The sequence below is a fragment of the Pseudarthrobacter polychromogenes genome, from assembly GCF_014644495.1.
GTDB classification, from domain to species: Bacteria; Actinomycetota; Actinomycetes; order Actinomycetales; family Micrococcaceae; genus Arthrobacter; species Arthrobacter polychromogenes.
Genome location: NZ_BMKU01000011.1, coordinates 1 through 56889, shown reverse-complemented (window position 1 = coordinate 56889; position 56889 = coordinate 1). Strand labels below are relative to the sequence as shown.

Annotated in this window: 50 protein-coding genes (1 of these 50 only partly in view); 22 read left to right on the top strand and 28 right to left on the bottom strand. The window is 67.3% G+C overall.

The annotated features are described in order from the left end of the window. The 3 genes in view from IEX43_RS15940 to IEX43_RS15930 are tightly spaced (each overlapping or abutting the next) and all read left to right on the top strand, a layout consistent with a single transcriptional unit that may run on beyond the window. Positions 1–1112: the 3' portion of an acetylxylan esterase gene (locus IEX43_RS15940; RefSeq protein WP_188812550.1), read on the top strand. Its footprint begins 58 nt before the window's first position; 1112 of the gene's 1170 nt are visible here — the last part of the coding sequence; the start codon falls outside the window, past its left edge; the stop codon is at positions 1110–1112. Further along, a complete protein-coding gene (locus IEX43_RS15935) occupies positions 1112–3172 on the top strand; it encodes a DUF6807 family protein (RefSeq protein WP_188812548.1) in 2061 nt (686 codons plus the stop codon). The genes IEX43_RS15940 and IEX43_RS15935 overlap by 1 nt, the downstream gene beginning before the upstream one ends. Further along, on the top strand, positions 3169–4287 hold the full coding sequence (locus tag IEX43_RS15930) for a M24 family metallopeptidase (protein ID WP_188812546.1): 1119 nt from the start codon (positions 3169–3171) through the stop codon (positions 4285–4287). Before IEX43_RS15935 ends, IEX43_RS15930 begins: the two co-directional genes overlap by 4 nt. A gap of 207 nt (positions 4288–4494) precedes the next feature. On the opposite strand, the gene IEX43_RS15925 is transcribed toward IEX43_RS15930, so the two are convergent. The 6 genes from IEX43_RS15925 to IEX43_RS15900 form a co-directional block, all read right to left on the bottom strand. Continuing rightward, positions 4495–4821 (bottom strand): helix-turn-helix domain-containing protein, encoded by a 327-nt coding sequence (locus IEX43_RS15925; protein ID WP_188812544.1) that lies wholly within the window; start codon positions 4819–4821, stop codon positions 4495–4497. A 302-nt stretch (positions 4822–5123) separates the two neighbouring features. Next, a complete protein-coding gene (locus tag IEX43_RS15920; RefSeq protein WP_188812542.1) occupies positions 5124–6575 on the bottom strand; it encodes an aldehyde dehydrogenase (NADP(+)) in 1452 nt (483 codons plus the stop codon). Between the two features lie 67 nt (positions 6576–6642). Further along, positions 6643–7746, bottom strand: a complete 1104-nt coding sequence (locus tag IEX43_RS15915) for a mandelate racemase/muconate lactonizing enzyme family protein (protein WP_188812540.1) — start codon at positions 7744–7746, stop codon at positions 6643–6645. Further along, on the bottom strand, positions 7746–8651 hold the full coding sequence (locus IEX43_RS15910; protein WP_188812538.1) for a 5-dehydro-4-deoxyglucarate dehydratase: 906 nt from the start codon (positions 8649–8651) through the stop codon (positions 7746–7748). Before IEX43_RS15910 ends, IEX43_RS15915 begins: the two co-directional genes overlap by 1 nt. Next, complete coding sequence (locus IEX43_RS15905) at positions 8648–9613, bottom strand: NAD-dependent epimerase/dehydratase family protein (protein ID WP_188812536.1); 966 nt, start codon at positions 9611–9613, stop codon at positions 8648–8650. The genes IEX43_RS15910 and IEX43_RS15905 overlap by 4 nt, the downstream gene beginning before the upstream one ends. A gap of 32 nt (positions 9614–9645) precedes the next feature. Further along, positions 9646–11103: a Gfo/Idh/MocA family oxidoreductase gene (locus IEX43_RS15900; protein ID WP_188812534.1), complete on the bottom strand. Its 1458-nt coding sequence runs from the start codon at positions 11101–11103 to the stop codon at positions 9646–9648. Positions 11104–11479: 376 nt separating this feature from the next. Here IEX43_RS15900 and IEX43_RS15895 point away from each other — a divergent pair, with 376 nt between their 5' ends. Next, complete coding sequence (locus IEX43_RS15895) at positions 11480–12514, top strand: LacI family DNA-binding transcriptional regulator (protein ID WP_188812532.1); 1035 nt, start codon at positions 11480–11482, stop codon at positions 12512–12514. A gap of 13 nt (positions 12515–12527) precedes the next feature. Here IEX43_RS15895 and IEX43_RS15890 read toward each other — a convergent pair whose 3' ends face one another. After that, complete coding sequence (locus IEX43_RS15890) at positions 12528–13226, bottom strand: FadR/GntR family transcriptional regulator (protein WP_188812530.1); 699 nt, start codon at positions 13224–13226, stop codon at positions 12528–12530. A gap of 99 nt (positions 13227–13325) precedes the next feature. Between IEX43_RS15890 and IEX43_RS15885 the strand changes: the two genes are divergently transcribed. After that, the gene (locus IEX43_RS15885) at positions 13326–14669 is read left to right on the top strand and encodes an alpha-hydroxy acid oxidase (protein ID WP_308422250.1); all 1344 of its coding nucleotides are present in this window, start codon (positions 13326–13328) and stop codon (positions 14667–14669) included. A 56-nt stretch (positions 14670–14725) separates the two neighbouring features. On the opposite strand, the gene IEX43_RS15880 is transcribed toward IEX43_RS15885, so the two are convergent. Then, positions 14726–15331 (bottom strand): ArsR/SmtB family transcription factor, encoded by a 606-nt coding sequence (locus IEX43_RS15880; protein WP_188812528.1) that lies wholly within the window; start codon positions 15329–15331, stop codon positions 14726–14728. A 153-nt stretch (positions 15332–15484) separates the two neighbouring features. Between IEX43_RS15880 and IEX43_RS15875 the strand changes: the two genes are divergently transcribed. Beyond that, positions 15485–15988: a hypothetical protein gene (locus tag IEX43_RS15875; RefSeq protein ID WP_188812526.1), complete on the top strand. Its 504-nt coding sequence runs from the start codon at positions 15485–15487 to the stop codon at positions 15986–15988. 10 nt (positions 15989–15998) lie between these two features. Here the strand turns inward: IEX43_RS15875 and IEX43_RS15870 are convergent, their stop codons facing one another. After that, a complete protein-coding gene (locus IEX43_RS15870; RefSeq protein ID WP_188726799.1) occupies positions 15999–17210 on the bottom strand; it encodes an acetoin utilization protein AcuC in 1212 nt (403 codons plus the stop codon). A gap of 104 nt (positions 17211–17314) precedes the next feature. Between IEX43_RS15870 and IEX43_RS15865 the strand changes: the two genes are divergently transcribed. After that, a complete protein-coding gene (locus tag IEX43_RS15865) occupies positions 17315–18748 on the top strand; it encodes a TrkH family potassium uptake protein (protein WP_188812524.1) in 1434 nt (477 codons plus the stop codon). Continuing rightward, positions 18741–19427 (top strand): potassium channel family protein, encoded by a 687-nt coding sequence (locus tag IEX43_RS15860; protein WP_188812522.1) that lies wholly within the window; start codon positions 18741–18743, stop codon positions 19425–19427. Before IEX43_RS15865 ends, IEX43_RS15860 begins: the two co-directional genes overlap by 8 nt. A gap of 74 nt (positions 19428–19501) precedes the next feature. Here the strand turns inward: IEX43_RS15860 and proC are convergent, their stop codons facing one another. From proC to IEX43_RS15835, 5 genes are all read right to left on the bottom strand, one after another. Further along, positions 19502–20335, bottom strand: coding sequence for a pyrroline-5-carboxylate reductase (gene proC / locus IEX43_RS15855; protein ID WP_188812520.1), 834 nt, complete (start codon positions 20333–20335; stop codon positions 19502–19504). 273 nt (positions 20336–20608) lie between these two features. After that, positions 20609–21598, bottom strand: coding sequence for a Ppx/GppA phosphatase family protein (locus IEX43_RS15850; RefSeq protein WP_188726793.1), 990 nt, complete (start codon positions 21596–21598; stop codon positions 20609–20611). A gap of 7 nt (positions 21599–21605) precedes the next feature. Then, positions 21606–22025: an SseB family protein gene (locus IEX43_RS15845; protein WP_066278885.1), complete on the bottom strand. Its 420-nt coding sequence runs from the start codon at positions 22023–22025 to the stop codon at positions 21606–21608. 50 nt (positions 22026–22075) lie between these two features. Then, on the bottom strand, positions 22076–24802 hold the full coding sequence (topA, locus tag IEX43_RS15840; RefSeq protein ID WP_188812519.1) for a type I DNA topoisomerase: 2727 nt from the start codon (positions 24800–24802) through the stop codon (positions 22076–22078). Between the two features lie 136 nt (positions 24803–24938). Continuing rightward, positions 24939–26600 carry a DUF7059 domain-containing protein gene (locus tag IEX43_RS15835; protein WP_188812516.1) on the bottom strand — a complete coding sequence of 554 codons (1662 nt, stop codon included), beginning with the start codon at positions 26598–26600 and terminating at the stop codon, positions 24939–24941. 63 nt (positions 26601–26663) lie between these two features. Here IEX43_RS15835 and IEX43_RS15830 point away from each other — a divergent pair, with 63 nt between their 5' ends. Next, entirely contained in the window at positions 26664–27140 is a 477-nt protein-coding gene (locus IEX43_RS15830) for a hypothetical protein (protein ID WP_188812514.1), read from the top strand. A 50-nt stretch (positions 27141–27190) separates the two neighbouring features. Continuing rightward, positions 27191–27775 carry a hypothetical protein gene (locus tag IEX43_RS15825; RefSeq protein ID WP_229666496.1) on the top strand — a complete coding sequence of 195 codons (585 nt, stop codon included), beginning with the start codon at positions 27191–27193 and terminating at the stop codon, positions 27773–27775. Positions 27776–27790: 15 nt separating this feature from the next. Here IEX43_RS15825 and trhO read toward each other — a convergent pair whose 3' ends face one another. After that, positions 27791–28684, bottom strand: coding sequence for an oxygen-dependent tRNA uridine(34) hydroxylase TrhO (trhO, locus tag IEX43_RS15820; protein ID WP_188812512.1), 894 nt, complete (start codon positions 28682–28684; stop codon positions 27791–27793). Between the two features lie 166 nt (positions 28685–28850). Between trhO and IEX43_RS15815 the strand changes: the two genes are divergently transcribed. Together IEX43_RS15815 and IEX43_RS15810 are read left to right on the top strand one after the other, a co-directional pair. Next, positions 28851–29543, top strand: coding sequence for a GNAT family N-acetyltransferase (locus tag IEX43_RS15815; RefSeq protein WP_104184718.1), 693 nt, complete (start codon positions 28851–28853; stop codon positions 29541–29543). 65 nt (positions 29544–29608) lie between these two features. After that, a complete protein-coding gene (locus IEX43_RS15810; RefSeq protein ID WP_188812510.1) occupies positions 29609–31984 on the top strand; it encodes a DEAD/DEAH box helicase in 2376 nt (791 codons plus the stop codon). A 10-nt stretch (positions 31985–31994) separates the two neighbouring features. Here the strand turns inward: IEX43_RS15810 and IEX43_RS15805 are convergent, their stop codons facing one another. The 7 genes from IEX43_RS15805 to ssd all read right to left on the bottom strand — a co-directional run bounded on the left by IEX43_RS15805 (position 31995) and on the right by ssd (position 37216). After that, positions 31995–32429, bottom strand: coding sequence for an Rv3654c family TadE-like protein (locus IEX43_RS15805; protein ID WP_188812508.1), 435 nt, complete (start codon positions 32427–32429; stop codon positions 31995–31997). Then, complete coding sequence (locus tag IEX43_RS20335) at positions 32426–32749, bottom strand: TadE family type IV pilus minor pilin (protein ID WP_308422249.1); 324 nt, start codon at positions 32747–32749, stop codon at positions 32426–32428. Before IEX43_RS20335 ends, IEX43_RS15805 begins: the two co-directional genes overlap by 4 nt. Before the next feature lie 179 nt (positions 32750–32928). Next, a complete protein-coding gene (locus IEX43_RS15795) occupies positions 32929–33276 on the bottom strand; it encodes a DUF4244 domain-containing protein (protein ID WP_188812503.1) in 348 nt (115 codons plus the stop codon). A gap of 139 nt (positions 33277–33415) precedes the next feature. Then, on the bottom strand, positions 33416–34033 hold the full coding sequence (locus IEX43_RS15790) for a type II secretion system F family protein (protein WP_188812501.1): 618 nt from the start codon (positions 34031–34033) through the stop codon (positions 33416–33418). Then, complete coding sequence (locus tag IEX43_RS15785) at positions 34030–34803, bottom strand: hypothetical protein (RefSeq protein WP_188812499.1); 774 nt, start codon at positions 34801–34803, stop codon at positions 34030–34032. Before IEX43_RS15785 ends, IEX43_RS15790 begins: the two co-directional genes overlap by 4 nt. Continuing rightward, positions 34800–36155 (bottom strand): TadA family conjugal transfer-associated ATPase, encoded by a 1356-nt coding sequence (locus IEX43_RS15780; protein ID WP_188812497.1) that lies wholly within the window; start codon positions 36153–36155, stop codon positions 34800–34802. Before IEX43_RS15780 ends, IEX43_RS15785 begins: the two co-directional genes overlap by 4 nt. Beyond that, positions 36152–37216 carry a septum site-determining protein Ssd gene (gene ssd / locus IEX43_RS15775; RefSeq protein ID WP_229666505.1) on the bottom strand — a complete coding sequence of 355 codons (1065 nt, stop codon included), beginning with the start codon at positions 37214–37216 and terminating at the stop codon, positions 36152–36154. The genes IEX43_RS15780 and ssd overlap by 4 nt, the downstream gene beginning before the upstream one ends. A gap of 278 nt (positions 37217–37494) precedes the next feature. Between ssd and IEX43_RS15770 the strand changes: the two genes are divergently transcribed. Together IEX43_RS15770 and IEX43_RS15765 are read left to right on the top strand one after the other, a co-directional pair. Continuing rightward, on the top strand, positions 37495–39213 hold the full coding sequence (locus IEX43_RS15770) for a bifunctional 3'-5' exonuclease/DNA polymerase (RefSeq protein WP_188812495.1): 1719 nt from the start codon (positions 37495–37497) through the stop codon (positions 39211–39213). A gap of 159 nt (positions 39214–39372) precedes the next feature. Next, the gene (locus IEX43_RS15765; protein WP_188812493.1) at positions 39373–39564 is read left to right on the top strand and encodes a YegP family protein; all 192 of its coding nucleotides are present in this window, start codon (positions 39373–39375) and stop codon (positions 39562–39564) included. Positions 39565–39567: 3 nt separating this feature from the next. Here IEX43_RS15765 and IEX43_RS15760 read toward each other — a convergent pair whose 3' ends face one another. From IEX43_RS15760 to IEX43_RS15750, 3 genes are all read right to left on the bottom strand, one after another. After that, on the bottom strand, positions 39568–40245 hold the full coding sequence (locus tag IEX43_RS15760; RefSeq protein ID WP_188812491.1) for an NUDIX hydrolase: 678 nt from the start codon (positions 40243–40245) through the stop codon (positions 39568–39570). Further along, entirely contained in the window at positions 40242–41036 is a 795-nt protein-coding gene (gene nth, locus IEX43_RS15755; RefSeq protein WP_188812676.1) for an endonuclease III, read from the bottom strand. Before nth ends, IEX43_RS15760 begins: the two co-directional genes overlap by 4 nt. 68 nt (positions 41037–41104) lie before the next feature. After that, entirely contained in the window at positions 41105–42523 is a 1419-nt protein-coding gene (locus IEX43_RS15750) for an energy-coupling factor transporter transmembrane component T family protein (protein WP_188812489.1), read from the bottom strand. A gap of 408 nt (positions 42524–42931) precedes the next feature. Here IEX43_RS15750 and acs point away from each other — a divergent pair, with 408 nt between their 5' ends. Continuing rightward, the gene (gene acs / locus IEX43_RS15745; protein WP_188812675.1) at positions 42932–44968 is read left to right on the top strand and encodes an acetate--CoA ligase; all 2037 of its coding nucleotides are present in this window, start codon (positions 42932–42934) and stop codon (positions 44966–44968) included. A gap of 103 nt (positions 44969–45071) precedes the next feature. After that, positions 45072–45860, top strand: coding sequence for a DeoR/GlpR family DNA-binding transcription regulator (locus IEX43_RS15740; protein WP_188812486.1), 789 nt, complete (start codon positions 45072–45074; stop codon positions 45858–45860). Between the two features lie 8 nt (positions 45861–45868). On the opposite strand, the gene IEX43_RS15735 is transcribed toward IEX43_RS15740, so the two are convergent. Then, positions 45869–46888 carry a LacI family DNA-binding transcriptional regulator gene (locus tag IEX43_RS15735; RefSeq protein WP_188812484.1) on the bottom strand — a complete coding sequence of 340 codons (1020 nt, stop codon included), beginning with the start codon at positions 46886–46888 and terminating at the stop codon, positions 45869–45871. A gap of 10 nt (positions 46889–46898) precedes the next feature. After that, on the bottom strand, positions 46899–48104 hold the full coding sequence (locus tag IEX43_RS15730) for a Gfo/Idh/MocA family protein (protein ID WP_188812482.1): 1206 nt from the start codon (positions 48102–48104) through the stop codon (positions 46899–46901). Between the two features lie 212 nt (positions 48105–48316). Between IEX43_RS15730 and IEX43_RS15725 the strand changes: the two genes are divergently transcribed. From IEX43_RS15725 to aroQ, 5 genes are all read left to right on the top strand, one after another. Further along, positions 48317–49258: a carbohydrate ABC transporter permease gene (locus tag IEX43_RS15725; RefSeq protein ID WP_188812480.1), complete on the top strand. Its 942-nt coding sequence runs from the start codon at positions 48317–48319 to the stop codon at positions 49256–49258. Positions 49259–49268: 10 nt separating this feature from the next. Then, positions 49269–50195: a carbohydrate ABC transporter permease gene (locus IEX43_RS15720; protein WP_188812478.1), complete on the top strand. Its 927-nt coding sequence runs from the start codon at positions 49269–49271 to the stop codon at positions 50193–50195. Between the two features lie 46 nt (positions 50196–50241). After that, entirely contained in the window at positions 50242–51582 is a 1341-nt protein-coding gene (locus tag IEX43_RS15715; protein WP_188812476.1) for an ABC transporter substrate-binding protein, read from the top strand. A gap of 173 nt (positions 51583–51755) precedes the next feature. After that, on the top strand, positions 51756–53960 hold the full coding sequence (locus tag IEX43_RS15710; protein WP_188812474.1) for an alpha-galactosidase: 2205 nt from the start codon (positions 51756–51758) through the stop codon (positions 53958–53960). Between the two features lie 135 nt (positions 53961–54095). Further along, positions 54096–54557 carry a type II 3-dehydroquinate dehydratase gene (gene aroQ / locus IEX43_RS15705; protein WP_188812472.1) on the top strand — a complete coding sequence of 154 codons (462 nt, stop codon included), beginning with the start codon at positions 54096–54098 and terminating at the stop codon, positions 54555–54557. A gap of 3 nt (positions 54558–54560) precedes the next feature. Here the strand turns inward: aroQ and IEX43_RS15700 are convergent, their stop codons facing one another. Next, positions 54561–55745 (bottom strand): MarP family serine protease, encoded by a 1185-nt coding sequence (locus tag IEX43_RS15700; RefSeq protein WP_188812470.1) that lies wholly within the window; start codon positions 55743–55745, stop codon positions 54561–54563. 263 nt (positions 55746–56008) lie between these two features. Here IEX43_RS15700 and IEX43_RS15695 point away from each other — a divergent pair, with 263 nt between their 5' ends. Beyond that, positions 56009–56686 (top strand): Crp/Fnr family transcriptional regulator, encoded by a 678-nt coding sequence (locus IEX43_RS15695; RefSeq protein WP_009359192.1) that lies wholly within the window; start codon positions 56009–56011, stop codon positions 56684–56686. Positions 56687–56889 lie beyond the last annotated feature (203 nt).

The window sequence follows — 56889 nt, the reverse complement described above, 5'->3', positions numbered from 1 at the left end:
CTGCCTACGTCCAGCACCACCCCCGCCACCAGGCAGCCACGCCGGCTGCGCAGGAGCTCGCGGACGCCCTGGGCGTCCCGGGAGCGCAGCAGCAGCCTGACGTGGCGGTCCAGTGGGAGGAAACGCACGACGGCGTCACCACCTCCCAGCTCAGCTGGCAGTTGGGCTTCGGCCCCCGGACTACCGGCTGGCTGGTCCGTCCGGCCGGCAGTTCCGGGCCCCTGCCCGGTGTCCTTGCGCTGCACTGCCACGGCGGCAACAAATTCGGCGGGGCGGACCGGCTGGTGGAGCTCCCGGAGCAGCATCCGTCGGCGGAGGCCGCCCAGGCCGGCCACTACGACGGCCGCGCCCTTGCCACGGACGTGGCACGGAGGGGCTTCGCAGTCCTGGCCCATGACGCCTTCGCCTGGGGCAGCCGCCGCTTCGACCTTTCCGTCCCGCCCTGGCGGACGGCGTCGGCACTGGAGGCGAGGCAGGCACAGTGGCGGGAGGACGGCGTCGTGCCTTCCGATGCCGACGTCTACAACGCCGCCGCAGGTTTCCACGAAGAGACCGTGGCCAAGACCGCCGGCCTGCTGGGCACCAGCCTGGCAGGCATGGTGGCCCACGACGACCTGGCCGCACTGGGGGTCCTCGCGGGGCTGCCGGATGTGGACCAGGACCGGCTGGGCTGCATCGGATTCTCCGGCGGCGGCGGCCGTTCCCTGGCCCTCGCGGCGCTGAGTCCCCGCATCAAGACCTACGTTGTGACCTGCATGATGACCACGTTCCAGTCACTGCTGCCCTCCTACCTGGACGCCCACTCGTGGCTGCTGCAGACCCCCGGCCTCTGGAAGCTGGATGACTGGCCGGAGCTCACAGCCAGGTCCGGAGCGGACAGGCTGCTGGTGCAGTATGCCCTGGCGGACCAGCTCTTCCCCGAAGCCGGGATGCGTGACGCCCACCGGGTCCTTGAGTCGCTCCACAGCCCCGCGACTTACACCGGAAGCTTCTGGCCGGGCGGCCACGTGTTTACCGCCGGCATGCAACAGGAAGCGCTCGGTTTCCTGTCCGCCTCGCTCGGCGCCGATGAACCCCAAACCCTTCCCCTCAGCTACCAAGGACCCTCCTGATGATTGATCAATCCGCCACCGCGGAACGCGAAAGCCACTCCGGGGGAAGCGCCGTCCCGGCAGCCATCCCGCGCATCGCCCTGGTGGGCGTGCACGGCTTCGGTGAACGGCACCTTGCCAACCTCGCCAGGCTCGAAGCAGCCGGCACCCTGGAACTGGTCGCCGTCGCGGATCCCAATCCCCCGGCTCCGGGACGCCTGGCAGAATCCGTAGCCGTCTTCGGCGACCTTGCCCAGCTGCTGGCAGGGGACCCGGGCGTCGACGTCGTCATCCTCGCCACGCCCATCCAAACGCACGCTCCGCTGGCCCTTGCGGCGCTGGCCGCGGGCAAGGACGTGTATGTGGAAAAACCGCCGGTGGCCTCGCTCGGCCAGTTCCGGGATGTACTCGCCGCTGCCGACGCCGCAGGACGGCTGGTCCAGGTGGGATTCCAAAGCCTGGGGTCGCACGCGCTGCCGGCCATCCGCACCCTCGTGGAATCCGGCGGCATCGGCGACGTCCTGGGCCTGAGCGCCACCGGGCAGTGGGTGCGGAACAGGGCCTACTTCAAGCGCTCACGCTGGGCCGGAAAGCGCAGCCTGGACGGCATCGACGTAGTGGACGGCGTGGCAACCAACGCCCTTGCCCATGCGGTAGCCACGGGCCTCCACCTGGCCGGCGCCCACACAATGGCCGACGTCGAATCAGTGGAAACGGACCTGTACCGGGCGCATGACACCGAAAGTGACGACACCTCCATCATCCGCGTCCGCACCACAGGTGGCTCCACGCTGCTGTGCGGACTGACGCTGTGCGCGCCGGAACAGCAGCGGCCTTCCGTGACGGTGCACGGCACCCGGGGTGAGATCACGCTCTTCTACACCGAGGACGAGGTGGTCATCAGCACCCCTGACGGCGAGCGCCGCGAGACATTCGGCCGGACCGACCTGCTGGAGAACCTGCTGGATGCCCGCTCCAGCGGGGCACCGCTGCTGTGCGCCCTGCCGGATACCGGCGCCTTCACCACGGTGCTGGAAGCCATCCGGACAGCGCCCGCACCGCAACCTATCGACCCCGGCCACATCACGTGGGAGGGCGAGGGCGACGACGCCCATCCGGTGGTCCAGGACATCGCGGCCGTGATCGCAAGGGCAGTCAAAGCCCAGGCCACCTTCGCGGAACTCGGAGTGCCGTGGGCCCGGAAACTGGCGCCGGTCCGCACCCTCACCCTGGACGGCAAGGCGGTTGCGGAGTACCAGGACGGCAGCCGGATCCGTGCAGTGTCCTCGCCGCGGCCCTACCTGCACCCCGTCCGGACCCTCGCGGGCACCATTGTGACGGACCACCAGCCGCTGGACCATGTGTGGCACCTCGGGGCGGGCGTGGCCCTCCAGGACGTGGACGGCACCAACTTCTGGGGCGGCCGCACCTACACGCGCGAAGCCGGCCAGTACGTCTGGCGCCCGGACCACGGCAGCATCACGCCCGCGGACACCCAGGTTGAAGACACGGCTGCGCAGACGGGCGGCGCGGCAGGCCGGCTGCGGGAGACCCTGAGCTGGAACGGGCCGGACGGCGTGCCGGTCCTTCACGAGGACCGCACCTGGGAATGGTCCGGCGTTGGCTCCACCGCCTGGCGCCTGTCCCTGGATTTTGCCCTCTCCCCCGCCGGTGACCGGCCGGTCAGCCTGGGCAGCCCCGGTTCCAACGGCCGGTTTGAAGGCGGCTACGGCGGGTTCTTCTGGCGCCTGCCCGCCTGCGCTGACGCCACCGTGTGGACGCCGCTCGGTGCAGGCGAACCAGAGGTGCACGGTTCAGTAACGCCGTGGCTGGCCTGGGCAGGAACGTTCGACGGCGGCAGCGCCACCCTTGTGTTCGTCGCCGCCGGAGGTTCCACCGATCCGTGGTTCGTCCGGGTGGACGGATACCCGGGAGTAGGCCAGTCGCTGGCCTGGGACAGCCCGGTCATCGCCGAACCTGGCGCTCCGGTGCAGCGCAGCATCACCGTTTTTGTGGCCGACGGCATCCTGGGCACAACCGACATCGAAGCACTCATCAACCAGCAGGGGAACCGTTCATGACCCAGACAACAGCCGACGCTTCCTTGCTTTCGGGCAGGGCGGCCCCCGCCTCCGCGGAGGACCGTGCCATCAAACGCCAGCGGGTGCTGGACATCCTTGACGCAAAGGGCCAGGAGTCCCTGCTGCTGACCACCCACACCGCCCTGGCCTGGTACCTGGACGGCAGCCGGGTGCACATCAGCCTGGCCGGCGACCCCATTGCTGCTGTCCTGGTGGACCGCGGGGGCGACCACCTGGTCACGTTCAACAACGAAGCCGGACGCATTGAGGCCGAGGAACTGCCGGCCGGCGTCACCCTGCACTCTGTGCCTTGGTACGGCAACCTGCATGAGGCCGCCGCCGCCGTCGGACGTCCCGGGACGAACGCCGTGCCGGTGGCCGAAGCGGACGTCGCCGCCGAGCTGCGCGCGGCCCGCCAGCAGCTGCTCCCCAACGAGAGCACGCGGTACGCCAGCCTCAGCGCCGAGGTTGCAGCGCTGATGACGGACGTGCTGTCCACCGCCCGGCCGGAAACCACCGAGTTCGAGCTGGTCTCCGCCCTCGCTGCGCGGGTTGTTGCCGCGGGCGCGGAGCCGCTGGTCCTGCTGTGCAACGGCAGCAGCCGGAGCAGTTTCCGGCACCCGCTGGCCACCCACTCGCCGCTGGGACGCCGCGCCATGGCTGTGGTGTGCGCGCGCAGGGACGGCATGGTGGCCAACATCACCCGCTGGGTAAGGTTCGACGCCGGCACAGCAGAAGAGCGCGACGCCGAGGCACGCATTGCCGCGGTGGAGGCGGACATCTTCGACGCCACCGTCCCGGGCGCCCGGTTGGATCGCATTTTTGCCGAGATCAAGGCTGCGTACGCCCGCCATGGCTTCGGCGCAGACCAGTGGGAGCAGCACCACCAGGGCGGGCCGGCCGGCTACGCGGGCCGGGATCCCCGCGTCACTGCCGCCGCCACGGACACGGTAGTCCTGGGCCAGGCCTTCACCTGGAATCCGTCCGGGCCCGGCGTCAAGATCGAGGACACCGTCCAGCTCACCGCGTCCGGCCTGCAGGTCCTCACCGTCGACCCCCGCTGGCCTTCCACCACCGTGAACGGCCTCCAGCGCCCGGCCACCCTCCAGCTCTAGGCCAAACGCTCTCTCAGATCCTGCAGCAAAACCAGAAACGCTCTCTCAGATCCTGCAGCAAAACCAGAAACGCTCTCTCAGTTGGCGCCGTACTTCCGGCACCAACCGGGAGAGCGTTTCGGGTAAAGCAACATCAAGAACTGGTCCCCGATAGTTGGACTGGCTTAATGGGATTCTAGGGCGCGAGGGAAACGACGGCCTGGACCTTCAGCGTCGTCCCTGATCCCTCAAGGCCCGCAGTTTTCCCAAGTACGCCACCTCCGCGCGGAGCCGCTCATTCTCCCGGCGTAACCGTTCCAGTTCAGGTAACTCCGCCGGTGGAGGTGGAGCCGAGGACTTCGCAGGCCTGCCTTTGGCCTTGGGACGTAATGCTTCAGCACCGTCACGGCGATACGCCTGGACCCACTTTTGCAGCACCTGACGCGAGGACAAACCGGCCTCCGCAGTCAGGTCCGGGCCGGTCTCGCCCGCGAGGAACCGTTCCACTAACGCCAGCTTGAACTCAAACGAGTACGACTTCGCCGGTTTGCTCACCAGCACTCCTTGCCCATGAATCCTCCATCGCCCATACAGTGCCCTGACCGGCACCCAAGGCGTCTCAAGCAAACGAGCCGCAGCCCGATACCCAACGCCCTTCCTAAACCACGCTACCGCCGCCTCGCGCTGGACCTCAGACAAAGAACAAATAGCACGCATAAAACTGCTCCCCGGAAGTCGAAACTGAATTTCTCAGTCCAACTTCCGGGGAGCAGTTCACAAGTGAGAGGGCGTTTCGGTTAAAGCAACATCAACTGAGAGAGCGTTTGGGTTAAAGCGACATCAACTGAGAGGGCGTGTCAGGGGAGGCGGAGTTCCCCGTCCACACGGCGCGGGATGCCCAAGGGGTTGCTTTCATGCAGGGCCGGGTGCAGGACCGTCTCTGGCGCATCCTGGTAAGCAACCGGACGCTGGAAGCGGCGGACCGCCGTCGCGCCTACCGAGGTGAACAGGGACGTGGTGGCCGGGTACGGGCCGCCGTGCTGCTGGGCCCAGTTGACGGCCACACCGGTGGGCCAGCCGTCGAAGAGGACGCGGCCGGCCAGCTCGGAAAGCTGGTCCACAAGAACGGACACGTCCTCGCCAGGCTGTGCGTGCACGGTGGCGGTGAGGCTGCCCGGCACCTTGGCCAGGACCGCGGACAGCTCCTCCTGGCCCGAGTACTCGATCAGCATGGTGGTGGGGCCGAAGCATTCTTCCAGCAGTTCCTCGGGGCGCTCCAGAACCTTTGCGGCGGAAGTGGAAAAGACCACGGGTGCGGCGCCGTCGGACACTGCGTCCTGGTCCACGGTGCCGCTGACCACATCCACGCCGTCCACCGACGCGAAGCTGCGCAGGCCGTCCGGGTAGGCCTCTGCAATCCGGCTGGTGAGCATGCCCAGGGCAGGCTTGTCCTTGCTGGCAGCCGCCACTTTCGCGGCAAAGTCCGTTCCAGCGGGGATGAAGACGAGTCCGGGCTTGGTGCAGAACTGTCCGGCGCCCAGGGTGAAGGATCCCGCCAGGCCTTCCGCGAGCTGCCCGGCACGCTCTGCCAGGGCGGCCCCGGTCACCACCACCGGGTTCAGGCTGCCCAGTTCGCCGTAGAACGGGATGGGGTCCGGACGGGACGTCGCAAGGTCAAAGAGGGCACGGCCGCCGGGGATGGACCCGGTGAAGCCCACCGCCTTGATGGCCGGATCCTGGACCAGCGCGGTTCCCACCTCGCGGCCGCTCACCAGGGCGAACAAGCCTTCCGGAGCACCCGCTGCGCGCAGTGCTTCGGTGACAATTTCCGCCGTCCGCTCAGAAAGGCGGAGGTGGCCCGAGTGGGCCTTGACAATGACGGAGCAGCCCACGGCCAGGGCCGAGGCAGTGTCGCCGCCGGCCACGGAGAAAGCGAACGGGAAGTTGGAGGCGGAGAAGACCGCAACCGGTCCGATGGGCCGCAGGATGCGCCGGAGGTCCGGCTTGGGCGGCGTGGAGGCGGGGTCCGCGTGGTCGATCACGGCTTCCAGGTAAGAGCCCTCGGTGATGACTCGGGCAAACAGGCGCAGCTGGCCGGTTGTCCGGGCCACTTCGCCGGTGAGGCGGGCTGCGCCAAGGCTGGTCTCGGAATCGGCAATCTCCACCAGTTCGGCGGCGTTCGCGTCGAGCGCGCCAGCTACGGCAGTGAGCCAGGCAGCGCGGTGAGCATCCGATGAAGCTGCAGAGATTTTGGCGGCCTGGGTGGCGGCAGCCGTGAGCTCGGACAGGGAAAGGGTTGCAGTTGTCACTTGGGGTACCTGTTCTGTGGGTCTGGATTCATCGTGTCAGGAGTCATCAGGTCTGGGTGGCCCTGCTCTAGCGCGCGTCGGCGAAGCGGAAGCCGAGTCCGGGCTGGTTGGTGAGGGTCACCCGGCTGTTGCTGAACCGTACCGGCGAAGGTCCTGCCAGGATCCCCAGCTGCTCAAAGGATGCCTCCTCCACGTCTTCCACCAGGGTGGGCTCCGCAAGCGTCAGCGCCAGCTGGCCGGACAGCTCCGGCAGCAGGTGCGGCATGACCCTGATGCTGTTGGTCCGGGCAAGTTCCACGATGCGCCTAAAGGGGGTGATGCCGCCCACCCGGATGATGTTCGGCTGGATGATGTCCACTGCTTCCGCCTCTATGAAATCGCGGAAGCGGTAGATGGTGTGCAGGTTTTCGCCGAGGGCGATGGGTACGGGCGAGTGCTTCCGGAGCCTGCGGTAGGCCCAGAGGTCGTCAGCCCGGATGGGTTCCTCAAGCCACTCCAGCCCGAAGCCGGCCAGCACGTCCAGGGCTTTGAGGGTGGTGGGGAGGTCCCAGCGCTGGTTGGCGTCGATCATCAGCTTCCGGTCCGGCCCCAGGACGGACCGGACAGCGGCAACCCGTTCGGCGTCCTCGCGGATGTCCGGCTTGCCCACCTTGATCTTGACCGCCTGATGCCCGGCGGCAACCCAGCGCTCGGTCTGCGCCACGAGTTCCTCGAGCGTGTAGTGCAGGTTCACCCCGGAGCCGTAAACCTCCGCGGATGCCTGGCGCTGCCCCAGGAGTCCGGTCACGGAGGTGTGGGCCCGCGATGCCTGGAGGTCCCACAGGGCCAGGTCCACGCCGGCCATGGCGATGGTGGTCAGTCCCCCGCCCCCGGCCTCGTGCAGCCGCTTCCACAGCGCATCCCACACCGTTTCCGGGTTCGCGGGCAGCCCGGTAACGAACGGGGCGATGTCGTAGTCCAGCAGGGCCTTAGCCGCCTGCGGACCAATGGTGGGGGTCCAGGAGAAACCGTGCCCCGCGCCGCCGTCGTCCGTATGGATCTCTGTGACGATCACGTGGTTTTCCGGTGCTTCCACGCCCCAGCTGCGGCGCAGCGGAACCGTGATGAGGCGGGTGGTGAGGCCCGTGATGCGCGGTTTCGTGCGGACGGCAACAGCCGCGGGGGCGCTCATCAGCGGCCAGCCAGCTCGTAGCCCTTGGCGAGGATGGCCTTCAGCTGCACCAACTGCTCCTCGGTGGGATCCACCAGCGGCGGGCGCACGGAGCCGACGGGAAGTCCGCCCAGCCGCAGGCCTGCCTTGATCAGCGAAACACCGAAACCGGGCGTCTGGTCGCGGAGGCGTACCAGCGGTGCGTAGAAGCCTTCCAGCAGGGCGTTGCGGCGGTCCTCATCGCCGGCTTCGTAGGCGTCGTAATAGGCCTTGGCGATCTCCGGGGCCATGGCGAATGCCGCGGAAGAGTACAACGGGATGCCCAGTCCGCGGTAGGCGCCCTGGGTCAGTTCGGCGGTCAGCAGGCCGTTGAAGAGGGCGAAGTCCTGGCGTCCGGTGGCACGCACCGCAGAGACGATTTCCTGGGCCAGGCCAACGTCTCCCAGCCCGTCCTTGAAGCCGACGACCTTGGGATTGCCAGCCAGCCGGGCCATCGAAGCGGCGGTGAACTTTGCGTTGCCGCGGTGGTAGACAATCACCGGCAGGCTGCTGGCATTGGCCACGGCCTCGATGTAGGCCACAAGCCCGTCGGTGGGGCCGGTGACCAAATACGGCGGGAGCACCAGGAGGGCGTCGGCGCCTGCTTCTTCCGCGGCGCGGGCGGCGGCAATCGCATGGCCCAGCGGCCCTCCGGCGCCGGCGACTACCGGGACCTGTCCGGCAACGACCTCGACGGCGGCCGTCACCACGGTGCGGACCTCCTCGATGCTGAGGGCGTGGAATTCGCCGGTGCCGCAGGCGGGGAACACGCCGCCGGGCCCGAACGGAAGCCGGGAGCCGATGTGTTCCTTCAGCAGCTCAACGTCAACAGTGCCTTCGGGCGTGAACGGGGTGACGGGGAAGAACAGTACGCCGTCGAATTTCATGGTGTCTCCTTGGCTCCACTGCCGGCGCTGACCAGCGCGGAGCTCTCGTCGTTGAGTGGGGTGTTGGACTTGAGTTCGGTGCGCCAGCTGCGCGTGGGGTGCCAGCCCAGGAGTTCCTGGGCTTTGGCGATGGAGAAGGCCGGGCTGGTTCCGGTGAGTCCTGCGCTGAGGGCTTCGCTTCCGGGCAGGAATTTCGGCATCAGTTCGGCCAGCGGTGCTGTGGCAAGGGCGTCCGCGGCTCCTACAAAGAAGGTTTCCCCGTTGGGGATGGACGGCATCTTCTCCAGCAGCAGGTCCAGGAAGTCCGCCACGTCCCGGGCATCCACGTAGTTGAACAGCGCGGGCGCGGACAGTGCGGGATCGGCCAGCCGCTCAGCAAGGGTGTGGCCCTGCTGCGTCGGCGCGCCCTCCCATTCCTCCGGCGAGATCACGTAGCAGGGGCGGAACGCCGCGTAACGGATCTTCTCGCCCTGTGCTGCAGCGAAGGCCTGGACGGTCTGCTCCGCGATGAGTTTGGACAGCGCGTAGGCGTTCCACGGCCGCGGCGGCGTCCGCTCATCCAGCGGGAACGACGGCGGCAGCCAGCCCGCCGGCGAACCGTAGCCCAGCACGGTGGGACTGCTGGCCGTGACAATCTTCTGCACGCCCACTTCGGTGGCCGCGCTGATCACGGCGAACGCGAGCCGCGTGTTCGTGGCGAAGATGACGTCCTCGGGCGCGCTGAACGGGACGGCTATGGCGGCAAGGTGGATGACGGCGTCGGGCGTGGTGTCCCGGAGCAGGCGCAGCGCCTCGCCCGGGGCCAGGAGGTCGGCCGTTTCCTGCACGACGCCGGCGGGCAGCTGGTCCGCCGGAACGGCGTCGCGGTCCACCGAGATGACGTGATGGCCCTTTGCGGCGAGCCCCGCCACAACACTGCGGCCCAGGCGGCCGGCGCCGCCCGTGACAAAGATCCTGCTCATGGTTATTCCTTCGGTTGGTTCCCGGGCAGGATTCAGTTGCCGCGGCGGAGGTCGACGCCGAGGTCCAGGTCCTCGATGCGTACGGGCAGGGAGGACTCGAGGGAGCGGTTGCCGGCGATGCCGACGGAGACGGAGCGCAGCCCGTCCAGGTAGCCCGAGGGGCGTCCCAGCGGGTCCTCGCCCGGACCGTTGAAGAGGTCCGAAAGCAGGAGCTCGTCACCGCCGCCGTGGCCGCCTTCGCCGTTGACGATCGGCACCTCGTAGGCGGCTTCCCAGTGGCGCTGGACCACCAGGCGTTCGCCGTTGCGGCGGATGGCGTCATCCTCTTCGATGGGGGTGGCGCTGGGGTCCACCACGGTCTTCTTGTCCGTGCTGGACGTGACGGCGGCGCGTTCCACCACTTCGAGCTCGGCCCGGCCTTCGGTGCCATTGACCGCTACCCGGTAGCCCTCCCAGGGGCTGTGGGCGTTCAGCGAGTAGCTGAGGCGGGGCCCGCCCTGGTATTCCACCACGAGCGCGAGGTTGTCCTCGATAGTGATGCCGCCGGTGAAGACGTCCTGGTCGCGGCGGTATCCGTCGTAGTGCTCGTTGTCCAGGAAGAGGGCTTTGAGGCGCTCGTCCTCCCGCAGGTCAAGGGTGAAGGGGTCCTTCTCCGCGCCGGCGGGGGCATCGGCGCTGGGCGTGCCGCGCTCGGGGCGGGGACCCAGGCCGCGCTCGGCGGCGTTTTTGTCGCCGTAGAACTTCAGGCCGCCGGAGGCGAAGACGCGCTCGGGAACGTCGTCGATCCACCAGTTGACCAGGTCGAAGTGGTGCGAGGCCTTGTGGATCAGCAGGCCCCCGGAGTTCTTCTTTTCCCGGTGCCAGCGGCGGAAGTAGTCGGCGCCGTGGACGGTGTCCAGGACCCAGCTGAAATCGATGGACGTGACCTTGCCGATCACGCCGCTCTGGATGATTTCCTTGAGGGCGCTGTTGCGCGGCGAATAGCGGTAGTTGAAGGTGACCACCACGTTGCGGCCGGTCTCGTGCACGGCCTGGGTGATGCGGCGGCAGCCTTCGGCGTCGATGGTGAGGGGCTTTTCGACGACGACGTCGGCGCCTGCGCGCAGTGCCTCCACGATGTAGTCCGCATGGGTGTAGTCAGGGGTGGTCACCACGACGCGGTCGATGGAGTTGGCCTGGATGAAGGCGGTGAGGTCGGCGGGATCGAACGACGCGACCGGACCCGGCGCACCCAGTTCCTGGATGAGCTTCTGGTAGAACTCCACACGGCCGGGGTTCACGTCCGAGAAGGCCACCAGCTCGGCGGTGTCCGCGTGCTTGCCGAAAATGGCACGGATGTACATCTCGGAGCGCCCGCCGGTGCCGATCAGCGCAATGCGGGCTTTGCCGCCGTGGCGGGCGGGTGCACCGGCGGCGGCAGCAGCTTGGGTGCCGTCCGCGGGTTCGAACCGGGACTCTGGGGCGGAAGTCGACTCGGCTGTGTTGACCATGAAGGGTCCCTTTCGAAGACGCAAGATCCGGCCGGATGGGCCGCTGTTCAGTGACGATGTGGTGCTTCTTTGTACCTTGCCTCAGAAAGCGTTTTCTCAGGCTGCTATATGAGTTGTATCAATCCGATCGCTCATCCGTCAAGCATTGGGAGGGTTGCAAGAAAGCGTTTTCTGCCAGATCCGGGTTCAAGTCCGGGAAAGAACGGGAAATTTGGCGGGAAAAAGTGGGAAAAGAAGAGAAATCGCTTTCCCGTCCCGTTATATGCTGTCACTCACTACATGCTTTGACGAGTACGCCGCCAGTCGGTTCGGATCCTGCCCTGCAATGGAACGGCGCCGCCACCTGCCGGCCGCGGCGCGAAGGAAGGGACCACGCATGGTCAGGAAATCGGCATCGGGCAGGATCGGCATCGCGGATGTTGCCGTGAAGGCGGGCGTCTCCCACGCGACGGTTTCGCGCGTCATGAATGGCAACTTCACGGTGGACCCCGAGATCGCTGCCCGGGTCCGGGCGGCCGCGGTCGAACTGAAGTACCAGCCCAACCCCGTAGGCCGAAGCCTGGCCCTGGGCAAGACAGACACCATCGGCATTGTGGTTCCGGACCTGGCCAACCCCACCTTCCAGGCCATCCTCCGTGGCTTGAGCCGGGCTGCCGCCCAGGACGGGTACCGCGTGCTCATCGCCGATTCCTTTGAGGTCTCCAGCGAGGAAACCATCCTGGCGGGTGAGGCACGCCGGCGGTGCGACGGGCTGGTCCTCTGCGCGCCCCGCATGAGCGACGCCGAACTGGAGGAGATTGCGCCGTCCCTCCGGCCGCTGGTCCTCATCAACCGCACCACGGCCGCTGCAGGGGTCCCCAGCCTGGTGGTGGACTATGGCCAGGGCGTGCAGGATATCGCCGAACACCTGGTGGACCTGGGCCATACCCGCCTCGCCTTCCTGGCAGGTCCTCCGCGCAGCGCGTCCAACAACCTCCGGCTTCAGGGCCTGGAGGCCTTCAAGGCGGCCCATCCGCAGGTGGAGGTCACCATGCTGGAAGGAGGCTCGGACTTCGATGCCGGGCACGGTGCGGTGGATGCGGTGCTGGAGAGCGGCGCCACGGGGATCCTTGCCTTCAACGACCTGGTGGCGATGGGCCTGATGAGCGGGCTGCATGAACGGGGCCTGGACGTCCCCGGCGACATCTCCGTCACCGGGTTCGACGACATTCCCTTCGCAAAGTACACGACGCCGACGCTCACCACGGCGGCTGTTCCCATTACCGAGCTGGGCGAGCAGGCCTGGCACCAGCTGCGGGCCCTCATCCGCAACGAGGAAAGCGACGCTCCCGGCAGCCGCTACCAGCCAAAGCTCGAGGTACGCGCCAGCACCGGTCCGGCAAAGGCAGCCCGTACGGCAGTCCACGGCTGAGCGCCAGCCTCGTTCAGGAGCTGATGGGCAGGCCCAGCCCCGCTTCCCGGTAATACCCCTCGATGTGCGCTGCCACCAGCTGTGCCGCGTGGTCGCCGTCGTCATTCCTGATGGCGGCAAGGATCTCTCGGTGCTCCGCCTTCAGCCGCGAGGCTGTGGCCTCCCAGTCCGGCAGGTTGGACGTCAGCTGCGCGGCGTAGCGCTGGATGGATTCGCGCAACGACCCCATCATTGCGCTGACCACGGCGTTTCCCGCGGCATCCGCGAGGGCCAGGTGGAACCGGACGTCCAGCGCCAGGAATTCGTCAACGTCCAACCCTTCAGCGGCCATCTCGTCCAGCAGTCTGCCGGCCGCCTCCAGCTCCGGGGCCTGCGGGCTTGCCTTTGATGCCGCCCAGGACTCCAGGAGGACCCGGGTTTCAACAATGTCCGCCACCGGAAGGTGCTGCGTGGCAACGTGCAGCCGCAGTGCTGAGCCAAGTGCCGCCGTCGGATCCGAAATGACCACCGTCCCGGCATCCGGGCCCGAGCCAACCCCGGCCCGGACCACCCCCATGGCTTCGAGGATCCGGATCGCTTCCCGTACGGACGTGCGTGAAACCTTCAGCTGCTCGGCCAGCGTGCGCTCGGCAGGAAGACGGCCGCCGACCGTCAGCCGGCCCTCGGAAAGCTCGTTTTCGATCCACGACAAAACAAGCTGGTGCGTACGCATAGGGCCATGGTACTTGATGTGGTCCAACCACATGGCCTACAGTGTGGTTAGACCACAGGCGGTTCCGGATGCGGACCTGCCGGCCCAATGGAGGACGCCATGACCCACACCATCCAGCCCAACAATCCCGAGGCAACGCCTGCACCCGATGCCACTGACATCCCGGCGGCAGCACAACCCAAGCCCTCCCCCGCACCCGCCGCTTCCGGCGTGCCGGCAGCCCTGAAGCGCCGGATCCCCAAGTACTCGGACCTGGCCCCGCTGATGCAGTTCAAGAAGCCCGAGTTCAGCAAGGAAGCCCGGCTCAAGCGGGCCAGCACCATCTGGGAACTCCGCGACATCGCCAAGCGCCGCACCCCGCAGGCACCGTTCGACTACACCGACGGCGCCGCCGAAGGGGAAATCACCCTCCGCCGCGCAAGGGAGGCATTCCTGGACATCGAGTTCCGGCCCGGCATCCTGCGCAACGTCTCCAAAATCGACCTGAGCACCGAGATCCTGGGCAAGCCCTCCCGGCTGCCCGTGGGCATCGCTCCCACCGGCTTCACCCGGATGATGCAGTCCGAAGGCGAGTACGCCGGATCCCAGGCCGCGGAAGCCGCCGGAATCCCCTACACCCTTTCCACCATGGGCACCGCGTCCATCGAGGATGTGGCGGCCGCAGCCCCGAACGGCCGCAACTGGTTCCAGCTGTACCTCTGGACGGACCGCGACCGCTCGCTGGAGCTGATTGAGCGGGCCGCCAAGGCCGGCAACGACACCCTCATGGTCACCGTGGACACCGCCGTGGCCGGCGCCCGCCTCCGCGATGTCCGCAACGGCATGACCATCCCGCCCGCGCTGACCGTCAAAACCGTCCTGGACGCCTCCTACCGGCCCGCCTGGTGGTTCAACTTCCTCACGCACGAGCCGCTCACGTTCGCGTCGCTGTCCCGCTACACCGGAACCGTGGCCGACCTCATCAACTCCATGTTCGATCCCACACTGACCTTCGAGGACCTGGACTGGCTGCGCGAAACCTGGAAGGGCAAGCTGGTGGTCAAGGGCATCCAGACCGTGGAGGATGCCCGCCGCGTCGTCGACCATGGCGCCGACGGCGTGGTCCTCTCCAACCACGGCGGCCGCCAGCTGGACCGGGCACCCATCCCGTTCCACCTCCTCCCCGAGGTCAAGCAGGCCTTCACCGCAGACAACAGCGACGCCGCGATTATGCTGGACACCGGCATCATGAGCGGCGCGGACATCGTGGCTGCCCTCGCGCTGGGTGCCGACTTCACGCTGATCGGCCGCGCCTACCTGTACGGCCTGATGGCCGGGGGCCGGGCAGGCGTTGACCGCACGCTGCAGATCCTAGAGAAGGACATGGCCCGCACCATGGCCCTGCTGGGCGTCAGCAGCATCTCCGAACTGACCCCGGAGCACGTGCGCCTGCTCAACAAATAGACCCCCAACCAGGTAGCAGTAAGTGTCGTTTTGAGCGCTCAGAACGACACTTGCTGCTACTTACTTTTGCGGCCGAACTTCGGCAGGGTGGGGAGGTTCGCCAGGAGGTCGGCGGCCTTGGTGGCAGCACGCCCCACGGTCCTGCCGATCTGCTGGGGCACGCTGTCATCGCTCAGGGGCGCCGTGGTTCCGCCGGGAATGACGACGGCGGGACTCAGCTCGGCGCCGTCGCGCGCCAGGACACCGGCGGACACAGCCTCGGCCGCCACAGCGCCGGCAGTGGCGGCCATCTGGTGCGCGGGTGCCTCCTCGGTGGTGGTGGGGGAAGCCTGTTCCTGGCTGCTTTCAGCAGCAGCGGCGTGCACGGGCGCCCGGCCGGCTGCTTCCGCTGGCGCCGCCGCTCCCACGTCCAGGGTTTCAAGCCAGGTGGCGATGCCCTCCAGCGGTTTGCGGTTGAGTGCGTAGTAGCGCTTCTGGCCCTGGGCCCTCATGCTCACCAGCTGGGCTTCGCGAAGGACTTTGAGGTGCTTGGAAATGGTGGGCTGGCTCGCCGCCAGTTCCTCCACCAGTTCGCCCACGGCCTTGTCTCCGGAGCGGAGGGAAACCAAAATGTCACGCCGGGTCGATTCCGCTATGACGGCAAATACGTCGTCTGTCACCATGCCTCAACCCTAGCGACATATACGCCGAAAGGCATCAACTATTTCGGCCCGTATCCGAACGCCATTGCCCAGGTTCTTCCGCGGTGCTAGAACGGTTCCAGGGTTGCCCCGGGTTCCCGGTCAGCAGCCAGAGTGACCTGAGGAGTGGGTGGCATGGATGTCCTCCGCCAGCAACTGTTCAACATCATCGCGTTCGTTTTCCTGGGCCTCTTCGTCGCCGTGTGGGGCTCCGTGCTGCTGCGTGTGGGGTTCTGGGTGCCTGACGGCAGGACTGTGGCGCCGCCCCTCAATGGAGCCCTGGTCACCGCGGCCGGCGTCCTGGCCACATCCTTGAGTTCCCTTACGGCATCTGCGCTGGGTTTTACCATCGCCGAGGTCCGCCGTGACGAGTCTGAACAGGATGCCCGCCGGACATCAGGGCCCGGGGCGCCGGGAAGCTCCACTGCGGTCAACCCGTCGGACGTCACCGCCAGGCTGTCGGGGAGGATCGTCGCAGCCATCATCGTTTACCTCGCCGTGGGCCTGGCCGTCCTGCTGCTCTGGCTCGCCAAGGGAACCGCGTCCACGGACCTGATCGGGGCCTTCGCGTTATCGCTGCTGGGATGGCTCATCGGCGCGGCGGGCGTGGTGTTCCAGACGGAGAAGCGGAACACCTGAAGGCAACGCGTCAGTCGAACCAGGGGTCGAGTCCGTGGAGCGGGAACACGGATTTCCGGGTTGCCATCACCGTCCGGTCCACGGCGTCATTGGGATCGAATCCGACCTCCCACGACCGCCACCAGAGCTCCACATCGTCACTCATCAGCTCCGGCGCGGAGGATCCGAACTTCTCCTGGACGTAGTCACGCCAGTCCTGCGGGACCGGCGTGCGCAGCGGCACGGGCCGTCCGGCCGCGATGGCAATCAGGTGGCTCCAGGACCGCGGGACCACCTGGAGGACGTTGTAGCCGCCGCCTCCCGTGGCGATCCAGCGGTTGTCGCAGTGGCGGGCTGCAAGGTTCCCGACGGCGGAGGCGGCCTCCCGCTGCCCGTCAACGCTGAGGTTGAGGTGCGTGAGGGGATCCAGGCGGTGGGAGTCGCAGCCGTGCTGGCTGACAATCACCTCCGGCTGGAAGGCGGCCACCAGCTGCGGGACCACGGCATAGAAGGCGCGCAGCCAGCCGGCGTCCCCCGTTCCCGAGGGCAGTGCGACGTTCACGGCCGTCCCCTCCGCCTGCGGACCGCCGATCTCGTTCGCGAACCCGGTGCCCGGGAACAGCGTCAGCCCGCTCTCGTGCAGCGAAACCGTGAGGACGCGGGGGTCGTCCCAGAAAATACTTTCCGTTCCGTCCCCGTGGTGCGCATCGACGTCGATATACGCCACCCTGCGGATGCCGCCGTCGAGCAGCTTCTGAACGGCAAGTGCAGCGTCGTTATAAATGCAGAACCCGCTGGCCCGCTCGCGGGAGGCGTGGTGCATGCCCCCGCCGAAATTGATGGCGCGCAGGGCTGAACCGTCCAGGATCCGGGAGGCGGACAGCAGCGAAGCTCCGGCCAGGCGGGCCGCTGCCTCGTGCATTCCGGCAAAAGCGGGGTCGTCCTCGGTGCCCAGGCCACGGGCCTCGTCAGGCTGGCCGGGATGTGCGCTGACCTTTTTTACCGCCGCTACAAACTCGGGGGAATGCACGGACTCAAGGTCGGCGTCGTCCGCCACTCCCGGCGCCTCCACCGCAACATGCTCCAGGTCAAACAACCCAAGGGTGGCCGCCAACCGGGCTGTCAGGTCCATGCGCTCCGGCGCCATGGGGTGGCCCGGGCCGAAATTGTAGGCGGTCATGTCAGAACTCCACGCCACCACCGTTGGGGGCGCGGGCAAGGTGAGGCCCGGCAGGTATGTCATCAATCACAGGCTACCTGAGCGCGGCACCCCTCCTGCCCAGTCATGACGCATGCATTAGTGGTTTACTACTGGGGGAAGCAGTTTCTACCGAGGAAAAGCCACACATGACGCAAAGCCAGTCGAGGCCCCGTACCCCGGCCAACTGGCATCCCGCAGGGCAGGAGCGGGAAGGCCTCTGGATCCTTACGCGGCTGCGGGACTTCGTCGACGACATTGCGAATACCTCGCCGGCCCGGCTTGCCCTGACGGTGTTCGCCGCCGTCTGCCTGCTCTTCACGTTTCTCCTCTCGCTGCCGGCCTCATCAGCGGACGGTAACGTCACTCCCCTCCACCAGGCCATGTTCACAGCGGTGTCCGCCGTCTGCGTTACGGGCCTCACGGTGGTTACCACTGCCGTTCATTGGTCCTTCTTCGGCCAGCTGGTTATCCTCATCGCGATCTTCATTGGAGGCCTTGGCACCCTGACACTCGCGTCACTGCTGGCGCTGATGGTGAGCAAGCGGCTGGGCGTCCGCGGAAAGATCATTGCGGCAGAGTCCATGAACAACGCCGGGCGGCTGGGCGAAGTGGGAACACTCCTGCGGATCGTCATCACCACATCGGTGGTGATCGAGGCCGTCCTGGCGCTTGTCCTCATCCCCCGGTTCCTGGTACTCGGTGAGAGCTTCTGGGGCGCTGTCTGGCACGGCTTTTTCTACGCGATATCCTCGTTCAACAACGCAGGCTTTACTGCGCACGCGGACGGAATCGTTCCATTCGCGAGCGACCTGTGGATTCTAATTCCCATCATGTCTGGTGTGTTCCTTGGCAGCCTGGGGTTTCCGGTTGTTATGGTCCTGCTCCAGAACGGGCTCAACTGGAAAAAGTGGAACCTGCACACCAAGCTGACAATCGAAGTGTCCCTGATCCTCTTCGCGGCGGGCAGCGTCCTTTGGGCGCTGATGGAATGGGACAACCAGCGCACCATCGGCACCATGGGCATCGGTGACAAGGTCCTGCACTCGGTCTTCGCTTCCGTCCAGATCCGTTCCGGCGGCTTCAACCTCGTGGATCAGAACCAGATGGAATCCACCACCATGTTGCTGACCGACGCCCTGATGTTTGCCGGCGGAGGCTCCGCGTCGACGGCCGGCGGCATCAAAGTGACAACCATCGCCATCATGTTCCTGGCAATCGTGGCGGAGGCCCGGGGCGATGCCGATGTGAAGGTCCACGGCCGTACGATCCCGCAGGGTGCCATGCGGGTGGCAATTTCGGTGATCGTAGCCGGCGCCACCCTGGTCTCGGTAGGCTCGTTCCTCCTGCTGAACATCAGCGGGGCGCCCCTTGACCGCGTGCTGTTCGAAGCGATTTCCGCTTTTGCTACCTGCGGTCTAAGTACGAACCTCAGCGCCGAGGTGCCGCCGGCAGGAGCATACGTCCTGACTGCCCTGATGTTCATGGGGCGTGTTGGTACAGTAACCCTCGCCGCCGCCCTCGCCCTGCGGCAACGCAGGCAGCTGTATCACTACCCGGAAGAGAGGCCCATCATTGGCTAGTTCCCCAGATGCCCCGCGGCGCCCAGCACACAACGCGCCAGTCCTGGTCGTTGGGCTTGGCCGGTTCGGATCGGCAACGGCCGAACAACTGGTGAAGCAGGGCCGCGAAGTACTGGCCATCGAGCGCGACCGGAGCCTCGTCCAAAAGTGGGCCGCTACCCTGACCCACGTGGTGGAGGCCGACGCCACCAACATCGACGCACTCCGCCAGCTGGGCGCCCAGGAGTTCAGCTCGGCCGTGGTGGGGGTGGGCACGTCCATCGAATCCTCGGTGCTGATCACAGTCAACCTCGTGGACCTTGGCATCGAGCACCTCTGGGTCAAGGCCATTACGCCCTCCCACGGCAAAATCCTCACCCGCATCGGAGCCAACCACGTGATCTACCCGGAGGCCGACGCCGGTGTCCGGGCCGCGCACCTGGTCTCCGGCCGGATGCTGGACTTCATCGAGTTCGACGACGACTTCGCCATTGTGAAGATGTATCCCCCGCGCGAAACGGTGGGATTCACGCTGGACGAGTCCAAGGTCCGGTCCAAGTACGGCGTGACGATCGTCGGCGTGAAGTCGCCGGGTGAGGACTTCACCTACGCCCGCCCGGAGACCAAGGTTTCCTCCCGGGACATGCTGATCGTGTCCGGCCACGTGGACCTGCTGGAACGGTTTGCAGCCCGCCCCTAGTTTCCGAGTTTTTGTCCAGATATGCAGGCTTGAACGATGGTTAAGTCCGCATATCTGGACAAAAACTCCGTGAGTCAGCCGAGCTGCCGGGTGATCTCGGCTGCCCGCTCCGCGGCGGCGCGGGCGCCGGCGGCAATAATGGCGGGCAGGCCGCGCTCGTCGAACGTGGCGATGGCCCTCTCGGTGGTGCCGTTCGGGCTGGTTACGGCTTTGCGCAGTGCGCTCGGATCGGCGCCGGGCTCGGCCAGCATAAAGCCGGCTCCGGCCACTGTTTCCCGGGCGAGGAGAAGCGACAGATCCGGGTCCAGGCCAAGCTCACGGCCTGCTGCGGCCATCGCTTCAGCCAGGTAAAAGGCGTAGGCCGGTCCGGAGCCGCTGATCGCCGACAGCGCGTCCACCTGTTCCTCGGGGACCTCCACCACCGTTCCCGCGCCGTGCAGGACGTCCTTGACCCTCTGGAGCTGCTCCGCGGTGCAGTTGGTGCCCGGCGAGACCGACACCACGCCGCGGCCCAGCTTGGCCGGTGTATTGGGCATGGACCGGATGACCGGCTGCCCAGCCGGCAGTGCCGCCTCAAGCTGCGCAATGGATACCGCCGCGGCCACGCTGACCACCACCGTGGTGGGCGAGAGCGAGCTGCTGATCTCCCGTGCAAGTTCCGTAATGCCAACAGGCTTGACGCCAAGGATCACGACGCCGGATCCCTTGGTTGCCTGCTTGTTGTTGTCCGGCTCCTCTTCCCCCGCGATTGCGGTCACCCCGTGGTGCCGTTCTGCCAGCTCGGCGGCGCGCTCTGCCCTCCGGACGGTTGCGACGACGTCCGCCGGATCCGTTCCGGATTCCAGCAGGCCACTCAGAATTGCTTCGTTCATGGATCCACAGCCAAGGAATGCGATTCGGTTGCTCATGGCTCCATCATTACAGTTCGGCCGGGCAGGCGCAGAAAACCATGACCCGGGACGGACACGAAAATGGTGGGAACTCCCCGAAATCCATTCACAGGTGGCTCCCATGTTGGGTGCAGGTGCCTCACAACTTGGCGCCCTAACGTAGTTATTACCTCATTGAGGGTGCGAGTGATGCGGCAGGGATGGGGATCCCTGCCAGGGTACCGGCGTTCGGCAACAGGTTTTCCCCCATTTTCCTGTTGCCGGCGCCGGTATTTCCGCTTAAAGGGGTTTTTAGACTGCGGCTTCGACAGCCTGCGGCGGCGCCAGGTGGGGGGCCAGCTCCAGCGGCCCGGAAAATACCAGCTGGTCCAGCCGGCGAAGGATCAGGCCTTCGCGCAAGGCCCACGGGCAGATTCTCAGCTTCTTGAATTTGAAGAGTTCCAGAGCTGCCTCCGCCACGAGCGCTCCGGCCAGCAGCTGGTGGGCGCGGGCTTCCGAGACGCCCGGCAGGTGCAACCGGTCCTCGACCTTCATGGCCGAGATGCGCTGCGCCCAGACCCCCAGGTCCGAGGCCTGCAGCTCGCGCTTGACGTAGGGGCCGGCCGCGCTGGGGGCGGCCCCGGCGATCCGCGCCAGGGAACGGAAGGTCTTTGACGTTCCCGCCACCACGTTGGCCCGGCCCAGCCCGTCGAACTCCCGGACCGCAGGCTTGAGGGTAGCCCGGATGTACCGCCGCAGCTCCTTGACGCTTTTGGCCGACGGCGGATCTTCGGACAGCCAGTCCCGCGTGAGCCGGCTGGCACCCAGCGGCACGGAAGTGGCCACCTCCGGAAGCTCGTCCTGGCCGAAGGCCATCTCAAAGGAGCCGCCGCCGATGTCCAGGTTCAGGATGGGACCGGCGCCCCACCCATGCCAGCGCCTGACGGCGAAGAAGGTCATGGATGCTTCTTCGCTGCCGGTGAGTTCCTGCAGGGTCACGGTGGTTTCGTGCTTGACGCGGGCCAGGACCTCGGGTCCGTTGGTGGCCTCGCGGATGGCTGACGTACAGAAGGCCAGGAGGTCCTCGGCCTTGTGCCTGGCCGCAAATTCCCAGGCTTCAAGGACGAACTCGGTGAGCTCGTGCTGGCCTGCGTCGTTGATGCTGCCGTCCGGCTCCAGGTACTGGACCAGGGACAGCGGCCGTTTGTGCGAGGCGAAGGGTACCGGGCGCGCGCCGGGGTGGGCATCCACCAGGAGGAGATGGACAGTATTGGACCCGATATCGAGGACGCCTAGCCGCATGGTGCCATTATTCCTCGTCAGCCCGCTTGAAGTCGCGCTTGATGTTGGCCACGCCTTCGGGGTTGATCTCGAAACCGTAGGCTGCGCCCGGGTTAATGACCATTCCCAGTTCGTCGCCGATGTTGGCGATGATGGCCGCGCCCTGGGTTCCCAGCACGTTGGGAGCAGCTTCGAGGTACTGCTGGTCCACGCGGCTGGGGTGCGAGAAGACGGCGAGGACGGGATCGCCGTCGGCGTTGCCCAGGACCAGGGGCTCCACCTGGGAGTCCTCGCCCTCGATACCGTCCGAACTGATGATGTAGACCTCACTGTTCAGGAAGGACAGGATGACGTCTACCGGGCTGGCGTCAGGCTGCCCGCCCTTGGCGAGCTTTTCCTCGAGGTCGTTGAGGGGCTGGAGATCCGTGTGCGCTGGCTGTTCAGTCATCCCACTACCCGATCACGATCCAGTGCCCCATGCAAACCCCGTAACAGCCGCTACTTCTTCGCGGTGGCCTTCTTCTTGGCCGGAGCCTTGCGGGTGGCCGTACGCTTCACCGGACCCTTGGCACGCTTCTCCGCCAGCAGTTCCACGGCCTGTTCGCGGGTCAGCTCCTCCAGTGAGGTTGCCCGCGGAACGGTGATGTTGGTGATCCCGTCCGTGATGTAGGGGCCGAAGCGGCCTTCCTTCACCACGATGTTCTTCTCCGACACCGGGTCCGGGCCGAACTCAGCCAGTGGCGGGACGGCGGCCCGGGCACCGCGCTGCTTCGGCTGGGAGTAGATCTCCAGCGCCTGGTCCAGGGTGATGGTGAAGATCTCTTCCTCGGAGCCGATGGACCGGGAGTCGGTCCCCTTCTTGAGGTAAGGACCAAACCGGCCGTTCTGCACCGTGATGAGGTTGCCTTCGCCGTCCTCGCCCAGGGCGCGGGGCAGGCTCATGAGCTGCAGCGCCTCGTCCAGGGTGACCGACTCCACGGTCATGGACTTGAACAGCGAGCCGGTGCGGGGCTTCGCCTTGACCGGCTTCTTCGGCGGCTTGGGCTTGCCGTTCTTGTAGTACTCCACCGGCTGGGCGGCAATCTGTTCCTCGGTCATCTCCGGGATGACCTCGGTGACGTAGGCGCCGTAGCGGCCGTTCTTGGCAACCACCGTGTGCCCGGTGTGCGGATCGGTGCCCAGCACCCGTTCCTCGGGGGCTGCGGTTTCCATCAGCTCAATGGCCTTGGCAGCGGTCAGTTCGTCCGGAGCCAGGTCCTCGGGCACGTTGGCGCGGGGCGACTCCACGATCTCCCCGGTCTTCGGGTCAACAGTGGCGGCCGAGCTTTCCAGGTACGGGCCGAATTTGCCAACCCGGAGCGTGATCTCATCGGTGATGGGGATGGAGTTGATTTCGCGGGCGTCGATCTCGCCCAGGTTGTTCACGATGCTCAGCAGGCCCGGGTCCGAGTCTTCACCGAAGTAGAAGTGGCGGAGCCAGGAGGCGCCCACGGCCTGGCCGTTGGCGATCTTGTCCAGGTCGCCTTCCATGTCCGCGGTGAACTCGTAGTCAACATAGTCGCTGAAGTGCTGCTCCAGCAGGCGGATCACCGAGAAGGCGATCCAGCTGGGGACCAGCGCAGAACCCTGTTTCCGGACGTATCCGCGGTCTTGGATGGTGGAGATGGTGGAGGCGTAGGTGGACGGGCGGCCGATGCCCCTCTTCTCCAGCTCAGCCGTCAGTGACGCTTCGGTGTAGCGCGGCGGCGGTGAGGTTTCGTGGCCCACTGCCAGGATCTCGGAGGCCTTGAGGGCATCCCCCTTGGCCACGTTGGGCAGCCGGCGGGCGTCGTCGGAGTCGTCGTCTCCGCGGGTCTCGTCCTTGCCTTCCTCGTAGGCGGCGAGGAAGCCGGGGAACGTGATCACGGTGCCGGAGGCCGAGAACTCGGCATCCCGGCCGTCCGCAGCGACGGCACCCAGCCGGATGGTCGCCGTCGAGCCCTTCGCATCGGCCATCTGGGACGCGACGGTGCGCTTCCAGATGAGTTCGTACAGGCGGAATTCGTCGCCCGAGAGCTGCTTGGCCACCTGGGCCGGGGTGCGGAACGAGTCGCCGGCTGGGCGGATGGCCTCGTGCGCCTCCTGCGCGTTGGCTGCCTTGCCTGTGTACACGCGCGGTGATTGCGGGATGTACTCCGGGCCGTACAGCTCGGACGCCTGGCGCCGCGCGGCGGTGAGGGCTTCGTCGCTCAGCGCGGAGGAGTCCGTACGCATATAGGTGATGTAGCCGTTTTCGTACAGCCGCTGGGCCACCTGCATGGTGCTCTTGGAGGAGAAGCGCAGCTTGCGTCCCGCCTCCTGCTGCAGCGTGGACGTGGTGAAGGGCGCAGCCGGGCGCCGGGTGTACGGCTTGGTGTCCACGGACCGGACAGTGAACGAAGCGTCCTGCAGCCCTGCCGCCAGGGACGCAGCCAGTTCCTCGTTCAGGTGGGCAACGTTCTTCGACGTCAGGACGCCGTCGTCGTTGAAGTCCCGGCCGCTGGCAACCTTGGCACCGTCCACGGCGGCGAGCTTGGCTTTGAAGGAGCCGGCGTCGGCGCCGAACTGACCCGTGAGGTCCCAGTAGGAGGCGGCCTTGAAGGCCATCCGCTCGCGTTCGCGGTCCACCACCATGCGGGTCACCACGGACTGCACGCGGCCGGCGGACAGGCCGCGGGCCACCTTGCGCCACAGCACCGGGGAAATTTCGTAGCCGTACAGGCGGTCCAGGACGCGGCGGGTCTCCTGGGCGTCCACCAGCGCGGTGTCCACGTCGCGCAGGTTGCCCATGGCGCGCTGGATGGCTTCCTTGGTGATTTCGCCGAACGTCATCCGGTATACCGGGACCTTGGGCTTGAGCACTTCCAGCAGGTGCCACGCGATGGCCTCGCCCTCGCGGTCCCCATCGGTTGCGAGATAGAGTTCGTCGGCGTCCTTGAGCGCGGCCTTGAGCTCAGTCACCTTTTTCTTCTTGTCCGCGGACACCACGTAGTAGGGCTTGAAGTCGTGGTCAATGTCGACGGCGAACTTGCCCACCGACGTTTTCTTCAGCTCGGCGGGGAGTTCGGACGGCTGCGGCAGGTCCCGGATGTGACCGATGGAGGCCTCTACGATGAAGCCCTCGCCGAGGTACTTGGCGATGGTCTTGCTCTTGGCCGGAGACTCCACAATCACGAGTTTCTTGCCGGTTTTGGCCTTGCTTGGCACGGTGCTCCTACAGAAAAAGGTTGCTCGGGCAGATGCGCCCATACTGGCCTAGTTCACCATATTTTGCAGAAATGTGCGCATCCATGTGGAAAAGAAGGGGGTTCTGCCGGGCGCTGTGGGCGCCTTGCTCCGTGCCTTATCCGGCGGCGGGGATCAGGAAGCCGTCCCGCACCAGATTGGCCACATCGGTGAGCAGCCCGCCCCGGAAGGAACCGGCGTCGAACCCGTCCTCCCCCACCATCCCGCCGCCGAGCAGCGCCTCCAAAGCACCGGCAATCTGCCCGGCGGAAAGGTCACCGTCGCAGGCCGACACGAAGCCTGCCAGTTCGGTGCTCAGCAGGTTTGTCCGGCGCAGGCCTGCGCCCTGCCGGAGCAGGATCACGCCAGGGTGCTCCGCCCCCGGGCGCTGGTGGCGCTCCTCCGTGACGTCCTCCGCCACCAGCAGGTGCGCGTCCTCCAGGCTGTGCGCGGCCAGCCAGTCGATGCGTTCGACGGCGGCGCCCAGGTGGGGGCCGATGGGCTGCTCGATGGGGTAGGTGATTTCCTCGAACCGGCTGAAGGTGCCCTGCCCGGGTGCCGGCGGCCGCCGGAGCCATACCATGCCGAAGCCGATGCCCTCCACGTTCCTCGACTCGAAGTCCGCCAGGTAGGCCGCGTAAGCGTCCCGGTAGTGCTGCCGGTCCCGGCCCTCGGAGGCGTCCTGCAGCCAGGTTTCCGCGTACTGCTCCGGTCCCACCTGCTCGCGCTGGATGAACCAGGCATCCGTGTCCGGCCGGACCCACATCCGCGGGCGCTCCTGCCACCCGGTTCCGGCCGCCACTTCCCAGTTCCCCAGCATCTGCGCGGTGCCGCCGGGCGCCAGGACACCCGGCAGGGCGGCAACCAGCGAGGCAACAATCCCATCGCCCGGCAGTCCGCCGTCGCGGTAGGTGAACTGGTCCGCGGCGTCCTCGCCTGCGCTTCGTGGTGTGATCACGAACGGCGGGTTGGACACCACCAGCCCGAACTCCTCACCGGCCACAGGCTCCAGCAGCGACCCCAGGCGCAGGCTCACCCTGTCCTCCAGCCGGGACGGGTCAACGGACAGGGCCGCGGCGTTGAGCAGGATGTTGAAGCGCGTGAACGCAAGCGCCCGTTCGGAGATGTCCGTTGCCGTGACGTGCTCGCAGTGGTGGAGCAGGTGGAAGGTCTGGATGCCGCATCCGGTGCCGAGGTCCAGGGCGCGTTCCGTATGGCGGCGGACGGTGGTCTGCACCAGGGTGGTGGACGCCTGGCCGATGCCGAGCACATGGTCGTGCCGCAGCACCCCCGCCTGCTGGTGCGCGGCCAGATCGCTGGCCACCCAGAGCTCCGCACCCCCGCTGCCGCTGTCGCTCTGACCTTCGTTCCCCTCCCACCCGTACGGCCGCAAGTCAGCTTTGGCAGCCAACAGACCCGCGCCGGGAACGGGCTCAACAAGCCCCAGCGTGAGGAGGCCGTCGGCACCGATGCCCGGAAGGGCGGCGTCGAGTGTTTCCTTCGCCTGCGGCTCGGCCAGGAGCCACAGGCGGACGACGGCGGCGAGCGCCGCGTTCCCTTCGTCCTGGCGCAGTACCCGGTCCACTGCCAGCAGGGCCGGAATGATCTGGTCCCGGTTCAGGGCAGCGGAGGCTGCGGCGCCCAGGAGCCGGGCGACGCCGTCGGGAGTGTAGTCCAGGCGCCTCAGGTCGGCGGCGAGGGCCGTGAGCAGTTCCGGGAGGTCGCTGCGGGGTGCGTCCGGGGTGTTGCCGGCGGTGAACTCGTATGGGGATTTAGGCACTGCCCAAGTTTAGTCCGGCGGGCGCCGGAGCCCGGGGCCGCCCGCACCGGGTAGCGTTGAGGCATGCCTTCGCGTCTTTCCGTCCCTCCGCGCGCCCGGTTCCGGCCCGCGCGGAGCGCCCGCCTGATGCCGTGGTCCGCCGTGTCCGCGGGTGCGGCGGCCCTTGTCCTGGCCGGGTGCTCCCCCGTTGTTTCCATCGAGAACGCGGACGTTCCGCAGTGGCAGGCCACCGCGCTGCCCCCGGTTCCGGGAGCGGTCCTTGAGGACGCCGGTAAAATCCTCAACCGGGACCGCATCATCAGGGAAGCCGCTGATGTCCCGGCGGGGCGCTATACCCTCACCGCCACGTGCGAGGGTGGCGGGAAGGCCTTCTTCGCCGTATCGCTGGACGGGAAGAAGCTGGCGGACGCCGGAGCAGCCTGCAACGGAAGCCGGGAAATGACAAAAATCACCCTGCCGGACGCCGGCACACTGGACATCAGCACGTACAGCGTGGACGCACCCCTCATTTACGCCTACCGGCTGGCCCCCGCGGAATAACCGCCTTCCGTGCTCTGGCCCGCCGTCGCCTGCGGGCATACAGTCGGACTATGCCCAGTGTGCGGACAGCCTCCGCGCCATCCACCGTCCCCACGGCCCCCGGTGGGGACGCACGGGTGCGGCCTGCGCGGAAGCCGGCCGCCGCCGTCGTCATTGCTGCCATGGCCGCCGGCATGGTGCTGGGCGGGTGTGAATATACGTACGACGACGGGCGGAACCTGCCAGGGCCCGTCGAGGCGGAAGGGACGCGTCTTCCCGGGCCGGTGTTCACCCGCGACCCCCTGCAGAACGACCCCGTCAGCGAGGAGGACGTTGGCGCGTGGGCGGCCCGCACGCTGCCCGACACCGGGCAGCCCGTGGCCTCCGCGGGGGCGGGCCTTGTGGCCGCGGGCAACGTCCGGACGGAGTCCACGCCGGTGCTGGGGACTGGCACCTACGCGCTGGCCCTGGCGTGCCGCAGCCAGCGGCGCGTGACCTTCACGGTCCGCAGCGACTCACTGACCCTGGTGGACCTGGGGCTCCGGTGCGGGATCAACCGGGAGAACGTCATCTATCTCTCCTCGGAGACAGCGCTCACCATCAGGGTGGAGGCCAGGACAGGCGCGAACTACGCCTACCGGCTGCGGCTCCTCTGAGGTGGTTGCCTGTGCTTAGGCGGCGCAGCCCTCCGGGCAGCGGAGGGTTTCCGGGCTGGAGGCGCACTCCGCGCAGTACAGGGTAAGGGTGCGGCAGCTGGGGTTGGAGCAGTTCTCGAACTTGCTGGTGGGCGCTGCGCAGCGGGTGCACTGCCCGATGGTCTTCGCGTCGTCGCTGAACTCCAGGTGCATGCGCTTGTCGAAGACGTAGAGCGAGCCCTCCCACAGGCCCTGGTCCTTGAAGGTTTCACCGTAGCGGACAATACCGCCGTCCAGCTGGTACACCTCTTTGAAGCCCCGGTTCACCATCAGACTGGACAGCACCTCGCAGCGGATTCCGCCGGTGCAGTAGGTGACCACGGGCTTGTCCTTGAGCCCGTCATACTTACCGGACTCGAGTTCCTGGATGAAGTCATGGGTGGTGGCAACGTCCGGGACGATTGCGTCCTTGAACCGGCCGATCTGCGCTTCGAAGGCATTCCGCCCGTCGAAGAAGACCACGTCCTCCCCGCTTTGCTTCTTGGTGTCAACGAGCTGGTGCAGTTCCTCGGGCTTAAGGTGGGTTCCGCCGCCCACCACCCCCTGGGCATCGACCTTCAGCTCGCCGGGGGCGCCGAAGGAGACAATCTCATCGCGCACCTTGACGCTGAGGCGCGGGAAGTCCTCCGCACCACCGTCGGACCATTTCACGTCGATGTCCCGAAAGCCCTGGTACTCGCGGGTTGTCTTCACGTATTGCTTCACGGCACCGATCTCACCGCCCACGGTGGCGTTGATGCCGTCCTTGGAGATCAGGATGCGGCCCGTCAGCCCGAGCTTCTCGCAGAGGGCACGCTGCCAGAGCCGCACCGCCTCCGGGTCGGGAAGGGGGGTAAAGCCGTAAAAAAGCACAATTCGGTTTAAAGCCACGTATTTAAGGGTAACGGCACGGTTAGGCGGGCGGCGCGGGAAACCTGCGGCTGCCGGAGCAGCGGCCATGACTGCCGGCCCGTACCGGCGCTTCCGCCGCATCACAATTGCATAAGCTCTTGGCAGCCCCCTGTTGCTGGCGGTCGGGCTGGAATAGTCTCATGCCATGAGTCCGGAAACCATGGTTGAAGACATCACTGGCCTTCTTGAGGTGTGGGTGGCCGGTTGGGCCGGCTGTCGCGGTTACAGGACATCCACCGAGGGCCGTTTCCCTGCTGCGCTTCGCGCCGACACCAGCGGCGACTGGGAATTCTTCGCTTCCGAGCCCGCGGACGATGAGTTCGCAGCCCTGGCCGCAAAGACGGCCGAAGCACCCGCGAGGGTCCTCACCATCCTCACCAATGACATCCCCCGGTACTCCGCCCTGGCGGAACGGCACGGCCTGAACGTGACCTCCAGCTCGCAGGCGATGATGATCGTGGATATGGAAACCCAGGACGCCGAGGATCCCTGGCTCTCCGACGACGACCTCACGCATTCGACGTGGGAGCAGGACGGCGTGCACTACGCAGAGGTCCGCTCCGGCGACACCCTGGCGGCCAGCGGACGCGTTTTTGTGGTGGGGGAAACCGCGGTGTTTGACAAGATCATCACCGAACCGGCTTTCCAGCGCCGCGGCCTGGGCAGTTTCATCATGCGTGCCCTGGCCGCCCAGGCCTTCGAGCACGACGTGCAGGAGGGCCTTCTCCTGGCCTCCGCCGACGGCCGGAAACTGTATTCCCACCTCGGCTGGACCACCGTTTCCCGCGTGCTGATGCTCTCCGCATCCCATGACGGTTCCGACCTCTCCCTGAGCTGACCCTTCCTGTTACCCCCATGGCGAACCGGGGCCGGCAAGGCTCCGCCGGGTGAAACAATGTGGGGGTGAACCCCCATGACTCCCTGATTCCCCTGCTGGGCCGCGGCCCGGACCCGGAACAGCTCCGTCATGTGCGAACCATCCCGGCGCGCGAGGCCGAGCATGAGCCATGGCCCGTCTGGGTCCACCCGGACCTGGTCGCGGCGTACCGATCGCTGGGCATCCAGGAGCCCTACCGGCACCAGGTGGAGGCAGCCGGCATAGCCCACGGCGGCGAACACGTTGTGGTGGCCACCGGAACCGCGTCAGGGAAATCGCTGGCGTATCAGCTGCCGGCCATCGACGCCATCCACCGCTCCGAACTGCGGGTCCTGGCTGACCCGGGGAAAATCCACGACGACGGCGCCGTCACCCTGTACCTCTCCCCCACCAAAGCCCTGGCGGCCGACCAGCTCAACGCCATCCGCGCCCTGAAACTGCCCACCGTGCGGGCGGAGACCTACGACGGCGACACCGACCCCGCGTCCCGCCGCTGGATCAGGGACCACGCCAACTTCATCCTGGCCAACCCGGACATGCTCCACTTCGGGATCCTTCCCAACCATGCCTGGTGGGCCGGGTTCTTCCGCCGCCTGCGCTACGTGATCATTGACGAGGCCCACAGCTACCGCGGAGTGTTCGGCTCCCACGTGGCCAACCTGATGCGGCGGCTGCGCCGGATCTGCGCCTACTACGGGGCAGGCACGGCCCACCCGGGCCCAGTGTTCATCGCGGCCTCCGCCACAGCCTCGGAGCCTGACGTCTCCTTCGCCCGGCTCATCGGCGCCCCGGTCAAGGCCGTGTCCCGTGACGGCTCCCCGCACGGTTCCACCACCGTGGCCTTCTGGGAACCGGCCCTGACCGAAGTCCGGGGCGAGAACGGCGCCAGGGAACGGCGGACGGCGGTGGCAGAAACCGCCGACCTGCTGGCAAACCTGGTGTCCGCGCGCACCCGCACCATAGCGTTCATCAAGTCCCGGCGCGGGGCGGAAACCATCTCCTCGATCACGAAACGCCTCCTGGACGAGGTGGATCCCAGCCTGCCGCAGCGGGTGGCCGCCTACCGTTCCGGATACCTGCCCGAAGAACGCCGTGCGGTGGAACGGGCCCTGCGCTCCGGCGAACTGCTGGGCGTTTCGAGTACCTCAGCGCTGGAACTGGGCATCGATATCTCCGGCCTCGACGCCGTCCTGGTGGCAGGATGGCCAGGCACCCGGGCTTCCCTGTTCCAGCAGATCGGACGGGCCGGAAGGGCGGGCCAGGATGCCATCGCGGCCTTCGTGGCCAGCGACGATCCCCTGGACACCTTCCTGGTGAACCATCCCGAGGCGATCTTCGACGTGTCAGTGGAAGCGACGGTCTTCGACCCCTCCAACCCCTACGTCCTGGGGCCGCACCTGTGCGCCGCGGCTGCCGAGCTTCCCCTGGGACCCGCCGAACTGGTCCTGTTCGGCAGCACCGCGGAGTCCCTCCTGGACAGGCTGGTGGCACAAGGCTACCTGCGGCGGCGGCCCGCGGGCTGGTTCTGGACACACTCCCAGAGCGCGGCGGCCATGGTGAACCTGCGGGCCGATGGCGGTGGGCCGGTGAGCATCGTGGATGCCGAGACCGGCTCCCTCCTTGGCACGATGGATTCCCCGCAGACGCACTACCAGGCCCACACCGGCGCCGTCTACATCCACCAGGGTGACAGCTACGTGGTGGAGGACCTCAACGAGGACGATCACTGCGTGATGGTGCGCCGCGCCAATCCCGACTACTACACCACCGCCCGGGACGTGACCCAGATCGACGTGCTGGAAACCCAGCGGACGGCGGAATGGGGTGACATCTCTGTTCATTTCGGCGACGTCAAAGTGACTACCCAGGTTGTTTCCTTCCAGCGCAAGGCCCTCATCTCCAACGAAATCCTTGGGGAGGAGCCGCTGGAACTGGGTGCCCGCGAACTCTTCACCAAGGCCGTCTGGTTCGTGGTGGACAACAGCTCCCTCACCGGGGCGGGCCTGATCGAAGCCCAGTTTCCCGGCGCGCTGCACGCAGCGGAACATGCAGCCATCGGCCTGCTGCCCCTGGTGGCGTCCAGCGACCGGTGGGATATCGGCGGGGTGTCCACGGCATTGCACGCCGACACCGGGGTGCCCACCATCTTCGTGTATGACGGGCACCCCGGCGGCGCGGGTTTTGCGGAGCGCGGTTTCGACAAGGCCAAGGTCTGGCTGACAGCCACCCGTGACGCCATCAAGGCCTGCGAATGTGATTCCGGGTGCCCTTCCTGCGTCCAGTCACCCAAATGCGGGAACAAAAACAACCCGCTGGACAAGGCGGCCGCCATCACCCTCCTCGACGTCCTGCTCAAGAACTCCACCGAGGCCGCCTCCCCGGGCCTGGAAGTGCGGCACTGACCTGGACTGGCTAGGGTGGAGGCCCCGCACGGGAGCGCCCGTGGGCAGCTCCGAACACCGTCCGTTCCACCAGTTCGGTCCTCACCTCGACAGTCTGGCCAGTGCCCTCGGTGCAGCTCACTACTGCGGCCCCGTGCCGGGCAGCCACCTCCGCCGCCACGGTGCAGGGCTCCCCGGAGGCGAGGCCGCGCAGGGCGTCGGCCGCGGCCAGTGCCGCAAGGTCGGCAGCGGATGCCGCCCTGCTGGCCAGGACGGCAGACTGCGCCAGCATCAGCATCAGCGCCATGGCCGTCATCACCACCAGGGCAAGGCCGGCCGCCAGCACCGTCCCCGAGCCGCGTTCCCGGTTGGTGCCAACTGCACTTCCGTTCCGGCCTGCACCGCGACGCCTGGTCAGGCTCGTCCGGAGCCCGCGCCCCGTTCCAAGTACTTGGGAGCGTGTCATCCCGCCGTCTCGCTCCGGGTGGAGGCCCGCGCAGTCAGGTGCCACGGGATGGATGCGCCGAGGGGACCGCCCACGCGGTCTGTCACAGTGACATGCAGCCACTCGCCGTCGGCCGATACCGCCGCGGACGCCGACCCGCCGGCCAGCGTCCGGACGATCCTTTCCACAGCGGCGGAGTCGTCACCACGGGCAAGTGCGCGGGCGCCGGCACGCGCTCCCTCCTCCAGCCGCAGCTGGGTGACCCCGGCGGAGGCCCCTGCCAGCAGCATGGCCAGCAGCATCAGGACCGCGGGCAGGGTGACGGCGAACTCCGCCGTCACCGCGCCGCGCGAGCCCTGAGCCGTGGGGCCTCCGAAGGGACTGCAGGCCCGTCGATCCCATCCTCCGGTACGCCCGGTGGCGGACTGCGTGGCCACAGACGGACCCGTGACCGACTGACCTGTGGCGGTCGGAGCTGTACCGGACGAACCCGTGGCCGGGAGCACGGCCGGTGCCCGTGTCATGGCAAGGCCAGCGCGGTGCGGATCAGGGTGAGCAGGAAGCCACGGACCTCCTCGCTGCGGAGGATGAAGACCAGGAGCCCCGCAAAGCCCACGGCGGCGAGGGTGGCTATGGCGTATTCGGCGGTTGCCATCCCTGCTTCTGATCCGAGGAGCTGGACCCGGCCCTTGCTGGTCCGCGGCGCGCCTGCACCCGGATACAGTTCCACGGCGTTTGCAGGCAGCGGACTGCTTCCCCCGGCGTGGAGGCCGTGGCGGCCGGTGCTGCGGTGTTCCCGAGAGGCGGCACGGGCAGTGGCGGGCGCCGTGGCTCCGCCAGCGTAGCGGGGGCGGTAATGAGTGGACATGTGGTGTTTCCTTCCTTTGGGCCGGTGGTGTTGCCGGCTGTCTTGACTCTTCCGGGCCTTGCCTGGCGCGGTAAGCCCCGCGGGTTCGTAAGTGGAAAAGCTCAGCGGTTTCCCCTTGTGGAGGAGAAGACACGGACGCCTAGGACCCGGAAGGCACCAGGGCAAGCAGCACAGGAACCACGCCCAGGCAGATAAAGGCCGGAAGGGAGCAGAGGCCCAGCGGAACCACCAGCTTCACGCCCAGTGATGCCGCGCGCTTCTCGGCTGCACGGAACCTCTCCCGGCGGAGCCGTGCCGCCTGCGCGTAGAGAATCGCTGACGACGGAGCACCTGTCAGTGCCGCGAACCCCAGGGCGTCGCGTAGTTCCAGGACCTCGGGGAGTCGGACCGCGCTGCTGCGCCATGCGGTTTCCCAGTCGGCCCCGATTGCCAGTGCCGCCACAACCGGCCGAAGTGCGCCGCGGTACCTGTCAGAAGCCGAGGCGGCCACCAGTTCGAGTGAACGGCCGATGCCCGATCCGGCGTCCAGCATGGCGGCCACCAGTTCGAGCATCATGGCGGTGTCCCTCAGCCCTTCGGGCGCAGGTCCGGACATATTCCCTCCGTCACCGGCGGAGGCCTTCGCGCTGCGGCACGTGGCACCGGAGGACAGGCTGAGCAGCCGCTTGCGGGGCCTGCCCCGCCCGCTTCCGGCCAGGGCTGCCGCCGCGGCCAGGGTAAGGAAGAGCGCGAGCACTGCGGCGGAAGGCGGGCTCATGGCGCTCCAGCCCCTGCTGCCGCGGCCACTAGCCGGGCCGACCACAAGCGCCCGGCCACTGTCAGGCCGGCTCCGGCTGCAAGTGCTGCGAGTCCCCAGGGTGTTCCCAGCAGGATGGCGAGAGGGTCCACGCCCAGGGCCATTCCCAGGCCCAGCCCCATCAGCGGCAGCCAGGTAAGGAGGCTGACGGTAGCCTTTGGTCCGGCCAAGGCCGTCTGGCGGGCCGCGTCGGCGTCGTCCTCCACTTCAAGCTGTGCGGCGAACCTGGTCAGTACGTCTGCGAGCGGGCAGCCGCTTGCTTCAGCGATGTCGAAGCAGGCCGCGAGCTCCGACCATATGCGGGACTCCCTGTCCCGCCGGGGAAAAGCGGACGGCGACGCCCTGCGGATGGCTTCCGAAACGGGAACGCCGCGGCTGGCCGCAGCACGCGCGGCGGCCAACATGGCACCGGATTCCGCGGACAGGCCGTACGCATGGGAGCCGGAAGAACCATAGACGTCCCAGATCTCCTCCCAGAGCCGCGCCGGCGTGCGGCCGCCCTTGAGTAGCGCGGCGAGTTGCTGTACCACCAGGGTCATGGGGGCCGCAGGCCGTTCTGCTCCCCTGCCGGCGCCATGCAGCTTTCCCGCAAAGCCGCCCCGTGAGGGCTCTTTTGGCCCCGGAACCGGGCCGGACGCGCCCGTGCGGCGCAACCTGGCGGGGGCACCCAGCGGCGCCCTGGCAAGCAGCACTGCAGCCAGTCCCAGGGAAACGACAAGAAGGAGGATCATACGGGCGGTCCCGGGTCAAGCCCCAACCGTGCCGCCAGCGCGGTCCACCCGGGGCCGGCGGCCACTCTGCCTTCAACACTTTCCAGGGCAGGCTGGACGGTGAGTCCGCCGGGGCCGTCCCCGATCAGGCCCACGCACGCCACTGCCCGGCCCCGGTGCGTCCTGTCAACGTGGATGACCACGTCCAGCGCGCTCGCTGCCTGAAGCCTCACGCCGTCAGGATTCATTCCGGCGAGCGCACCGAGCGCAGTGAGCCGGGCGGGAACTGCAGCGGCAGTATTCGCATGGATAGTCCCGCCCCCGCCGCTGTGTCCGGTGTTCATGGCGGTGAGCAGCTCCCGGACTTCCGCGCCGCGGCATTCACCCACCACCAGCCTGTCCGGCCGCATGCGCAGCGCTTGCCGGACGAGATCGCCAAGATCCACCTCGCCGCCGCCCTCCAGGTTTCCGTGGCGTGACTCCAGGGACACGACATGCGGATGGACAGGATTCAGTTCCGAGGCATCCTCGATGAGGACCAACCGCTCTGCCGGACTGCACAGTCCAAGCAGCGTGGAGAGCAGGGTGGTCTTGCCGGACCCGGTGGCCCCGCTGATGAGGAAGCTCAACCTGTGCTCCACCACCCGTTCCAGGACACGCTGCAGTCCGGAGCTGAACATGCCGCTGTCCCGCAGCTCATCCATCGTGAAAACACGTTCGCGCCGGATCCGGATGCTGAGCAGCGTCCCGGCCGTAGAGACGGGCGGGAGCACGGCATGGACACGGTAGCCTCCGGCCAGCCGCACGTCCACGCAGGGTGAGCCGTCATCAAGGCGCCTGCCGCCTGCCGCCACGAGCCGGCAGGCCAACGCCCGGAGCTGGGCCTCGTTGTCGAAGGCCACGGTCACTCGCTCGATGCCGCGGCCCCTGTCCACCCACACGGACCCGGGAGCATTCACAAAGATGTCCGTCACGGCCGGGTCCCGGGTGAGAGCCTGCAGCGGGCCCAGGCCGTTCAGCTCGGCGCTGATCCGTTCCACGGCGGCAAGTGAACCCGCCGTGCCCAAAAGCTTCCCTGTGGCCTGCACCGCCGCAGCCACCCGCGAGGGCGTCACCGCGGCCGCGTCCGACATCATGGACTCCCGCACGGACTCGAGGAGTCCCAGGTCAACAGCCTGCCGCTCACCTGTGCGGCGTTCGCGCCGACGCCATTCGCCGGGCCCGGGTTCACCCGGGCGCCCGCCCTCCTGGCGGGGACTTTCCAGGCGCGGCCTGTCCTGCCGGGGACTGTCCTGGCCCGCGTCCAGGATCCGCGCCCGCCGCCGGACTCCCGTCTCTGGGCCCGGCGCCCCAGCGCCCGCCCGGTAACTCATTCGGGTCCTCCCGGAGCCAGCCCGTCCCCGAGGAGGTCCAGCACGGAAGCCGCGAAATGCCGGACCGCCCGCCGTTTTCCCAGCTCAAGGAGGCGGCCTGATTCCATGGCTCCAGCCACTCCGCGCAGCTCAGGCACCCGTCCCTGGACCGGAAGTCCGATGGCCTCGGCGATCAGGGGACCATCCAGCGCTGCGCCGGACTTGCCACGGACCAGGAGGGCAGCCTCAACCGGGGGAAACTCCTGGAGCAGCCGCACGGCGGCGACAGCAGCCTTAAGCTGCGCCGGAACCACCATGGCGATGCGGTCGCAGTCCCAGGCGAACGTATGGATGGGGTCGGCTCCCCGGCCAATGTCCACCACCACCAGCTCATACCCGCGGCGGGCAGCATCAAGGATGCCTGAGGTGGCGGCAGCGGCGACGGGTACCGGCTGCTCCCGGCTGGCAGGCCACGACAGGAACGAGAACCCGCCCGCAACAGGCAGCGAGTCCGCAAGCTGGATGGGATCGATGCTGCCCCTGGCCTCGGAAAGGTCGGGCCAGCGCAGGCCGGGGTTCTCTTCGGCGGCCAGGGCCAGTTCCAGCCCGCCGCCCCAGGGATCTCCATCCACCAGCAGCACCCGGGCTCCGAGCCCGGCCGCCGCCTGGGCGATCCAAATCGCAGCCGTGGTGGCACCGGCACCCCCGCAGCCGCCGGTCACGCCCAGGATCACCCCGCCTGGACCGGGTGAACGGGACCGGCTGAGATGGTCGGCGAGCCAAGCTGCAGCATCCGGCAGGACAGCAACCCGTTCCGCGCCGAGGACAGCCGCGAGATGCCACAGGCTGTCACCTTCGCCGTCGAGTCCCACCAGGACAGCCGGGGCCCGCCGTCGCGGGGGCAGCTCCCGGATGTCGCTTCCCACCAGCACGGCTGCCGCCCCGTCCCAATGCCTGCCTCCCTCTGCTGCAGTGGCTGCAACGCGCAGCTGCGCCCCTGCAGCCGCCACGATCCGCTCCACCTCCGCACGAAGGACAGTGGAGGACGTCACCAGCAGGATGTCATCACCACCGTCCGGCAGCCAGGCGTCCCCGTCTACCCCGGCAGCCCCCGCCGGCCCGGGGACACCAGGCCGTGAGAGTCCCGGCGGACCCTCCCCGAGCGGGCCGCTGACGGCACCGGAGTGGGAAGGGTCAGGGTGGGAAGGGATCAGCTGGTGCCTGCTCATAAAGCCACTCTCCGCCCCTAAAACACAGCGGGTAAGGGGTCCAGCCCCGTATGTGGAAAACCAACTCCGGCAAGCCAGCAACCCCGCACCGCCGGCCACGGTCAGCCCCGGAAACAAGGCAGAATGGGACCATGTACCTCCTGCTCGCCGCCCACCCCCACGGCGCGGCCCTGCAGGAACTCACGCAGGCTGGACAGCCCCTGCCGGCCACGCCGGAACCCCGGCTGGTCAGCACCGGCGATCTTCCCGCCGTCGTTCGTCACTTCGAAAGCCGCCGGCCGGGCGGGCAGCCGCCCCGTTGGATCTGGCACCGCACCCAGGACTGGTACCCGGCCCTGCTGGCAGCCGGCGTCGAGCTGGAAAGGTGCTACGACCTCAGCCTCTGCGGCAACATCCTGGCGTTCTCCCGGTTCACCGGGCACACGGACTATGCCAGGAATACGGAACGGGTGGTGGTTGAGGATCCGCTCCAGCCGCCCCGGACGCTGCAGCCGCCGCCTCCCCCGGCAGACCAGGGCGCCCTGTTCGATGCTCCCGCGATCCGGCCGGAAAAACGCCGCAGCCCGGAAGAGCTTCGTGCTGAATACGCTGCCCAGCAGGTGGCGCTTGCCTCGGTCAGTCCGGAGGAGAACCAGCGCAGCCGCCTGCAGCTGCTGCTGGCAGCCGAGTCCGCTGCTGCCATGATCGCCGCCGAGATGCAGCACGCCGGCGTCCCCTGGCGCGAAGACCTGCACGGGCAGATCCTCGCCGACCATCTCGGCCCCCGGCCTCCCCTGGGCCAGCGCCCGGCCAGGCTTGAGGCGCTGAACCAGGAGCTGCGCGGACTCCTGAACGCACCCACGCTGAATCCTGACTCCCCGCAGGACCTGATGCGTGCCTTGCACCGCAACGGGATAGAGGTCAAAAGCACCAGGAAGTGGGAGCTGAGGGAATCCACCCACCCCGCCATTGAGCCGTTGCTCGCCTACAAACAGCTTTCCCGCCTGCACACAGCCAACGGCTGGGCCTGGCTGGACGCCTGGGTGGACGGCGGCAGGTTCCGGCCCGAGTACGTGGTGGGTGGCGTGGTGTCCGGCCGCTGGGCGTCGCGCGGCGGCGGCGCCCTTCAAATTCCGCGCCAGATCCGCGGCGCAGTCCATGCCGATCCGGGCTATAAGCTCATCGTCGCGGATGCCTCCCAGCTGGAACCGCGCGTCCTGGTGGCCCTCGCCCGCGACCCTTCCATGGCAGAGGCTGCCCGGAACCAGGACCTCTACGCGGGCATTGCTGCCAAGGGATTCGGCGGGGACCGGGCAAAAGCGAAGATGGCTTTGCTGGGGGCCATGTACGGCGCCACCTCCGGCGAGGCCGGCCGCCTCATGCCGCAGCTCGCAAAGACTTTCCCCCGGGCAGTGGACTTTGTTGAGCAGGCGGCCCGCACCGGCGAGGCCGGCGGAACGGTCACCACCCGGCTGGGGCGGAGCAGCCCGCCGCCGTCGGAACGGTGGTTCCAGAGCCAGCGGTCCGCCTCTGCCGAGGAGCAGCGGCGGGCTGAATCGATCGCCCGTTCGCGGGGTCGCTTCACCCGCAACTTTGTTGTCCAGGGTTCGGCTGCGGACTGGGCGGCATGCTGGCTGGCGGAATTACGACGGCGGCTGCGCACCCTCCGGGCCGACGGCCACGTCAACGCGGAACTCGTCTTCTTCCTGCACGACGAGGTGATGGTTCATGCGCCGGCGGAAGCGGTGGACGCCTGCATCGCCGCCATTGAAGAGGCGGCCAGCGCCGCCAAGGAACTGCTGTTCGGGCCAATCCCGGTGGAGTTTCCCGTCAGTGTGGCCGTTGTTGATTCCTACGACAACGCGAAATAGGTCCGCCACTCCGGCGCCGCGGGGACGTTCTGACCCCCGAAGTAACCTACCCGGGAGTAGCTCGCCAGAGGCTTGTGACGCGGGCTATGGTCGAAGAGGCGACTGAGGCAGATCGGTCAAAAGCTGATGCAACGACGCATTCCAGGGGAGGTCCGGCATATGGCGGGCAGGTTCGAAATTCATCGAGTAGGGGACGAGGCCTACCGGCTGCGGCTCACGGACGCAGAGGGCAACACGGTTGCCGTCTCACCCAAGTTCAAGTCCCTCAACACAGTGCTTGAGGGCGTCAAGGCAGTCCGGGAGAACGCCGCCACAGGAATTGTGGTGGATCTTCGCCAGCAGCAGGCCTGAGGGCTAAACGCCCATCCGGTGTAGCCGGCTCCGGTCCCACGGGACGGCCCAGCCCAGCTGCTCGAACAACCCGTTCAAGACAATTCCGGTAAAACCCCACACCACTACACCGTTCACCGTGAAGGCCGGGCTGTCGAAGCTGCGCCCGGCACGGTGGACGGTTGCCATCACGCGGTTGTCCGGGTCCAGCAGGTCACGGACGGGGACCCGGAACACCTGGGCCGACTCGGCATAGTCCACCACACGGACAGGTGACGGCAAGCGCCACCAGCCCAGCACCGGGGTGACCAGGAAGTTGCTGTGGGCGAGCCCCAGCTCCTGCAGGGTGCCAAGGACCTCCACACCGCCCGAATCAAGGCCGGTTTCCTCTTCGGCCTCGCGCAAAGCTGCCTGAACCGGCGTTTCCCGGGCGTCAATGGCGCCGCCCGGGAACGCCACCTGCCCCGGGTGCGAACCCAGGGTGTGGGCGCGCTCCAGCAGGAGGACGTCAAGATCGGCCGGTGCCAGGGGCTTGCCCGAGACAGCCGGGACGTCATCAAGGGCGCCAAAAAGCATCAGCACTGCCGCCCTCCTGGCCTGTTCGGCATCCACCGTCAGGGCTGCCCAGAGGGGATCCGGCGCGGCAGCGGTTCCGGATTCCGCCCGGTGCGCCAGGTGCAGCAGGTCCTCGCGCGCGCTCACGGTGTCCTCTGCTGGGATGCCATCCGGATTTCGGCGGCCCTGTGGGTCTCGGCCAGCAACTGGTCCAGCAGCGCCTCGCTGCCGGGCGCGAGCTCGTACTTCAGGAGCTTGGCTGCCTTTGCGGGGTCTGTTTCGCCCAGCCCGAAACTGGGGCACCAGGTGGCCACGGGGCAGGCCCCGCACGCGGGCTTCCGCGCGTGGCATACCCGCCGCCCGTGGAAGATCACCCGGTGGGACAGCATGGTCCAGTCCTTGCGGTCGAACAGCTCGGCCACGTCATGCTCGATCTGGACGGGGTCATCAGACTGCGTCCAGCCGAAGCGGTTGGCCAGCCGGGCGAAGTGGGTGTCCACCGAGATGCCGGGGATGCCGAAGCCGTTGCCGAGCACCACGTTGGCCGTTTTGCGTCCCACGCCCGGCAGCGTGACCAGGTCCTCCAGCCGGCCCGGGACCGCCCCGTTGTATTCGTCCACCAGGCGGGTGCAGAGGGCGATGACGTTCCTGGATTTTGCCCGGAAGAACCCGGTGGGCTTGAGGATCGTCTCAAGGTCCGCGGGATCCGCCTCGGCCAGGGACCGCGCGTCCGGGTAGCGGGCGAACAACACCCTGGTGACCTGGTTAACGGTGACGTCCGTGGTCTGGGCCGAAAGGACCGTGGCCACGAGCAGTTCGAACGGGTTGCGGAAATCAAGCTCCGCGTGGGCGTACGGGTATTTCTCCGCCAGGGCCCTGTTGATCCGCCGGGCCCGTCTTTTCAGTGCCAGCACGGATTCGGAGGACACCACGGGCATGCCGGCTGCCTGGCCGGCGGATACCTTGGCTCCGCCGGCCCTGGGAGCCCTGGCCTCCCCCATGGAGGTCAGCCGCGCTCGATGTTGCTGAGGTCCCGCAGGACACCCAGCCGGCCATCAGTGTGCTGGACCAGGAACTCGTGGCCACGGTCCTCGAGCGCCAGGACCCAGCCGCCGGGCTCGATAACGAACGCCGGAGCCCCCGTGCGCGGGTCATAGGCGGTGCGGTGCTGCGCGACGGCAAACCAGAACGCCTCGTGAATGGGCTGTTCTTCCGATTCATCCGGACGGGTTGAAGGATCCACCGTGGCGCCGATGGGCTCCTCGGTGCGGACCTGCTGGTGCACTGCGGTGGCAGGCGTCGGCTCCCAACCGCTGCGCGCGCCCTGCGCGGAGGAGGAAGTGCCCTGGCCGGACGGTGCAGCCGGGTGCGTGCCGCCGTCGTGGGTTGCCGCGGCGTCCTGATGTGCTGCGGCAGCAGCTGAACCGGCGCCGGCCGTTGCCGGAACATCCCCCAGCCGGGTTTCCTCAGCGGCGGGCGTTGAAGAGGGGCGTACGACGTCGGCCGCCTGGGTTGCGGGGCCCGGGTCGCCTGCGGAAGTCCAGTCGGATACCTCGGGAGCGGTGGAGACAGGCGCAGCAGCGGTGGGGACGGCTGCCGTGGCAGGTGCATGGGCCGCCGCGGCCTGTCCGGCAGGACGCGGTGACCCTTGCTGCGCCGCCGGACCCTGGTGCCCCGCTGGTGCCGGCTCGTCAGCTGATCCGGGCTTCACCGCCGAGGATCCTGCGCCTGCGCCGCCGAACAGCCCCCCGCCGGACAGGATCTTCGAGCCGGGCCTGGAGTCTTTGGACCCCGGGGCGGTTTCTGCCTTCGGCTTCTTGGGCGCGCGGGGTTTCTGGACGGGAACAGCGGCCTCACGGGCCACCACGTGGGCGGGCACCTCGGCGCGGTCCTGGAAATCACTGGACAGATACGGCAGGAAACGGCCCAGCACTGTCGCCGCGAAGAGGACCAGGGAGCCGATCAGGCCCACCAGGAGGCTGGGTACGTAGGCGCCCGCCACGGAGACAAAGAAGAAGGCCACCGCAAAGGACGCAACCACTGATGCGAACTGGTCGATGGACAGGGAGCCGATCCGGATCTTCGTGGCCGGGGACAGCCTGCGGGCTGCAAAGAGCGCGCTGACGATCAGGGGCAGGACGATGCCCAGCCCCAGGAAGAACAGGTTGTTAAGGTTCCACAGGTTGTACCGGGCGCCGAAGATCGGCAGCAGGGAGGCAACAAAAAGGATCAGCGTGCCGCCGAAGACGGTCAGGTCCCGGATGGTGAACGGACCCAGCACTGCCTCGTTGGCGTTGGAGGCCTTGCCCGCGGCGGGGGCCTTGCCCACGGCGGCCTGGGATCCTGGCCCTTCAGCGGTTCCGGCACCGTGGCCGGAACCTGCCGTGTCGGGGCCGGTCTTCTGGCCGAAGCTTTGCTGGTTCATTCTGCTCTCCTTAGCGTGGCGGCACCGGGCCCTGTGTGGTCCCCACATCGTGCCGTCTTGACGGCGGTTCCCGCGTGGCCAGGCCTTTGTGGTACCTGGCCAACACGGCCCGCAGTGAAGTCACAATTCCATCCCAGCCTAGTCAAGGGCCAGGCCGATCACTAGCTGGCCACGCACCGCGGGGGCGGCAGCCAGCTGCCCTGGAAAACCATTCACCGCTTAATAAATGCCGTTCACGGGCTGCCGTGTGACACCGCACACATCACCGCCAGCCAAAGCATTAGTCTTGATTCCGGAACAGCTCTTTGCGGAATGTCCGTGACCAGCCGGTGCCCGGCGTCGTGCAGGCGGCGGAGCCCGGCCAGCGGACATCCCGCCCAGCAAAGATCGATGAATGATGAGGTTCACATGTCCCAGGACACTACAAGCGCCGTCGTAGACGCTTCCGCAAGCACAGGGCAGCCCGGGCCAGCCAAGGGAGCTGGGCAGGGCGATGCCTTTGAAAACCTGCTTCATGAGACCCGCAAGTTTGCGCCTTCACCCCAGTTCGCTGCTGACGCCGTCGTCACCGCCGCGGAGTATGAGGACGCCAACGCAGACCGTCCCGCGTTCTGGGCGAAGAAGGCCCGTGAGCTGCTGACGTGGGACAAGGACTTCGACCAGGCCCTGGACTGGTCCAACCCGCCCTTCGCCAAATGGTTCGTCGGCGGGGAGGTCAACGCCGCGTACAACGCACTGGACCGTCACGTGGAGAACGGCCTGGGCGACCGGGTGGCCATCTACTTCGAGGGCGAACCCGGGGACACGAGCACCTACACCTATACGCAGCTGACCGAAGAGGTGAAGAAGGCCGCCAACGCCTTCGAGTCCCTGGGTGTGGCCAAGGGCGACCGCGTAGCCGTGTACCTGCCGATGATCCCCGAAGCCGTCATCACCCTCCTGGCCTGCGCCCGGATCGGCGCCGTTCATTCCGTGGTGTTCGGCGGCTTCTCCTCCGAGGCGCTCCGCTCGCGGATCGACGACGCCGAAGCCAAGCTCGTGGTCACCGCGGACGGCACGTACCGGCGCGGCAAGCCCAGCGCCCTGAAGCCCGCCGTCGATGAAGCGTTGGCCCACAAGGGAGACGGAAACGGCCACACGGTGCAGAACGTGGTGGTGGTCAAGCGAAACGGCCAGGACGTGGACTGGCACGAGGGCCGGGACCACTGGTGGGCCGACACCGTGGGCGCCGCATCCGCCGAGCACACCGCCGTGGGCCACGACTCCGAGCACCCGCTGTTCATCCTCTACACCTCCGGCACCACCGGAAAGCCCAAGGGCATCCTGCACACCACCGGCGGATACCTCACCCAGACCGCATACACGCACAAGGCGGTCTTCGACCTGCACCCCGAAACGGACGTGTACTGGTGCACGGCCGACGTCGGCTGGGTCACCGGCCACTCCTACGTCGCCTACGCACCGCTCGTCAACGGCGCCACCCAGGTGATGTACGAGGGCACCCCGGATTCCCCGCACCAGGGCCGCTGGTGGGAAATCATCGAGAAGTACAAGGTCTCCATCCTCTACACCGCCCCCACCGCGATCCGGACATTCATGAAATGGGGCAGGGAGATCCCGGACAAGTACGATCTGTCCTCCCTCCGGGTCCTCGGCTCCGTGGGCGAATCCATTAACCCCGAGGCCTGGATGTGGTACCGGAAGGTCATCGGCGGGGACAAGACCCCCATCGTGGACACCTGGTGGCAGACCGAGACCGGCGCGCAGATGATCGCGCCGCTGCCCGGGGTCACCGCCACCAAGCCGGGCTCAGCCCAAGTCCCACTGCCCGGCATTGCCGTGGACGTCGTGGACGAGATGGGTGAATCCGTGCCCAACGGCCACGGCGGCTTCCTGGTGATCCGGGAGCCCTGGCCGGCCATGCTCCGCGGCATCTGGGGCGATCCCGAACGCTTCAAGGACACCTACTGGTCCCGGTTCGAAACCATGTATTTCGCCGGAGACGGTGCCAAAAAGGACGAGGACGGCGACATCTGGCTCCTCGGCCGGGTGGATGACGTCATGAACATCTCCGGACACCGGCTCTCCACCACCGAAATCGAATCCGCACTGGTGTCCCACCCCGCCGTGGCCGAAGCCGCCGTGGTGGGCGCCGCGGACGAAACCACCGGCCAGGCCGTCGTCGCGTTCGTCATCCTCCGCGGTGACGCCGTGGATTCCGGGGACGCCATCGTCCAGGAACTCCGGAACCACGTGGGCAAGGAGATCGGGCCCATCGCCAAGCCAAAGGCCATCCTGGTGGTCCCGGAACTGCCCAAGACCCGCTCCGGCAAGATCATGCGCCGCCTGCTCAAGGACGTCGCCGAAGGCCGCGACCCCGGCGACGCCACCACCCTCTCGGACCCGACCATCATGCAGCAGATCGCAGCGTCCCTCAGGAAATAAAGGGGAAGGGGACTTTACGACGGCGGCGCCTGGCTCACAGCCGGGCGCCGCCGTCGTCGTATGCTGGGAGCAGACCCGCCCCCTGCCCTGAAGGATCGCCCTGATGCTCGCCGTCGCCCGCCACCAGGCCATTTTGGACGCTCTCCAGCGGGAGCGGGTTGTCCGGGTGTCCGACCTGGCCCAGCAGCTGGGTGTGTCCCTGATGACTGTCCGCCGCGACATCGAGGTGCTGGAGGAGGGCGGCCGCCTGGAGCGCATCCACGGCGGCGCGAAAATCCCGGGCGACACCAGCACCCACGAGCCCGGATTCGACCTCAAATCGACGCAGCTGACGGCGGAAAAACGCGCCATCGCGGTGGAGGCGGCCTCGCTGGTTCAGGAGGGCATGGCCGTGGGGCTCAGCGCCGGAACCACCACCTGGGCACTGGCCAAGGAGCTGGTGAGCGGCCCGCAGATCACGGTGGTCACCAACTCGGTCCGTATCGCAGACCTCTTCCACCACGCGGCGTCGGCCGGATCCGCACGGTACGCCTCCACGGTGATCCTGATTGGCGGAGAGCGCACGCCCTCCGACGCCCTGGTGGGCCCCATCGCCACCGGCGCCCTCAAGCAGCTGCACCTGGATGTGCTGTTCCTGGGCGTCCACGGGATGGATGCCGACGCCGGCTTCACCACCCCAAACCTGCTCGAAGCGGAAACAGACCGGGCCTTCGTGGCCGCGGCGCGCAAGACTGTGGTCCTCGCCGACCATACGAAGTGGGGCTTGCTGGGCATCAGTTCCATCGCCTCGCTGGACGAGGTGGATGAGGTCATCAGCGATTCCGGGCTGGGGGCCGACGCCCAGCGCGTCCTCCGGGAACAGGTGGGCCGGCTGCGGCTCGCAGCCGTGTAGAGGCGTTCCTAGGGGCAGCCGCAGGACTGGCGGACGCGCAGCGTGGTGGGAAAGATCCGGTGCCGGGGCTTCTCGCCGCGGCTGGCTCCCACCAGCGCCGCTACCGCCGCTTCCGCCATGGCGGCCACGGGCTGCTCTACCGTGGTCAGCGGCGGCCAGGAGTATTCGGACTCGGCAGAACCGTCAAAGGACGCCACGGCCATCTGTCCCGGGACGGACAGCCCGGCTTCATGGACCGCGCGGAGCAGCCCGATGGCCTGCATGTCCGAGGTGGCAAAGATGGCCGTGGGCCGGTTGACGGACGCCAGGAGGCGCTGCCCGGCCGTGTAGCCGCCGGGACGGGTGAAGGTGCTGTACACAATCGGCCCCTCGGGCAGTCCCGCCTCCTGCAGGGCCTCCCGCCAGCCCACTTCACGGCCGTCAGTGGCGCCCGAGACGTTGGTACCCATGGCGAGGCCAATGTTGGTGTGGCCGTGGCCGATCAGGTGTTCCACGGCGATCCGGGCACCGGCTGCAAGGTCCACGCCGATGCTGTTGAAACCGGGGGCGTCCCGTTCCTGGTTGAGCAGCACCGAGGGGATCTCGGCCGTTTCCAGGACTTCCAGGTCGGGTTCGAAAAGGACACTGGCCAGCAGCACGCCGTCCACCTGCCTGGCGGCGAGGTTGCGGATATTGCGCCGTTCCTTGGCAAGGTTTCCGTCAGAGTTGCCCAGCACCAGCGCGTATCCCAGGGCGGCGGCGGCGTCCTCGACGGCGTGGGAGAACAGGGCGAAGAACGGGTTGGAGATATCCGGGACCACCAGGCCCAGCGTCTCGCTGGAGCCCAGTTTGAGCGCCCGCGCCGCAGCATTGGGGCGGTAGCCCAGAACTCGGATCGCATCCTGCACCTTGGCTTCGGTGGCGGGCGCCACCTTCTTTGGCCCGCCGTTGACAACATAACTGACGACGGCGGTGCTGACGCCGGCATATCTCGCAACGTCCTTGCGTGTCACCGGGCCCCGCGAAGCCTGCACTGCCGGAGTAGTCATGCTGTTCATGTTACGTACTGGTACCCGGCGCATCGCCAAAGTCACGGATGGGAAGCCGTTCGCCGTTTTGCAGGGCGGACTGGTGTGCCACGATTCCCGGGAGCGTGAAGCGGGCGGCAAGCCAGGCGTTCACGGGCGGAAGCGTGCCGTTGTTGACTGCTGTCACAAAGTCGTCCACCAGGAAATGGTGGCTGCCCTCGTGGCCGTTGGGTGCGCCGCGTAACTCCTCCGGCAGCCGTTCTGGTTCATGGACCGGGGCCAGGCCGGAAACGAACGCGTCCCTTAGCTCGGGGGCAACGTTGGCCAGGGACGGGTCATCGAGGGACATGCTGGGCCGGGTTTCCATCTCCTCGGAGACGTCATGGACGTTGTGCTTGTCCTGCCAGACGGAGACCTTGGCGAGCTGCTCGAAGCTGGCCTCCGTTCCGAAGAACCGGAACCGGGACTCGCGGATGTGTGAGGGGTAGCCCACCCGGCGCATCTCGTTGGTGCGCATCACGCCGCCGTCGTTCAGCTCAAAGAGGGCGGTGGCGTTGGAGAAGTCGTTCCCGAACATGCTGACGTCCTTGTCAAAGACGCCGTCGTTACGGTCATCCTTGACCCCCACGCAGCTGACGCTTACAGCATGGGCGGGGACGGCACCCAGTACACCGCCCACGGCGTGGGTGGGGTACAGCATGGGCGGGTAGCTGGCGGTTTCCTTCCAGCGCTCCCCGCCGCTGTACTGGTAGGCCTCGTAGAAGCCCAGGTCCATGTCATGGACGTAGTCGCCTTCGGCGTAGAAGATGCGGCCGAACTTCCCATCGGCAAGCTGCTTGCGCGCATAGACGGTGGCCGGGTTGTAGTAGCTGGTCTCCCCCATCATGTACACCAGCCCGGTCTCCCGGACGGCGTCGATGATGCGTGCGATTTCCTCTTCGGACACGGCCATGGGGACGGCTGAGTAGACGTGCTTGCCGGCGCGGAGGGCCTGCTCCACCAGGGGGCCATGCGTCCAGCGCTGCGTGAAGATGGCCACGGCATCCACGTCGGAGGCCAGGAGCGCGTCGAAGCTCTCCTTCACGCCCGCAAGACCGTACCGGGCCACAGCCTCTGCCGCCCGTTCCGGAAGCTCGTCGGTCACATACACAGCGCTGACGCCGGGGTGGAGGTTGAACAGGTGGGCGAACTGGCATCCGAACTGGCCGGCTCCTACTACGCCGAGTGAAAACGTCATTGTTTGCCTTCCGTGGGGCTGGTTGGGGTCGCCGGGCAAGCGCTGTCCTCCAGGAACTCCAGTGTTCCATCCACATCTACTCGAGTCAACAGGCCAGCGAATGGACAAACCGGCAGGATTACAGAGCAAAAGTAACCTCTTGCCCTTCCAAATCTACTCGTGTAGATTACAGGGCAGTTGTTACCCCCATCACAGTCAGGAAAGGGTCGAAGATGACCACCCTTGCCAAACACTCCAGGTCCGCCCCTGCGGCCTCAGCCTCCCCGAAGCCGCAGGGAAGCCACCGCCGCCTCGGGGATCTCAAGATCGCACTGCTGTTCATCGCGCCGGCAATGATCGGATTCATTGCCTTCTACGTCGTCCCCACCATCCGGGGCATCTACCTCAGCTTCACGGAATACAACATCCTCGGCGACCCGGAATGGATCGGGCTGGATAACTACACAGCAATTGCCAAGGACCCGCTGTTCTGGAACTCGCTGGCCGTCACCGGGCAGTACGTGATCCTCAACATCCTCCTCCAGACGGCCCTTGCCCTGGGCCTGGCCCTCCTAATGCACAATGTGGCCAAGTCCACCATCATCCGGGGCACCCTGCTCCTGCCGTACCTGATGTCCAACGTCATTGCCGCACTGCTGTGGTTCTGGATGCTGGACTACCAGATCGGCGTGGTGAACCAGTTCATCGAGTGGAGCGGGCTCCCCCGCGTCGCGTTCTTCGGCAGCGAGGCGTGGGCCATCCCCACCCAGGCACTGATCAACACCTGGCGCCACATGGGCTACACGGCACTGCTGATCTTCGCCGGCCTCCAGGCCATCCCCAGCCACGTCTACGAAGTGGCCAAACTGGACGGCGCGTCAGCGTTCCAGACCTTCCGGAAAATCACCATTCCCCTGCTGCGTCCGGTCCTCGTCCTGGTCCTCGTGGTGACCGTCATCGGCTCCTTCCAGGTCTTCGACACCGTGGCCGTGACCACGGCGGGCGGCCCGGTCAACGCCACCCGCGTCATCCAGTACTACATCTACCAGCGGGCCTTCACCGAGTCGGACTTCGGCTACGGCTCCGCCATCGCCGTCATTCTCTTCCTCATCCTCGCCCTGGTGGCCTTCATCCAGATGAAGTTCCTCAAGGGCAACGAGTCGGACCTGGACTAAGGAGTCCCGCATGAGCACCACCGCAAGCCGCGCACCGCTGCCGGCCGCAACCCGCCGCCGTCGTCCTTTCAACGCCCGCCGCGCCGGCGCCTGGGCACTCCTGGTCCTGGCCATCGCAGTCTCCGTCCTTCCCTTCCTGTGGGTCCTGCGCACTGCACTGTCCACCAACAACGCGCTGGCCTCGAACGCCACCAGCCTGCTGCCGGCGGAGTTCACCCTCGGCGCCTTCAAACGGGTCTTCGGGCTGCAGTCCCCGGCGGAGGCCGTCGCCGAAGGCGGATCCGGCGCCGCGATCGACTTCTGGCTCTACCTGCGCAACTCGATCATCTTCTCCTCCATCACCACCGCCGGCGCCGTCTTCTTCAGCGCCATGGCCGCCTACGCCTTCTCCCGGCTGCGCTGGAAGGGCCGCAACGCCGTCTTCAGCCTGTTCCTCGGCACCATGCTGGTCCCGCCGATCTTCACGGCCCTGCCGAACTTCCTGCTCATCAAGAACCTGGACCTGCTCAACACCATGCTCGGCCTGGTCCTGCCGTACGTGTTCATGACCCCCTTCGCCATCTTCTTCCTCCGGCAGTTCTTCCTGAACATGTCACGCGAAGTGGAGGAGGCGGCCATGCTCGACGGCGCCAAGCACCTGAGGATCTTCTTCCAGATCGTGCTGCCCAACGCCGCAGCCCCCATCGCCACGCTGGCGCTGCTCACCTTCATCGGCCAGTGGAACGAATACTTCTGGCCCCTGCTCGTGGCGTCGCAGGACGATGTCCGCGTCCTGCAGGTAGGCCTCGGCGTCTTCAAGTCGCAGTCCCCGCAGGGGGCACCGGACTGGTCCGGCCTGATGGCCGCAACCCTCATCTCTGCCCTCCCGGTACTGATCCTCTTCGCCGCGTTCGGCAAGAAAATCGTCAACTCCATTGGCTTCTCCGGCATCAAATAGTCAACCCACAACTCCCCCACCTACACCCCGAACGGAAAGTAGAACCATGAAGAAATCCCTCGGCGCCGTTGCCGTCGCCGCAGCTATGGCACTCTCCCTCTCTGCCTGCAGCGGATCCGCCTCATCCGAAGAAAGCGCCACTGGCGAAATCAGCTACTGGCTGTGGGACGCCAACCAGCTCCCCGCCTACCAGCAGTGCGCCGACGACTTCTCAAAGGCCAACCCGGACATCACGGTCAAGATCACCCAGCGCGGCTGGGACGACTACTGGAGCACCCTCACCAACGGCTTTGTTGGCGGCACCGCGCCGGACGTCTTCACCAACCACCTGGGACGCTACGGCGAACTGGCTGAGAACAAGCAGCTCCTGGCCATCGACGAGGCCGTCGAAAAGGACAACATCGATCTCTCCGCCTACAACGAGGGCCTCGCGGACCTGTGGGTGGGCCAGGACGGCAAGCGCTACGGCCTGCCCAAGGACTGGGACACCATCGGCCTGTTCTACAACAAGGCAATGCTCAGCGCCGCCGGCATCACCGATGACCAGATGAAGGACCTCTCCTGGAACCCCGAGGACGGCGGCAGCTACGAGAAGGTCATCGCCCACCTGACCGTGGACAAGAACGGCAAGCGCGGCGACGAGCCAGGCTTCGACAAGAACAACGTGGACGTCTACGGCCTGGGCCTGAACGGCGGCGGCGACTCCTCCGGCCAGACCGAATGGAGCTACCTCACCAACACCACCGGCTGGTCCCACACGGACAAGAACCCGTGGGGCACCAAGTACAACTACGACGATCCCCAGTTCCAGGAAAGCATGGAGTGGTTCGCCGGGCTGGCGGACAAGGGCTACATGCCCAAGCTCGAAACCACCGTTGGCGCGAGCATGGCTGACACCTTTGCTGCCGGCAAGTCCGCCATCAACGCGCACGGCTCCTGGATGATCGGCCAGTACACAGGCTACAAGGGCATCGAAGTGGGCATCGCCCCCACCCCGGTGGGCCCCGAGGGCGAGCGTGCGTCCATGTTCAACGGCCTGGCGGATTCCATCTGGGCCGGAACCGAGAAGAAGGACGCCGCCCTCAAGTGGGTTGAGTACCTCGCCTCGGCCGGCTGCCAGGACGTCGTAGCCTCCCAGGCCGTGGTGTTCCCCGCGCTCAAGGCGTCATCGGACAAGGCTGCCGAAGCCTTCCAGGCCAAGGGTGTTGACGTCACCGCGTTCACCGAGCACGTCAAGAACAAGACCACCTTCCTGTACCCCATCACGGACAACACCGCCAAGGTCAAGGGCATCATGGAGCCGGCCATGGACGCGGTCGTCTCCGGCAAGGCACCCGCCAGCTCCCTGACCCAGGCCAACGAACAGGTCAACGCCCTCTTCAAGTAGGCCCTGGCCCCTAATAGTGGCTGCGTTTGTGGTCGCAGTCACTGGGCTGGATGCCGCCGCCCCCTCCTCGCGGCGCGGCATCCAGCCTCCTTCCCCCCACTTCCTTGGCTTCAGCGAACACGACGCTCCAGCTCCTCCAGACGCACAGCACAACGACGAAAGAGATTTCCCCTATGGACCCCCTCCACCTCCGTTCCGCCGGGACCAGCCTGGTGATCAGCTTCGACAGCGGAGAGGCCGAGGTGGTCCACTGGGGCGCAGACCTGGGCGCGGACCTGCCGGACCTGGCCATCCTCACCGCCCCGGTCCCGCACTCCGCCATCGACGCACGCGTCCCCGCAGCGCTCCTCCCCCAGGCGTCGTCCTCCTGGCGCGGCCGGGCCGCCCTGCGCGGCTCCCGGACGGCCGACGGCGTCTCCGGGCTTGATTTCTCGGCCCGCCTCCGCGTTGTGACAGCAGGGGCCGACGGCGGCACCGCGGTCATTGTCCAGTCGGACCCGGACGCCGGGCTCACGGTGGAATCCACCCTCACCCTTCACGACGGCGGGCTGCTGGAGCTGCGGCACACCGTCACCAACGACGGCACCACGCCGTACCAGCTCGACGAACTGGCGACCGTCCTCCCTGTGGCGCCGGACGCCGTCGAACTCCTTGACCTCACCGGCCGCTGGTGCCGGGAACGGCACCCGCAGCGCCGCGCCATCCAGCAGGGCACCTGGGTCCGGACAGGCCGGCACGGGCGCACCGGACACGACTCCTCCCTCCTGTTCGCCGCCGGCACCAACGGTTTCGGCAACCGGCACGGCAAGGTCTGGGCCACCCACCTGGCCTGGAGCGGCAACCACGAACAGTTCGCGGACACCATCGGCGACGGCCGGACCATGATCGGCGGCTCCGAACTCCTGGGCCCCGCCGAGGTCATCCTCGAACCCGGCGGCAGCTACACCACCCCGGCACTGTTCGCCGCCTACTCCGACCATGGCCTGGACGGGATCACCGAGGCCTTCTACAGCTGGTTCCGGTCCCGCCCGCACCACGTCCTCCCTGCTGCCTCCACCGGGCTGCCCGCCGGGAAACCTCGCCCCGTTGTGCTCAACACCTGGGAGGCCGTGTACTTCGACCACAACCTGGACACGCTGATCGAGCTGGCTGAGTCCGCTGCCGACCTTGGCGTTGAGCGCTTTGTGCTCGACGACGGCTGGTTCCGCGGCCGCCGCGACGACCACGCCGGCCTCGGCGACTGGTACGTCGACGAGACCCTGTGGCCCAAGGGGCTGACCCCGCTGATCGAGGCCGTGACCTCCCGCGGCATGGAGTTCGGGCTCTGGGTGGAACCGGAAATGGTCAACCTGGATTCCGATATCGCACGGGCGCACCCGGACTGGATCGTTGGCCCGTCAGCGGTGCAGCACAAGGACGGCGGCCGCCTGCCCCTGGAATGGCGGAACCAGCACATCATCGACCTGGTCAACCCCGAGGCGTGGCAGTACATCTACAGCCGCATCGACGCGCTCCTGAGCGAGAACAACATCAGCTACCTCAAATGGGACCAGAACCGGGACCTGCTGGAACACGGCCACGCCGGCCGATCCTCCGTCCACGAGCAGACCCTCGCCGCGTACAGGCTGTTCGACGAACTCCGAAAGGCCCATCCCGGCGTCGAAATTGAATCCTGCTCATCCGGCGGCGCGCGCGTGGACCTGGGCATCCTGGAACGCACCGACCGGATCTGGGGGTCGGACTGCAACGATGCGCTGGAGCGGCAGACCATCCAGCGCTGGACCGGCGCCGTAGTCCCGCCGGAACTGGTGGGCAGCCACATCGGGCCCACCACCTCGCACACCACCGCCCGCACCCACGACCTCTCTTTCCGTGCCATTACCGCGCTGTTCGGCCACTTTGGCATGGAGTGGGACATCCGCGGCGTCCAGGGCAAGGACCGGCAGGAGCTTAAGCGCTTCATCGCCCTGTTCAAGGAACACCGCGGCCTCCTCCACAGCGGCCGCCGCGTCCATGCGGACGTGGCAGGTGACGCCCTGCTGCTGCACGGCGTCGTCACCGATGCGGCGGGAGGCGCACCTGTGGCGGAAGGTACGACGGCGGCCCTGTTCGCCCTGGTCAGCACCCGCACCTCCGCAGCGGAGGAGCCGGGCCGGGTCGGCATTCCCGGCTTGGATGCAGGGCGCAAGTACCGGGTGGAAGCAGTCTTTCCCACGCCCGTAGACGCCGACTACGGCCACACCTACACCCAGGTGCAGCCGCCGGCGTGGCTGGCTGACGGCGCGGTGGCCTCCGGGCGCTTCCTCGCCGAGGTGGGCCTGCCCATGCCCAACCTCAACCCCGAGCACGCGCTGCTGCTGAAGCTCACGGCCCTCTAGTGACCGCCGATTGCTCCGTAAACGTCGTTTTCACGCTTCAAAACGGCATTTACGGAGCAATCGATAGGGGTGCCGCGCGTTCTGGGAATGTGTAAGAATGCGCGACGCCCAGCGCCAGCCGATAGATTGGCATCCATGACTGACGCCTCCACAGACTCTGCCGCCGGCCGCACCATCCTGGTGATCAACGGACCAAACCTGAACCTGCTGGGAACCCGCGAGCCGGAAAAATACGGCACCTCAACCCTGGCCGACGTGGAGCAGCTGGCCGCCGCAGCCGCTGAGGCCCATGGCTTCACGGCAGAATGCGTCCAGTCCAACCACGAAGGCGTCCTACTCGACGTCATCCACGCCGCCCGGAACAACGCCGCGGGCATCGTCATCAATGCGGGCGCTTTTACCCACACCTCCGTGGCACTCCGGGACGCCATTGCCGCCGTGCAGCTTCCCGCCGTCGAGGTCCACATCACCAATGTCCACCAGCGCGAAGAATTCCGGCACCACTCGTACCTCTCCCCCGTCTGCTCTGCGGTCATTGTGGGCGCAGGCGTTGTGGGGTACCGGCTGGCCATTGACTACCTCGCAGAGGTCCTCTAGCCGTTACTTCTGGATGCACTGCCCCGAGGACACCGGCGCGGACAGGGACGCCGCCTGCGATGCCACGGGAGTGAGGTCATCCATGGTGATGGCGAATCCCATCTCCGTATCCGCCGTCGCCTTGGCGAAAATCACACCTGCCACCTGGCCGTCCATGGTCAGCAGCGGCCCGCCCGAATTTCCGGGCTGGACGTCCCCGGCGAGCCGGTAGATCTCCTCGGGCGAGGCGTTGTTGCCGTAGATGTCCGGCACCAGCACAGTGGTGATGTCCTGCACTGTGGCGGGCTTGGACTGGAACGGCCCGCCGTGGGGATAGCCGGCGAAGGCGGCAGGACTGCCGCCGGGAAGGTCCCGGCCCAGCGCCAGCGGGCTTGCCTGCAGGCCGTCCACAGCCAGCACCGCAAGGTCGTGTTTGGTGTCGAAGTAGACAACCCGCCCTGGCATCGCTCCGCCGTCGGGCAGTTCAACCACCGGCTGCGACACGCCCGCCACAACATGCGCGTTGGTGACCACCCGGTCCTCGGACACCACAAACCCCGTCCCTGTCTGGTTCTGGCCGCACTGGTACGCGGTCCCGGCAATCCGGAGCACCGATTCCGCAGCCCGGTTCAGCGAAGGAGTGTCAGTGCTCGCGTTCGGCACCGGTACTGCCGGCCCCTGTTCCAGGCCCTCCAGCAGCGTGGGGATGCCGTTGCCGATCACGGTGGAACGCAGCTGCGCCATGGTGGCCTTGACGGGGACGGGCGTCAATCCGTCGATGAAGCGGATGACCCTGGACTCTGCCAGCTGCTGTGACACGAACGGCACGCCCAGGGAGCTGACGCTGAAGGCCAGCATGGACATCACCAGCGCGGACACCATCACGTTCACGGCTCCGCCCACCAGGCGGTCCACCGCCCGGAGGGGCCGGATCCGCACGGCGCCGCGGATTTGCCGGCCAGCCATCGTCCCCAGGCCGTGCCCCAGGACCACCAGCACGACGGCGGCCGCCACGATGGCGGTCAGCCTCCATCCGGAGTCCTCAACGAAGCCGCTCACCAGGGGGACCGCGAAGAAGGCTGCCACGGCTCCGGCCGCGAACCCTGCGATACCGCCCGCCGTCACCAGGAAACCGTTGCGCAGGCCGTAAACCAGGTAGGACAGCAGCGCCAGGATCAGGATCAGGTCCAGGACAGTCAAGCCGACCACGAAGGCTCCTTATAAACAGTTGAATACCCATTCTAGTGGTGGTCACTGACAGTTCTCTGGACGGCCCACCCCTGCTCGCAGGCCTCCCAAGGGCGCCACCCCAACCGCCTCCCAACCGCCCCTGCGACGTCCCGTGACGCCTCCTGTGGTGGCGCTGCGGCCCCGTATCAGGGCGTTTCGCCTGCCAAGTTCGTCACAGAACCTTGAAAATTCTGAAACAATGGCACAAGCGCCACAGCCGACACTTTTATTCAGGAGATTTCATGGACATCGAGGTACTGCGCCGAGCACCCCTTTTCGCCACGCTCGACGACGACGCATTCCGTCTGCTGACGGACGAGCTCACCGAGGTGGACCTGTCCCGCGGCGCTTCGGTGTTCCGCGAGGGCGACCAGGGTGACCAGCTCTACTTCATCGTCTCCGGCAAGGTGAAGCTCGGCCGGACGTCTCCTGACGGCCGCGAATCCCTCCTGGCAATCCTGGGACCGGGTGAACTCTTCGGCGAAATGGCCCTCTTCGACCCCAGCCCCCGCACCGCAACGGCTACCGCCGTTTCCGAGACCCGGCTGGCCGGCCTTAAGAACGAGAGCCTGAACAACCTGCTCCGCACTCGCCCCGAGGTCTCCGCGCAGCTCCTGCAGGCTCTGGCCCGCCGGCTCCGCCGCACCAACGATTCGCTGTCCGACCTCGTCTTCTCCGACGTTCCGGGCCGCGTAGCCAAGGCACTCCTGGACCTCGCCGACCGCTTCGGCCGCCCCGCAACGGACGGCGTCCTGGTTGCCCACGAGCTCACCCAGGAAGAGCTTGCCCAGCTGGTGGGTGCCTCCCGCGAAACCGTCAACAAGGCCCTCGCCGAGTTCGTCCAGCGCGGCTGGCTGCGGCTGGAAGCCCGCGCCGTCGTCATCCTGGACATGCAGCGCCTCCGCCAGCGCTCCCGCTAGCCACCAAACAGGAAGGCCGCCCCCGTGAACTGATCACGGGGGCGGCCTTTCTGCATTAACCCGGCCCAACGCTCTCTCACTCCCTGCAGCCTTTTCGTAAACCCTCGCTCATCTCCTGCAACCATTCCGTAAACCCTCGTTACCTTTTTCGTAGCCCGTTTCCTGTTGCAGGATGAGGGTGTGCTGGCCTGCCGGTCCCGGGC

Coding starts and splice junctions, on each gene's coding strand:
- IEX43_RS15850 (WP_188726793.1), bottom strand. CDS start 21,598: ATGCGGCTAGGCGTCCTCGATATCGGGTCCAATACTGTCCATCTCCTC.
- aroQ (WP_188812472.1), top strand. CDS start 54,096: ATGACTGACGCCTCCACAGACTCTGCCGCCGGCCGCACCATCCTGGTG.
- IEX43_RS15910 (WP_188812538.1), bottom strand. CDS start 8,651: ATGAAATTCGACGGCGTACTGTTCTTCCCCGTCACCCCGTTCACGCCC.
- IEX43_RS15765 (WP_188812493.1), top strand. CDS start 39,373: ATGGCGGGCAGGTTCGAAATTCATCGAGTAGGGGACGAGGCCTACCGG.
- IEX43_RS15750 (WP_188812489.1), bottom strand. CDS start 42,523: ATGAACCAGCAAAGCTTCGGCCAGAAGACCGGCCCCGACACGGCAGGT.
- IEX43_RS15885 (WP_308422250.1), top strand. CDS start 13,326: ATGACCCACACCATCCAGCCCAACAATCCCGAGGCAACGCCTGCACCC.
- IEX43_RS15695 (WP_009359192.1), top strand. CDS start 56,009: ATGGACATCGAGGTACTGCGCCGAGCACCCCTTTTCGCCACGCTCGAC.
- IEX43_RS15710 (WP_188812474.1), top strand. CDS start 51,756: ATGGACCCCCTCCACCTCCGTTCCGCCGGGACCAGCCTGGTGATCAGC.
- IEX43_RS15915 (WP_188812540.1), bottom strand. CDS start 7,746: ATGAGCGCCCCCGCGGCTGTTGCCGTCCGCACGAAACCGCGCATCACG.
- IEX43_RS15930 (WP_188812546.1), top strand. CDS start 3,169: ATGACCCAGACAACAGCCGACGCTTCCTTGCTTTCGGGCAGGGCGGCC.
- IEX43_RS15865 (WP_188812524.1), top strand. CDS start 17,315: ATGACGCAAAGCCAGTCGAGGCCCCGTACCCCGGCCAACTGGCATCCC.
- IEX43_RS15875 (WP_188812526.1), top strand. CDS start 15,485: ATGGATGTCCTCCGCCAGCAACTGTTCAACATCATCGCGTTCGTTTTC.
- IEX43_RS15795 (WP_188812503.1), bottom strand. CDS start 33,276: ATGTCCACTCATTACCGCCCCCGCTACGCTGGCGGAGCCACGGCGCCC.
- IEX43_RS15720 (WP_188812478.1), top strand. CDS start 49,269: ATGAGCACCACCGCAAGCCGCGCACCGCTGCCGGCCGCAACCCGCCGC.
- IEX43_RS15900 (WP_188812534.1), bottom strand. CDS start 11,103: ATGGTCAACACAGCCGAGTCGACTTCCGCCCCAGAGTCCCGGTTCGAA.
- IEX43_RS15870 (WP_188726799.1), bottom strand. CDS start 17,210: ATGACATACCTGCCGGGCCTCACCTTGCCCGCGCCCCCAACGGTGGTG.
- IEX43_RS15935 (WP_188812548.1), top strand. CDS start 1,112: ATGATTGATCAATCCGCCACCGCGGAACGCGAAAGCCACTCCGGGGGA.
- IEX43_RS15730 (WP_188812482.1), bottom strand. CDS start 48,104: ATGACGTTTTCACTCGGCGTAGTAGGAGCCGGCCAGTTCGGATGCCAG.
- IEX43_RS15785 (WP_188812499.1), bottom strand. CDS start 34,803: ATGATCCTCCTTCTTGTCGTTTCCCTGGGACTGGCTGCAGTGCTGCTT.
- IEX43_RS15735 (WP_188812484.1), bottom strand. CDS start 46,888: ATGACTACTCCGGCAGTGCAGGCTTCGCGGGGCCCGGTGACACGCAAG.
- IEX43_RS15890 (WP_188812530.1), bottom strand. CDS start 13,226: ATGCGTACGCACCAGCTTGTTTTGTCGTGGATCGAAAACGAGCTTTCC.
- IEX43_RS15830 (WP_188812514.1), top strand. CDS start 26,664: ATGCCTTCGCGTCTTTCCGTCCCTCCGCGCGCCCGGTTCCGGCCCGCG.
- IEX43_RS15815 (WP_104184718.1), top strand. CDS start 28,851: ATGAGTCCGGAAACCATGGTTGAAGACATCACTGGCCTTCTTGAGGTG.
- IEX43_RS15845 (WP_066278885.1), bottom strand. CDS start 22,025: ATGACTGAACAGCCAGCGCACACGGATCTCCAGCCCCTCAACGACCTC.
- proC (WP_188812520.1), bottom strand. CDS start 20,335: ATGAGCAACCGAATCGCATTCCTTGGCTGTGGATCCATGAACGAAGCA.
- IEX43_RS15780 (WP_188812497.1), bottom strand. CDS start 36,155: ATGAGTTACCGGGCGGGCGCTGGGGCGCCGGGCCCAGAGACGGGAGTC.
- IEX43_RS15790 (WP_188812501.1), bottom strand. CDS start 34,033: ATGAGCCCGCCTTCCGCCGCAGTGCTCGCGCTCTTCCTTACCCTGGCC.
- IEX43_RS15725 (WP_188812480.1), top strand. CDS start 48,317: ATGACCACCCTTGCCAAACACTCCAGGTCCGCCCCTGCGGCCTCAGCC.
- nth (WP_188812676.1), bottom strand. CDS start 41,036: ATGCCCGTGGTGTCCTCCGAATCCGTGCTGGCACTGAAAAGACGGGCC.
- IEX43_RS15895 (WP_188812532.1), top strand. CDS start 11,480: ATGGTCAGGAAATCGGCATCGGGCAGGATCGGCATCGCGGATGTTGCC.
- IEX43_RS15740 (WP_188812486.1), top strand. CDS start 45,072: ATGCTCGCCGTCGCCCGCCACCAGGCCATTTTGGACGCTCTCCAGCGG.
- IEX43_RS15880 (WP_188812528.1), bottom strand. CDS start 15,331: ATGGTGACAGACGACGTATTTGCCGTCATAGCGGAATCGACCCGGCGT.
- IEX43_RS15715 (WP_188812476.1), top strand. CDS start 50,242: ATGAAGAAATCCCTCGGCGCCGTTGCCGTCGCCGCAGCTATGGCACTC.
- IEX43_RS15825 (WP_229666496.1), top strand. CDS start 27,191: ATGCCCAGTGTGCGGACAGCCTCCGCGCCATCCACCGTCCCCACGGCC.
- IEX43_RS15770 (WP_188812495.1), top strand. CDS start 37,495: ATGTACCTCCTGCTCGCCGCCCACCCCCACGGCGCGGCCCTGCAGGAA.
- IEX43_RS15905 (WP_188812536.1), bottom strand. CDS start 9,613: ATGAGCAGGATCTTTGTCACGGGCGGCGCCGGCCGCCTGGGCCGCAGT.
- acs (WP_188812675.1), top strand. CDS start 42,932: ATGTCCCAGGACACTACAAGCGCCGTCGTAGACGCTTCCGCAAGCACA.
- IEX43_RS15805 (WP_188812508.1), bottom strand. CDS start 32,429: ATGACACGCTCCCAAGTACTTGGAACGGGGCGCGGGCTCCGGACGAGC.